Origin of the sequence: Micromonospora halophytica, from assembly GCF_900090245.1 — a bacterium.
Taxonomy (GTDB): Bacteria; Actinomycetota; Actinomycetes; order Mycobacteriales; family Micromonosporaceae; genus Micromonospora; species Micromonospora halophytica.
The window spans coordinates 1-53,192 of the sequence record NZ_FMDN01000027.1; the positions used below are offsets into that span (position 1 = coordinate 1).

Sequence of the window (53,192 nt, forward strand, 5' to 3'; positions counted from 1 at the left end):
ACCAGGCGAAGGTCCGCTCGATGACCCACCGGTGCCGGCCGAGGCGGCTCGCCGACTCGATGCCCCGGCGGGCGATGCGGGGTCGGATGCCACGCTGGCGCAGCATCCGCCGCAGGTGCGGGTAGTCGTATCCCTTGTCGGCGTGCAGCTTGTCCGGCCGTCGTCGGCGGGGGCCGCGCCGGGACTTGACGGCGGGGATGGCCTGGACGAGAGATTCCAGGCAGCGGCTGTCGTGGGTGTTCGCCGCGGACACGCCCACGGACAGCGGGAGCCCGCTGCGTTCCGACAGGGCGTGGATCTTGCTGCCGGGTTTCCCTCGGTCGACCGGGCTCGGGCCGGTCAGACGGCCCCCCTTTTCGCCCGCACGTAGGCGGCGTCGGCGGTGGCACGGGACCAGTCGATCAGTCCATGCGCGCCGAGCTGGTCCAACGCAGCGATGTGAAGTCGCCGCCACAGTCCAGCGGCCGTCCACGCCGTGAAGCGGCGATGCGCGGTGGCTCTGGACACGCCGAACCCGGGCGGTAGGTGCCGCCACGCGCAACCGGTGGTCAGCACGTACACGATCGCGGCGAACACCGCCCGCGCGTCGATTGGCGGTGTACCTCCGCCCTGCGGACGTCGAGGCGGTGGCGGGATCAACGGACCGGCCAGGTTCCACAAATCGTCAGGCACCCACTGCTGGATCAACCGCTCGTCCACAGTAGAAGTGATCTACCATCCCAGGCCACCCGACCGCCACCCGAGACACGCTCTAAACCTCGAATGCCGTTCGAAGCCGCGTGTTGCGGTGGATGAGGAATGCCCCATAACTGGGCAAGGCGTTGCCGAGGCCCGGGTTGGTGGTCGGCTAGGGGGGTGTCCCTATGGGCTCCGTCAAGTGGCGATTGAGGCGGCTGGGCGGGGTTGGTAGGGGATCTTGTCGCGGAGCATGGCGAACAGGACATCGCAGCGGCGGCGGGCGAGGCAGATGAGGGCGGCGTTGTGGCGTTTGCCTTCGGCGCGTTTGCGGTCGTAGTAGGCCTTGCTCACGGGGTCGGCTAGGGCGGCGAACGCGGTGAGGAAGAACGCGCGTTTGAGGTTCTTGTTGCCGCCGCGGGGTGGGTGTTCGCCGCGGATGCTGCTGCCGGAGCGTCGGGTCACCGGTGCGAGGCCCGCGTAGGCAGCGAGGTGGCCGGGGGTGGCGAAGGCGGTGCCGTCACCGACTTCGAGCAGGATCCGGGCTGCGGTCCTGACGCCGATGCCGGGCATCGAGGTCAGGACCGGGGCAAGAGGGTGAGCATCAAGCATCCCCTCGACCTCTTTGGCGACCTGGTCACGCTGGCGCAGGACGTCGCGGAGGCTGTCGGCGAGGCGAGGCAGGATCGTCTCCGCAGCCTGAGTGCCGGGGACGGTGACGGTCTGCTCGTCGAGGGCGGTCATGATCTGCTCGACCAGCCGCTTACCCATGCGTGGTGCGTGGACGGCGGCGATGGACAGCAGTTTGCGGCGGCCGGCCTTGCGCAGACCAGCCGGCCCACCGCAGCGCGACAGCAGCTCCAACACGGCCTTGTGGTGCACTTTCGGGCCGAGGACCCGTTCCAGCGCGGGATGGATCTGCGTCAGCAGACCCCGGATGCGGTTGGACACCCGGGTGGCTTCGCCGGCGAGGTCGTCGTCGAAGCCGACCAGGATCTCCAGCTCAGCCAGGGCCTCGTCACCGACGTCGACCCGCCGCAACGTGTGCGGCAGGGTCCGGGCGGCGTCAGCGATGACATAGGCGTCACGGGCGTCGGTCTTCGCCGCACCCGGGTGCAGGTCAGCGATCCGGCGCATGGCCAGGCCGGGCAGGTAGGCCACCTGATGCCCACATGCCCGAGCCACCGCGACCGGCAGGGCGCGCCCTCCGGGTCGCGCCAGCGCCACGGCGATCGGCGCTCGCCTGGTTAATAGTGTCGACAGGCTGAAACAGCACCCCGGAGAAGGTGGGGTTGACCCGCCGCTAGGTATCCGAGCCGAAGCAGGCATGCTTGGGTGGTGGAGTGTTGGTTTGTCGCCTGGCGTCCGGCGGCATCGAGTCGTATCGTCCCGTCGTGTCCTCTCCGCACATTAAGTCCGCCGCGGTCGCGGCGGCGTTGACGGCGCTCGACGAGGGGCGTGCCCCCGAACGGCCGGTGTACCGGGAGGCGGTCCGTGCCTTGTTGACTGCCCTGGCGGATCGTGCTCCCGGCCGATCGGTGGAGGTGCGTGTCCCACCTTACGGTGCAGTTCAGTGTCTTCCGGGTCCTCGACACACCCGTGGCACCCCGCCGAACGTGGTGGAGATGGATCCACCAACCTGGTTGGCGCTGGCCACCGGACGGCTCTCCTGGGCCGACGCGGTCACCGACGGTCGCGTACAGGTGAGTGGAAACCGGGCGGATCTCTCCGCCCATCTACCCCTCTAGCTGCGACGACCGACCCGGCCCTGTGACGCGCTGGAGGCAAATCGTGACTATCTGTATCGACTCCGATTCGCGTACACTGTCAGGCGACGACAGTGGTCCCGGCCGGTGGCGTGGTCGACACACCCCAGGCCAGTCCAGACCAGCATGAGGGAGCGGCAGGTGCCCCGAGGCGACGGCCGGCTGAGCCACGACCTTGATCCTCAACGACCAGGCCCCCAGGACGCGTGTGGTGTCTTCGGCGTCTGGGCGCCCGGTGAAGAGGTCGCCAACCTGACCTATTTCGGTCTCTACGCGCTCCAGCACCGGGGCCAGGAGGCCGCCGGCATCGCGGTGAGCGACGGCTCCGGGGTGGTGGTCTACAAGGATCTGGGCCTGGTGGCCCAGGTGTTCGACGAGCCCACGCTGGCGAGCCTGCGCGGGCACCTCGCGATCGGCCACGCGCGCTACTCGACCACCGGCGCGTCGAACTGGGAGAACGCCCAGCCGACCATCCGGTCCACCAGCTCCGGCACGACCATCGCGCTGGCGCACAACGGCAACCTGGTCAACACCGCCGAGCTGCAGAAGGAGGTCGCCGAGCGGGGGCTGATCGCCGACGGCGCCACCAACGACACCTCGCTGGTGACCATGCTGCTGGCCAGCCGCCCCGACCTGTCGGTCGAAGGCGCTGCCCTTGAGGTGCTGCCACAGCTCAAGGGGGCGTTCAGTTTCGTCTTCATGGACGAGTCGACGCTCTACGCGGCCCGCGACCCGCACGGGGTGCGGCCGTTGGTGCTCGGCCGGCTGGAACGCGGCTGGGTGGTCGCCAGCGAGACCGCCGCGCTGGACATCGTCGGCGCGAGCGTGGTCCGCGAGGTCGAGCCGGGCGAGCTGATCGCGATCGACGAGGACGGCCTGCGGTCCACCCGGTTCGCCGTGCCGGAGCCGAAGGGCTGCCTCTTCGAGTACGTGTACATCGCCCGCCCGGACGCCACCATCGCCGGGCGCAACGTGCACGCCGCCCGGGTGCAGATCGGCCGGCAGTTGGCCAAGGAGCACCCGGTCGAGGCCGACCTGGTGATCCCGGTACCGGAGTCGGGCACCCCGGCCGCGATCGGTTACGCCGAGGCGTCCGGCATCACCTACGGCGCGGGCCTGATGAAGAACCCGTACGTCGGGCGTACCTTCATCCAGCCCTCGCAGACGCTGCGTCAGCTCGGCATCCGGCTCAAGCTCAATCCGCTGCGGCAGAACGTCCGGGGCAAGCGGCTGGTCGTGGTCGACGACTCGATCGTGCGCGGCAACACCCAGCGGGCCATCGTGCGGATGCTGCGGGAGGCGGGCGCGCTGGAGGTGCACGTCCGGATCTCCTCCCCGCCGGTCACCTGGCCGTGTTTCTACGGCATCGATTTCGCCACCCGGGCCGAGTTGTTGGCCAACGGGCTGGACAACGACGGCATCCGGCGTTCGATCGGCGCGGACACCCTCGGCTACGTATCGCTCCCCGGTCTCATCGCCGCGACCGAGCAGCCCAAGACCCGGCTCTGCCGCGCCTGCTTCGACGGGGAGTATCCGATCGAGCTGCCGGCGGGGAACCTGATCGGCAAGCACGTGCTCGAAGCAGTGGGACGTCGGGTCGCCCAGGAGGCGCCGGACACCCCGGAGCACACCGCCACACCGCTCGTCGCCACTCCGGGCGGCGCGACCGTCCACCGCCTGTAGCACCACCCGGCGTCCTCGGGGCACCCCCGGTACGACGCCGAGAACCACAAAGGGGAGAACCGTGACGCACGTGTCCGAGCGCAGCGGCGCAGGAAGCAGCCCGACCGGCGCCGGCGACGACCGCCAGCCCTGGACGGCCGGCACCGGCCGCACGACGCGCAAACGCTCGGTCTCGTACGCGGACGCCGGGGTGTCGATCGAGGCGGGCGACCGCGCCGTCGAGCTGCTGAAGTCCAAGGTCAAGCAGACCCGGCGCCCGGAGGTCATGGGCGACCTGGGCGGCTTCGCCGGCCTGTTCCGGCTGGACACCAAGAAGTACAAGAACCCGATCCTGGCCTCCTCCACCGACGGCGTCGGCACCAAGCTGGTGATCGCGCAGCAGATGGACATCCACGACACGGTCGGCATCGACCTCGTCGCGATGGTCGTCGACGATCTGGTGGCATGCGGCGCCGAGCCGCTGTTCCTGCTGGACTACATCGCCACCGGCGAGGTCGTGCCGGACCGGGTCGCCGAGATCGGCGCGGGCATCGCCGACGGCTGCCGGTACGCCGGCTGCGCCCTGCTCGGTGGCGAGACCGCCGAGCACCCGGGTGTGCTGCGCCCCGACGAGTACGACATCTCCGCCACCGGCGTCGGTGTGGTGGAGGAGAGCGAGATCCTCAGCCCGGAGCGGGTCGAGGTCGGTGACGTGGTGATCGCCATGCGCTCCTCCGGCCTGCACTCCAACGGCTACTCGCTGGTCCGGCACGTGCTGCTGGGCGCCGGCCGGATGCGGCTGGACGTGGTGATCGAGGACTTCGGCCGGCAGCGCACCCTCGGCGAGGAGCTGCTCACCCCGACCAAGATCTACGCCCAGGACTGCCTCAAGCTGATCGCCGAGGCCGAGGTGCGGTCGATCGCCCACGTCACGGGTGGCGGCATCCCGGGCAACCTGGTGCGGATCCTGCCGGAGCACGTCGACGCGGTGGTCAACCGGTCGACCTGGAAGCCGCAGCCGATCTTCGACCTGATCCAGTCCAAGGGGCGGATCGAGGACCCGGAGATGGAGGCGACCTTCAACATGGGCGTCGGCATGTTCGCGATCGTCTCGGCCGAGGACGCCGACCGCGCGCTGGCCACCCTGGCCGGCCGCGGCGTGGACGCCTGGCCGGCCGGCGAGATCATCGAGGGCACCGGCAACGTGCAGATGATCGGTCAGCACACCCGGGGGTGATCACGCTCCGCTGATCATCCGAGCACCTGATCAGGGCTTCACCCGAGTGGCCATCGCCGCCTAGCCTGAAGGGCACTTCAGGCACCGGGGAGGAGGGCCGATGGCTGCTCGGGCACAGCCGGTGACGGGGATGCGCGGCCTCGCGGTCGTCCCCTCGTACGTGGTGATGCAGCCGACGACGCTCTGCAACCTGGACTGCGCCTACTGCTACCTGCCGTTCCGGGCGGCGGATCGGCGGATGCCGGTGGCGGTGGCCGAGGCGGTCGCCGCCTCGGTCAACCCGTGGGCGGGGTCGGAACGGTTCTCGGTGGTGTGGCACGGCGGGGAGCCCCTCGCCGCCGGGCGGGAGCACCTGGCCGCGCTGATGGCCCCGTTCGGGCCGGAGGTGGAGCACCATGTCCAGACCAACGCCACGCTGATCGACGACGCCTGGTGCGCGTTCTTCGTCGAGCACGGGGTGCGGGTCAGCGTGAGCGTGGACGGTCCCCGGGAGCGCAACGGCGACCGGGTGACCCGGGGCGGGCTGCCGGCGTACGACCGGATCGTGCGCGGCGTCGAGGCGCTGCGCCGGCACGGCCTGCCCTTCTCGGCGCTGGCGGTGGTCGGCCGGCCCGGTCCGGGGCTCGCCACCGAGCTGTACGACTACTTCCTCGACCTCGGGTGCGACGTGCTCGGCGTCAACATCGAGGAGACCGAGGGGGTCAACACCCGGGGCAACGCGCACGACGTGGCGGCGGTGACCGCCTTCTGGGCCGAGCTGGTGGCGGCCTGGCGTCGGGCGCCGAGGATCCACCTGCGCGAGGTGGAGTGGTCGCTGCGGTATGCCGCGGCGGTGCTGGACGGCAGCGCCGACGACCTGCTGCCCCGGCAGCTGGACCCGATCCCGACGGTCGGCCACGACGGCTCGGTGGTGGTGCTCTCCCCGGAGCTGGCCGGCTTCACCGACCATCGGTACGGCGACTTCAGCAGCGGCAACGTCCTGGTCACCCCGCTGGCCGAGATCCTGGCCGGCGCGGCGGGCACGCCGTGGGTCGGCGAGTTCCTGACCGGGGTCGAGGCGTGCCGGTCGTCGTGTGCGTACTTCGGCTTCTGCGGCGGCGGCCATGCGGCCAACCGCTACTTCGAACAGGGCCGGTTCGACGGTACGGAGACCGAGCACTGCCGCAACAGCAAGATCCGCCTACTGGAGGGAGTGTTGGAGCATGCCCGAGACCACGAGTCACCGGCGGCCTGAGCGCGTCGGGGGTGGTGTCCCGGATCCGGTCGTCGACCGGGTACGTCAGGCTGCCACCGGGTTGACCGCCCTGCTCCAGGAGGCCGAGGCCGCGCGGCGGTCACGGGCGGAGGTGTCGGGCTCGGACGGTGCCGGCGCGGTCTGCGCCTGGAACCACTTCGAGAACATCCCGACCTTCTACAACTGGAACAACCGGCCGCGCTGAGCGCCGGACACGCCGAGATCAGGGACCCTGCCGGTCAGCCGGATCATCCGGCACACGGCGGGGTCCCCGATCGTCGGTCGTGTCACCGCTGGGGATGGCACATGCGTGAGCACGCGGGAGGCGCCGCGTGCTCAGATGTGACCGGAGGTCAGCGGGTCGGAGGAACCCAGGTGTCCGGGTCGTCGTCCGCGTGATCCTCATCATCGTCGTCGACATACTCTTTGTAGTCGTCGTCGAAGTTGTGCTCAGACTTACCAGCACCCGCCAGTTCGCGCTGCAAGGCGGTGAGGTCGGTGTTCGGGGAGTGGTACTTCAACTCCCGGGCCACCTTCGTCTGCTTGGCCTTAGCACGGCCGCGCCCCATGGCTCGACCCCCTCGCACAGAATGCGGGGCAGCCCGAAGGCGGGCCCCGATGACGTCAGGCATCTCTCGTGGCTCTTACGGTACATGGGGATGCCACCGTTCGGCACCTCGGGTTACCGTCTGCCGGCCCTGCGCGTCGCAGTCGTCCGGACGTCACCGAGTGTACCCGGTAAGGAGCGGCGACGGTAACCGGTCGTGACACCGGCCAGAAGGTCACGAACCGGCCGAATTCATCCTACCTGCGGGGCGTCCCGGGATGCGGACCGCTCCGCACCCCGGGACGGTCTCCTCAGCGCAGGTGGATCGTGCGCAGACGGCCGATCTCGGCCATCCGGCGCTCGGCGAGCCGGTCGGCCGCCACCGCCGGCGGCACACCCTCGTCGTCGGCGAGGCGGAGGATCTCCCGGGTGGTGTCGTAGATCTTCGTGGCGCGCAGCTTGGCCCGCTCGAAGTTAAAGCCCTCGATCTCGTCCGCCACCTGGATCACGCCGCCCGCGTTCACCACGTAGTCGGGGGCGTAGAGGATGCCCCGGTCGGCCAGCAGCTTCTCGATGCCCGGGTGGGCGAGCTGGTTGTTCGCCGCCCCGGCGACCACCCGGGCCCGCAGCGCCGGCACGGTGTCGTCGTTCAGGGCGCCGCCCAGCGCGCACGGGGCGTACACGTCGATGTCGGCGGCGACCAGCGCGGAGGCGTCGTCGACCAGCTCGACCTGCGGGTGGGTGGCGCGCGCCCACTCCAGGGCGCGGGGGTTGACGTCGGTCGCCACCACCTCGGCGCCGTCGTCGACCAGGTGGCCGACCAGGTACTTCCCGACCTTGCCCAGGCCGGCCACGCCGACCCGCCGGCCGGAGAGCGTCGGGGTGCCCCAGACGTGCTCGGCGGCGGCCCGCATGCCCTGGAAGACGCCCCAGGCGGTGAGGATCGAGGAGTCGCCGGCACCGCCGTGCTCCACGCTGCGGCCGGTGACGTAGCGCGTCTCCCGGGCGATCACGTCCATGTCGGCGACGTAGGTGCCGACGTCGCAGGCGGTGTAGTAGCGACCGGCCAGCGACTGGACGAAGCGGCCGTACGCGCGCAGCAGCGCCTCGCTCTTGATCTGCTCCGGGTCACCCCAGATGACCGCCTTGCCGCCGCCCAGGTCCAGGCCGGCCAGGGCGTTCTTGTACGCCATGCCGCGGGACAGGTCGAGCACGTCGGCCAGCGCGGCGTCCTCGCTGGCGTACGGGTAGAACCGGGTGCCGCCGAGCGCCGGGCCCAGCGCGGTCGAGTAGATGCCGATGATGGCCTTGAGGCCGGTCTGCTTGTCCTGGCAGAAGACGACCTGTTCGTGGCCGGTCGATCCCGGGTCGTCGGTGCTGGCGAATACGCCCATGGCTGACTCCTGTGTCGGTGTGCGTCCTTGTGGGGCGCGGACCTGGTGGCGCACCGGCGGGATGCTGCCGGTGCTGCTGAGCCTAATATCGGTCGTCGCCGGACTGTTGTCCACGTCACGCCCGGGCCCGGGCGGCGACGGCGGTCGGGCCCGGATTCGTGGGAGGATCGCGCCGTGCCGTCGCTCTTCGCTTCTTACCTGCGCGTGTACGAGCCGCTGACCGCCTTCGACCGGGACCGCCAGGCGTACTGGCGGCGCTACGTCCGGGAGGGGCGTGCGGTGGCGCCGCTGGAGGGTCCCGGGAGGCAGCGCACCTCGGTGATCGAGGCGCTGGGCGCGGGCTGGACCCGGCTGCCCGACCTGCCGGACGAGGCGTACGTGCTGGAGGCCGACGACACCCTGCTGGTCTGCCCGTGGAACCTGCGGATCCGGGTGGCCGAGGCGGCGCTGAGCGCCCGGGACGGCGTCCCGTCGGTGATCGCCGACGCATTCGTGCCGCCGGTGCTGGCCGGTCAGGCCAAGGCGGTGGTGGACGACTGGCGCAGTGGTGCCCGGGTGCTGGAGCACGGCGTGCCCCGGCTGCACGAGCAGACGGCGACCTGGGGGGTGCCGCTGCGCTGGTTCGTGCTCTTCGAGTCGGCGGAGCGGGAACTGGTCACCCACCCGGCGCGGCGGGCTTTGCGCTACCGCACCGAGATCTCGAAGGCCCGCCGCCGGTCGTCGCGGGCGCTGTCGGTGCTGCGCAAGTCGGTAGGGGAGGCCCCGATCACCGAGGCGGTCGAGGAGGCCGCCCGCTGGCTGGAGGAGTTCCACCCCCGTTCGGTGGTGGAACTCGACTACGGCGGGCTGGTGCGACTGCTCTCAGACGAGACTCTCACCGCGGACGATTCGACCGAGCTGGTCGCCACCGGCCTGACCGGGCTCTCCCGGGGCGAGGCGGAGGAGGCCTCGACGGCGTACGACCGGCTGGTGGCCCGCTGGCGCGCGGTGCAGCTGCTGGAGCGGTGCAACTGAGCACGAATCGCCCGGAGAGTTGAGCCAGCGTCGTATTTGACGCATCACGAACCGTGATCATGAGTCCGAATAAGGTACTTTCTGGTGTGTAAAAGTCAGATAAATCGGGCATGGTTCATCCGTCCGTCTAGGGACCTTCGGCCGTTCGGCCCATGTCGGACATCGGGGACTAGCCGGACCATGGGAGACGCGTCGGCCGGCGGGACCCCGGCCGATGTCTATACATGTGGAGGAGTGACCGATGGCATCGCGAACGCACGAACCAGAGCCGCTACTCACACCGGCCGAGGTGGCGTCGATGTTCCGTGTCGACCCGAAGACGGTGACCCGGTGGGCCAAGGCGGGGAAGCTCAGCGCGATCCGGACTCTGGGCGGCCACCGTCGGTACCGCGAGTCGGAGGTTCGGGCCCTGCTACAGGGGCAGATCCCGCAGCAGCGCCAGGGAGACTGACCGGCCGGCATTGTAAGGCAGCTTTCCGGTCTCAGGGGCGGGCGGACGTCGCGACAGCGACGATCCACCGCCCCTGAACCGTTTCCGAGGCCGGCGCCCCCTCACTCCTGGACGGTGATCCGGATTCCGATCGTGCCCGCCTCGCCCCGGCGCAGCCGACTGCCGAGCAGGCTCAGCCGGCCGATGAGCCGGTACTTCCGCTTGATCAGGCCACGGATCCGGTGGCTCTCCTGCGGGCCGCAGAGCACGGCGTGCCCGGGCACCGCCGCCCCGTGCGGCCGGCCGCGCACGTCGCACGGAGCCACCGTCACCGCGCCGTCGCGCCGGATCCGCTTCACCTTGCCGGTGTCGGCCGCCGTCCACACCGCGAGCGTGTCGCCGTCGCGGACCGCCCAGACCGGGGTCGACACGGCCCGACCGTCCTTGCGGAACGTCGTCAGCAGGACGTACTTCTCCGCCGCCAGGCGGTCCAGCTCGGTCACGAGGCCCAGGATACGGCCGCGACAGGCCCCGCCCCGGCGGTTAGCGTGGGCGGCGTGACCGCAGAACCCAGGATCGGCGACGTGTTCGGCGAGATGCTGCGCGACGCGTACGCGGTGCACACCGGAATCGGCCCCCGGCCACTGGCGGGCGGACGGCTGCCCCGCCCGGTCATCGAGATCATCGAGCGGGACGACGGACTGGTCAACGGCGCCCCCGCCGCGCACTACCTGGACGGCCCCGAGCACTGGCAGCCGTACGACCACCGGGCCGTCGACCGGGCCCGGGGCGAGACGCTGGACATCGGGACCGGGGGCGGCCGGATCGCGCTGGCGCTCCAGGAACGGGACGTACCGGTGACCGGGCTGGACACCTCCCTCGGCGCGCTGCGGGTCTGCCGGCACCGGGGCGTACGCGACCTCGTCCCCGGCACCGTCGACGCGCACGTCGCCGACGGCCGCCGGTACGACACGTTCCTGCTGCTCGGCAACAACCTCGGCCTGATCGAAGGGCGCGAGCGGGCCCCCGCCTTCCTCGCCGCGTTGGCCGCCATGGCCCGGCCCGGCGCGCAGGTCATCGCGCACGGCACCGACCCGTACGGCACCACCGACCCGCTGCACACCGGCTACCACGAGCGCAACCGGCGGCGTGGCCGGCTCGGCGGCCAGCTCCGGCTGCGGCTGCGCTACCGGGAGCTGGGCACCGGTTGGTTCGACTATCTGGTCTGCTCCGCCGGGGAACTGGCGGAGCTGATCCACGGCTCACCGTGGGAACTGGTCGACGTGGACGACCGGGACGCCCCGTACTACCTGGCCACCCTGCGGCTCGCGGGCTGACCGGACGGCCGGGGCTCCCGGCCGGGATCACACCTGGACGGTCGGGGCGTGCTGCTCGGGCGGCAGCCCGCCGTCACCGTCGACCACCTCGTCCGGGGTGCCGTCCTCATCGATGTCGACCATGGTGATGTCCACCTTGCCGTCACCGTCGGTGTCGAACTGGAACAGGTCGGCCTTGCCGTCACCGTCGGTGTCGACCACCCACACGTCGGTCCTTCCGTCGTTGTTGGTGTCGGCGCGGAGCAGGTCCACGCGGTCGTCGCCGCGTGTCTCCACGGTCTCCGTGCCCTCGGTGCCGTCCACGGGTGCCTGGCTCATGTCGACTCGTCCTTCCCTTGACGTTGCGGGCCGTCTGTACCCGGTCCGGCGATCCCCCACGCATGCCAGCGTCACCGGTGCTGCATAGGGTCGCACGCAGGAGCGCGTGGCACGGCGCGACGGAGACCCCGTGCGTCGCCGCGCGCAGCGAGGGAGCGTCATGAGTGGTCGTTTTGTCGTCGTCGGGGCCGGCACGATGGGCCTCGGGATCGCGTACGTCGCCGCCGGTGCCGGCTACGCCGTCGAACTCGTCGAGGTCGACAGGAGCCGGGCGGAGGCCGCCGCCGCGCGTCTCGGCGAGCTGTGGGACCGGGCCGTGGCACGCGGGAAGCTCGACGCCGGGCAGGCCGCCGCGAACCGGGAACGGCTGACCCTGCGGGCGGCGCTGGCGCAGGTCGCGCCGGAGCCCGACGTGGTCGTCGAGGCGGTGCCGGAGCGGGCCGACCTCAAGCGGACCGTGCTGGGCGAGGCCGAGGCCCTACGTCCGGCGCTGCTCGGCAGCAACACCTCCAGCATCCCGATCGCCGAGCTGGCCGAGGGACTGGCCCGGCCGGAACGCTTCCTCGGGCTGCACTTCTTCAACCCGGTCTGGGCGATGGCCCTGCTGGAGGTCGTGGTGGGCCCGGCCACCGCCCCGGCGACCACGGACGCGGCCGTCGCGCTCGCCGGCCGGCTGGGCAAGGACCCCGTCGTCGTACGCGACATGCCCGGCTTCGCCACCTCCCGGCTCGGGGTCACCCTCGGCCTGGAGGCGATCCGGATGGTCGCCGACGGGGTGGCCGCCCCCGCCGACATCGACAAGGCGATGGTGCTCGGCTACCGGCACCCGGTCGGCCCGCTGGAACTCACCGACCTGGTCGGGCTCGACGTCCGGCTCGACATCGCCCGCACCCTGCAGGCCGCGTACGGGGACCGCTTCGCGCCGCCGCCGCTGCTGGTCGAGATGGTGGCCGCCGGAAAACTGGGCAGGAAGTCCGGCCAGGGCTTCTACACCTGGACGGACGGCCGCAAGGCCGACGGGCCGGCCACCGGGGAAGGGGCGTCGGCATGAGCGGGCTGCGGATCGAGGAACTGCCCGACCGGCTGGTGGTGACGCTGGACCGGCCGGAGAAGCGCAACGCCATCGACGCCGACCTGATCGCCGAGCTGCACCAGGTCTGCGCCGAACTGGAGGCCCGCCCACGGCTGCTGCTGCTCACCGGCGGGGCGGAGGGCATCTTCGCCGGTGGCGCGGACATCGGCCAGCTCCGCGAGCGGGGCCGGCTGGACGCCCTCGCCGCGATCAACCAGGCCGCCTTCGCCCGCGTCCGGGCCCTGCCCATGCCGAGCGTCGCCGCCGTGGACGGGCCGGCGCTGGGCGGCGGTGCCGAGCTGGCGTACGCGTGCGACCTGCGGGTCTGCACGGCGCGGGCGGTCTTCGGCCAGCCGGAGGTGCGGTTGGGCATCCTGGCCGGCGCGGGCGCGACCCACCGGCTGCCGGCCCTGGTCGGCGAGGCCCGGGCCAAGGAACTGCTCTTCACCGGCCGCCGGGTGGACGCCGAGGAGGCGCTGCGCATCGGCCTGGTGAACCGGGTGGTGGCCGAGCCGGCGGAACTGCTGGCCGCCGCGCACGAGCTGATCGACGAGATGGCGAAGGGGTCGGCGCTGGCGCTGCGGCTGACCAAGTTGGCCGTGGACGCGCCGCCGGCCGCGCATCCGCACCTCGACCTGGTGAGCCAGGCGGTGCTCTTCGAGGACGAGGAGAAGCGGCGGCGGATGACCGAGTTCCTCGAGCGGCGGCGCTCCCGCTGACCTGCTTACACAGCGACGGCCGCACCGGACGTCCGGTGCGGCCGTCGTCGTCGGCGGTGCTCAGTGCCGGATCGGCACGCCCGCCTCGTCCAGCGCCGTGATCAGCCCGGCGGACTCGGCGAAGCCGATGACCAGCACCGCCTCCGGGCCGTACGCCTTGATCTCCCTGGCCAGGCCGGTGAAGTCCACCGGGGCGGCCTGGGCGTCCTCCGGCGGCTCGTAGGTCAGCAGCTTCACCCGGTCGGCGCCGATGCCGGCCCGCTCCAGCTCGGCCCGGACGGTCTCCTGCAGGCCCTCGCCGTAGGAGTCCTTGCGGGCCACCACGACGATCCGGTCCGGGCCGTCCCGCAGCATCACGTCCGCCAGGGCGCGGCCCTGGAGGCTGTCCGGCGGGGCGGTACGGAAGTACAGGCCCTTGTCGTCGGCCCTGGTCAGCCCCGAGTCGGTGTTGGAGGGCGAGAAGAGGATCCGCCCGGCCGCCACCACGTCCGGCAGCACGGCGGCGGAGATGCCCGAAGCGCCGGCGCCGATGATGACGTGCACCTTCTCGCGGATGTGCGAGGCCACGGTCGCCTTGGCGACCGCCACGCTGGTGCCGTCGTCGCCGTCGATCCAGACCATCGGCTCCCCGAGCACGCCACCCGCGGCGTTGACCTCCCGGACCGCCAGGGCGGCGCCGGCCGCCAGCGGCGGGTTGGCCAGGGCCAGGTCACCGGTCTTCGGCAGCAGCCCGCCGAGGATCAGCGGGGAACCGTCACCGCGGTCGGTACGCCCACCCTGCTGCTTCTTCGGCTTCGGCGGGAGCTTGGTGCTCGCCCCGGACTCGTCACCGGCGCCGACGAACTCGGTCTTCGCGTCGTTGATCTTCTGGTTGTCGAAGTGCATCGTCGCGTAGCTCGCGGTGGCCGGCTCGCCGACGTCGGTGAAGCCGGCCCGGGACAGCGAGGGGCCGCGGTACTCGACGTCCTGCCCGGCGCGGGCCAGCGCCAGGCAGGCCTTCGGCTCCGTGCAGCGCTGGCCGTTGGTGGTGACCCCGACGATCTGCCGGGCGATGGCCGCCGGGTCGGTGCTGCCGGCGAGCTGCGCCGCCAGCGCGCTGATCACCACCGCGTCGTACGCCTCGGCCGCGTAGAGGAAGTCCTTCAGGTCGGGGTCGACCGCGCGCAGCCGCTCCTTGAAGTCCTCGGTCAGCGGCGTCAGCGGGGTGGTGCCCTTCATGCCGTCGACCAGGTTGCCGCGGTCCTTCAACTCCCCTGGGAAGGAGTTCAGCATGTTGCCGTCGGTGCCGTAGAGGCGCACCTGCGGGGCGGCCGTGTCCTCGGGCTTGTCGGTGGTCCCGCATGCGCTGGTGGCGAGCAGGAACGCCGCACCCGCCGCCAGGATGGCAGCGCGCGGGCCGCGTGTTGCGAGCATCGTCGTCCTTCCTCCAGGGAGGTCCGCTGCGCACCATAGCGCGCCGACGGCCCTGGTGGGAGCGTGGAGTCCCCCCGGTCGGCGGCCCGACAGCCGTCCGCACGCAGCGTCACCGCCATGGAGATGCCGGGTCACCGCTTGACCCCCGGTCCTACCGTTGCGCAGGTGACCGACCTGCCGGAACAGACGTTCGACGACGCGACCGCCGTGCTCCGTTCGGCCCTGGCCGGCGACGGTGACGCGGTGGTGGGGACCTTCGACGCGGTGGTCGACCGGTCGGGGCTCGAAGGGGCGTACGGGGTGGCCTGGTGCCTCGCCGCCACCATGGTCGGCGACCCGCCGCCGGGCACCGCCGCGCTGGACTTCCCCGGCCTCGACGAGGCCCGGTACGACGCCCGCTGGGTGGCCCGCTTCGTCAGCGCGTACGCCAACCATGACGAGGACACCGGCGAGGCCCTCTTCGGGGCGGCGGCCGCCGACGGCCTGCTGCCGGAGTGCCTGCTCACGCTCGCCGGCTCGACCGTGGCCACCCTGCGCAGCCGGGCCGACTGACGGCGGTGGGGCGCCCGTGGGAAGCCGGGCGCCCCACCCGCTCAGTACGCGTGGTACGCGACCAGCGGCTCGTACTCGTAGCGCAGGGTCTCGAAGCGGACCTGGAACCGGACACCGTCGCGGACGTTGGTCGCCACGGTGATGAAGGCGGACTTCGACGGCAGGTACGTCCGATAGTTGCACCTGTCCGTCTTGTCCACGAAGATCACGCACGCCTCGACGCCGAACTCGCTGGCGTTGCGCACGTTGATGTCCCGGCACCGGGTGCTGGTGCGGTACGGCCCGGCGTCACCGCCCCAACCGGCGGTCTGGAAGTACGAGCGGACCGCCCCGCCGTAGCAGGTGGCGTACGACCCGGACAGGTTCGTCTCGGGGGCGGCGTGGGCGGGGGAGCCGAGGACGAGCAGGGACAGCGCCGCCGTGAGTGCCGTCAGGCGGGCGACCGGGGATGCCATGCGGATGCCTCCAGGGGGTGAAGGTGGACCCTGTGTTGCGGACAGGGTGCTGAGCGTGGTGATCGTACCGGTCGATCCGTCCGAGGTGGACCGTCCCGTCCGATGTGATAGCTCTGGTGGCATGTCCGAGGCGATGCTCAGCAAGGTACGCAAGCTGCTGGCCAAGGCCGAGGACCCGGCCTGCACGCCCGCCGAGTCCGCCGCCTTCACCGCCAAGGCCACCGAACTGATCGCGCGGTACGGCGTCGACCGGGCGCTGCTGGCGGCCCGGGACCCGGCCACCGACCCGGTCGGCGACCGGGTGGTCGACGTCGTCGCCCCGTACGCCCGGGACAAGGCGGCACTGCTCGCCGCCGTGGCCGACCCGTTGCGCTGCCGCTGCGTGCGCCGACGGCAGGGCGACGGCTTCGCCATGCACCTGTTCGGCTTCGCCAGCGATCTGGAACGGGTCGACCTGCTGTTCACCTCGCTGCTGGTGCAGGCCGCGCACGGACTGGCCGGCACCCCCGTACCGGCCGGTGAACACCCGGCCGCCTTCCGCCGCTCCTGGCTGGCCGGCTTCGCCCGGGTGGTCTCCGAGCGGCTGCGTTCGGCCGAGGCGGGCGCGGCGGCCGAGCAGGGCGGCCCGTCGGTCGCGCTGGTCCTCGTGGACCGCTCCGACCGGGTGGCGCGTCGGGTCACCGAGGTCTACCCCCGGCTGAGGACGGCCGCCCCGCGCCGCCTCGCCGGTGGCGGCTTCGGCTCCGGTGCCGAGGCGGGCCGCCGCGCCGACCTGGGTGGGCGCGACGTCGTCGACGGTACGCCCGCGAGCCGCGGCCTCACCCGCTGACGCTCCGGCCCGCGTCCCGCCGTCCCGTCCCCATGATCGGGTCGCAGAAAGGAACACGACGCGCCGGAAGACTTGTCGGAAAACGCGACTGGATCATGCTCAGCTGCGGGCTGCGGGCTGCGGGTTGTGGCCGGCTCAGTTGCCGGTGGGGTGCCGGGTGACCGTGGCCAGGAAGCGGCTGAGCAGCTCGTGCCAGCCGGCGGTGAGTGCCTGCCGGTAGCCTTCGGCGGCCTCGCCGTGCCGGTCGAAGTGCCGGTGCTCCACCTCGACCCGGGTCCCGCCGGAGTCGTCGGGCAGGAAGAGCACCTCGACCTCGCTGGCCCGCGCCGGGTCCGGCACCGGCACCCGGTCCGGGCCGATCTGCCAGGTGAAGACCAGCCGCTTCGGTGGGTCCCAGGTGAGCACCCGGCCCCAGTCGCTGCGGAAGCCGTACGGGCCGATCTCGTAGAGCATCCCGCCCGCCCGTGGCTCCATGCCCAGTTCGGCCAGCGCCGCCGGACCGGACCAGGTGTATTCGCGTACCCACCAGTCGGTCAGCGCCCCGGTGAACACCGCGAACGCCAGCTCGGCGTTGACTGGGGCGAGGAGGGTGCTGCGGAGCGCGTACCGCTCGACGTCCTGATGGACCTCCGCCATCTCCTGTCCCATAGGCCCGGACCATACCGGCTCATGCCTCCGTGTGCAGCTTCGCTTTGCTGCCCGCTTCCGGACAGTGGAACGCACCGGCTGGCGCCTTCGTCGGCTTGGCCCAGCCCGGCCCGGGCGATCGACTCCGTTTCGCCGACATGGCGGTGTTTCTCAGCGTCGGACACCGCGATGTCGGTGCCATGGCGTGCGCCTCACCAAGCTCGGCCGGCAGTCTCACGGATGGTGGTCGGCTATCGGGGTAAGCGCGGCTGACGTGGCCCACGGCCGGGCCGCGGGTGGGGAGCGGACGATGAGCGAGGCGCGGGAGCCGGAGCGGACCGGAGGCGGCCACGAGGTCGAGCCGGACGTGCTGCTCGACATCCCGGAGGTGTCGGTCGACTCGCTGCGGCTGGCGGTCGACGGACTCGACGCGGACCTGTCGCTGCGCGCCCGGCTGGCCAACCTGCTCCAGATCGACGCCGGCGTGCGGGTGCACCTGGCGGGGGCGGAACTGGATCTCCAGGGGGTCAGCGCCGAGGCGCTGCTGAAGGTCCGGCTGGAGAAGCTGGTGGAGATCCTCGACCGCGCGCTCACCACGCTCGACCGGAACCCGGAGATCGTCCAGGCGCTGGCCCGTACCGCCGACGTCTCCCTGAACGACGTCAACCGGGTGGCCGACCGGCCGGCGACCGCTGCCGCGCCCGTCGTCGACGAGGCCGGCCAGCAGGTCGGCTCGATCGGCGCGGTGGCCGACCGGTCCCTGCGCGAGGCCGCCCGCGCCGCCGGTCCTGCCGGGCCCGCTGAGCCCGTCGCGGCCACGTCGGCGCAGCGACCCACCGGCCCACGCCCGGAGTCTCCGGCCGGGCCGTCGCCGGTGGGCTCCCCACCGGAACCCCCGTTGGAGCCGCCGCCGACCAGCCGCCCGCCCCGTCCGGGCGCCGAGGTCCCGGCGGGCGGGCCGCCACCCGCGCCCACCGGCCCCCGACCCGCCGACCGGGGTACGACCGCAGGCGACCGTGAGCGCCGTGGCACTTCGCCGGCGTCCCAGTTCGCCGGACAGGCGGGCGAGACGCTGCGCCAGGCCGGCCGTAGCGTGTGGGAGGCGGTCCAGGGCGGCATGGCCCAGCGGCGTCAGGGCCAGCAGCGGCCCGACCGCTGACCGGTCCTGCCCCGGCCCGCCGGCGCAGCCGGAGTCCGGGCGGTGGGTACGAGAGCGTTCAGTGCGGCCGACGCCACCAGGCCGTACGGGCCAGCAGGGGCAGCGCCGCCAGCGGTGCGAGGGTGACCGCCAGGGCCGCCCCGCTGGTGAGGTCCTGAGGCGTCCACACCAGGTTGTCGCCGATCCCGGCCGTGTGCGCGGTGAGGGACAGGCCCACGAAGAGCGCGACCGCCCCGAGCACGGTGACGAGCCGGTGCCACCCCGTCCCCACCGCCGTGACGGGGGTGCGTCGTGCCACCGTCGGCACCTCGGCATCGGCCTGGTGAGGTCGCGTCACCCCGGCATCCACCGGGCGCGCTGGCGCCGCCTCGGCCTCCGCCCGGTGCCACCGCGCATCGGTGAGCCGCCGCTGCACGGCGGTCAGCCCTCGGACGGCCCACGCGATGACCGGGACGACCAGCGTGAGGAGCAGCACGGCGTGGGTGGCCCAGGCCCCGGCGAGGGTGGGGCCGCCCCACGAGTCGGCGTACCCGCCGTCGGCCTGGCCGGAGCGCACGAGCAGTTCCCGCCACGGGTACGCCAGCACGTTGATCAGCACCAGGAAGGCCAGGACGGCGGTCAACGCCGACGAGGCGAGCGCGACCGGCAGCGCGACCAGCGCGCCGAGCAGGTTGCCGGGCCGTCCCCCGCGGACGGCCCGGACCGTCGCCCCGAGAGCCCGTGGCACGGCGAGGACGGAGAACCGGAAGGCGCGGCGGGACTCCGGGCCGTACGCCCACCGCCAGGGAGTGCCGAGTCGACTGAGGAACCTTCTGCCAGGTGTCATGTGCCCAGTCTCGGCTCCGGGTGGACTCACTCACCATCGGGAGGCTCCCGGCCCGTACCCCTAGGGGCGTGGACGCCGCCGGTGTCCTTGACACCCGCATCGACGATGGCCGGATGAGCCTGGGTGAGCGCGGCGTCCTCGTTGCTGTCCCGGACGGCTCCGGCCACACAGTGACGCTGCTGCTCGCTCCCCGCCTGGCGGTCGCCATCGTGAGTGCGGTCCTGGTCGTGGCCGGTGTCCGTATCGCGGTGACCCGACGGCTCCCGCGATTTCGGCTCCGTCCCGGCCGACCGGAGGTGGGCCAGCGACCCCAACCCGTCCGGGTCGGCGGCGGTGTCGCGCTGGCCGCCACGAGCCTGCTGCTCCAGCAGGTGGTGTCCCTCGTGCCCATGCCGTTCCTGGCCGAACTCGCCCTGATGGCGACGTCGCTGCTGGTGGCCGCAGGCGCGCTCGGCTGGTTCGTCCTGCGGCAGGACCAGCTGTCCGGATCCACCGCGCGACTACAGGCGGGTGTCAGGCTCGACCGGACGGATCCAGCCAGGGCACCACGCAGAAACGCCGACCTGCGTTACCGCTGGTCGGCGTTTCAGTAGCCCGGCGAAAGGCTATGTGGCCAGGGGCGGGGTCGAACCGCCGACCTTCCGATTTTCAGTCGGACGCTCGTACCAACTGAGCTACCTGGCCGTGGTGCTCGGCTCATGGTACCCGGAAGGCGGGGTCTCCGCCGAACAGGTAACACGCTCCGATACGCAGAACGCCGCGCAATGGTGCACGCGGCGTCGGCGCTGGCGGTCCTGACGGGACTTGAACCCGCGACCTCCGCCTTGACAGGGCGGCGAGCACTCCAACTGCTCCACAGGACCTAGCTTTTGTTGCCTCCGGCCGAAGCCGGACCGTGCCCCCAACGGGATTCGAACCCGTGCTACCGCCTTGAAAGGGCGGCGTCCTGGGCCGCTAGACGATGAGGGCGGCCCCGCCATCATTGCACACTCGCAACTTCAAGCGGACTTGCTCCCATCCGGCCCCGCCGGAGGCATGAGAAGCATATGCCATGCCTGGGCGGACGACCAAACCGGTATGGCCAGGGGCACAGTGCCCCGAAAAACCGCAGGTCAGGGCGGTTATCACCGGGGTGGAGCGATGCCGAAGCGCCGTTTCAGGTCGGCGATCAGGTGTGGGCAGGCGGCCAGGGTTCGGCTCCGGTCGCCTCCACCGTCGTGCATCAGGACGATCGCGCCGGGGCGTACGCCGGCCTGGACCCGCTTCGTCAGCACGGGGGCGGTGGGCTTCGCCCAGTCCTGCGGGTCGACGCTCCAGTGCAGCGATCGCATGCCGAGCTGACGGGCCACCGCCACCACCTCCGGCGTCCACCGACCGCCGGGCTGGCGGAAGAACGGCACCTCGGCGCCCGGGACGGCCGCCCGGACGGCCTGGTTGGTGCGGGTCAGGTCGGCCCGGATCTCGGCCACCGGGCGGCGGCCGAGATCGAAGTCGTGCCGCCAGCTGTGGTTGCAGAGCTGGTGGCCCTCCCGGACGATCCGCGCCACCAGCTCCGGGTGCTTGCGGACCTGGGTGCCGACCACGCAGAACGTCGCCTTCACCTTGGCCGACCGCAGCTGGTCGAGGACCTTCGGCGTCCAGGTCGGGTCCGGGCCGTCGTCGAACGTCAGCGCCACCGCGCGTACGCCGGTGGCGCGCCGAAGGCCGGCGGGGAGCGTCTTCGGTGTCGGCCGCAACCGGGGTTTCGGCCTGGCGGTGGTGGGCCGTGGCCTGGGGGGTGGTGTGGGGGTGGCGGACGGGTCCGTCGGGTCCGTCGAGGCCGTCGGGGCGGGTGCCGCCACCTGCCGGCTGTTCCGCTGTTCCTCGCCGCATCCGACGAGGAGCAGGACCAGGGCCAGGGCGACCGCCAGGACGGGGCGTGGACGCATCGTCACTCCGAGGGGGATCGGGTACGCGGACGGCCCCGACGGTAGTGGACGAAATGTGAATCCGGCAGGGCCGGTCAGTCCCCCGTCGCCTGGTCCAGCGAGTCCCGGACGGCCAACGCCAGCGAGACCGCCTCGGTGAGGTCGACCGGGCGTACCACCCCGGCGGGCAGGGTGTCGGCCCGCCAGCCCGGCCCGGCGGCCAGCACCAGCAGCGGCCGGCGGGGCACCCCGAGCAGGGCGCTGAGCTGCCCCGGTTCGGCGGTCGCCCGGGTGTGTGACCAGATCACCACCGCCGCCGGGCCGGTCCGGTTCACCGCCTCGATCAGGGCCGCCACCGGCACCCGCGCCCCGAGCATCCGGTACGTGACCCCGGCCTCGGCGAGCGCGGCGGCGAGCGCCTCCAGCGGGAGGGTGTGCTGTTCCTCGTCCGCGCAGGAGAGCAGGATCCGGGGTGGGCCGGTCGCCGTGCCGGCGCGGGTGACCGTGGCGAACGCCTCCGAGACGCAGCGGGAGACCAGGTGCTCCACCTCGATCAGCCCGGCGGTGGCGGCGTGCCGTTCGCCGATGCCGACCAGCACCGGGCGGAGCAGCCCGTCCCAGGTGGCGATCACGCCGTCGCGGGCCAGTGAGTGCGCGATCGTCTCGTTGATCGCCACCGAGTCCAGTCGCATGGCGGCCCGGGCCATGCCCCGGGCGACCGGTCCGGCCCGGCCGACCGGGATGGTCTGCCCGCCGCCGTCCCGGACGCCCCGCATCCGCAGCTCGGCACCGGGGCTGATCGCCGGGCCCTGCTTCGCCCAGCGGGCCGCCTCGGCCGGGGCGATCCCCTCGGTGGTGAGTTTGCGCATGATCTCCAGGCGTGCCAGGTCGGCCGGCGTGTAGCGCCGGTGGTGACCCGGGACGTGGTGACTGGGACCGAGGCCGTAGCGCTGGTGCCAGGTACGCAGCGTGGTGACCGCCACGCCCAGTCGGCGTGCGACGGCCCCCGCGCTCAGCGCCTCATCGGCCACCCGGCCGCTCCGGAGCGTCGTCCGCCGGTACGCCGGACGGGATCGTGGTGCCGGCCGGGCCGCCGGAGCGCAGCAGCCGGCTCACCACCCCGCCCAGCCAGGGCGCGTACGCGCGGGGGTCGGCCTCGATCTCGGTCATCAGCCGGACCGGATCGACCCAGCGCAGCTCGGAGACCTCGTCCGGGTCCGGCAGCAGGGTGACGTCGGCGGGCACGTCGGCGCGCAGTACGTGGTCGTACTCGAACTCGACCCGGCCGGTGACCGGGTCCTCGGCGTAGTAGAGGTAGATCCCCACCTCGGTGAGCGACACCGGCTCGGCGCCCAACTCCTCGCGCAGCCGCCGGTTGGCGGCCTCGGCCGGCGACTGGCGTGGGCCGGGGTGGCCGCAGCACGAGTTGGCCCAGCGCTGCGGGAACCGGGTCTTCACCGCGGCCCGCCGCTGGAGCAGCACCCGCCCCTCCGGGTCGACCAGCAGCACCGAGAAGGCGCGGTGCAGCCGCCCCGGCGCCTGGTGCGCGGCGGCGACCGTGGCCTCGCCGAGGACGCGGCCGGTGTCGTCGACCAGTTCGACCAGGTGCCCTTCCCGGGACTTCACCGCCGTGACCCCCCACTTCTCGTGTGCACCGCGCTCCGCGTGCTCACCGGCCGTCGCCCGTGATGCGGTTCGCGGCGAGCTTGCCGGAGATGAGCACCATCGGCACGCCGACCCCGGGCTGGGTGCCGGAGCCGGTGAAGACCACGTTGGACAGGCTCCGGTGCAGGTTCGACGGGCGGAACGGGCCGGTCTGGAAGAGGCTGTGCGCGGCGGCGAACGGCGTACCGGCGGCCATGCCCTGCTCCTCCCATTCGGCGGGGGTGATCGTACGCAGCACCTCGATGCCGTCGCCGAACCCCACGTACCCGCGCTCCTCCAACGTCCCGACGAGCTGGTCGGCGTAGCGGCGGCTGAGGTCGCCGCGCCAGTCGAACGGCGCCCGCTCCAGGTTGGGCACCGGGGCGAGCACGTAGTAGGTGTGCCGCCCGGCCGGGGCGACCGAGGGGTCGGTCCGGCTCGGGTTGGTGACCAGCAGCGACGGGTCGCTCATCAGTTCGCCGCGCCGGATCACCTCGTCGAAGGTGCCCTTCCACGACCGTCCGAAGTGGATGTTGTGGTGGGCGATCCTGCCATACCCCTGTGTCGACCCGACGTGCAGGACCACGCAGGACGGCGAGTAGGTGAGCTTGCGCTGCCGACCCTCGGGCAGCAGGTCGCGGTAGGCGACGGGCAGGTCCGGGTTGAGCACGACCACGTCGGCCGGGATCAGCTCGCCGTCGGCGGTCACCACGCCGGTGGCCCGGCCGTGGGCGGTCTCCACCCGGGTCACCGTGGTGCCGTACCGGAACTGCACGCCGTGTTTCTCGGCGGCGCCGGCCATCCCCCGGGACACGGCGTGGATGCCGCCGCGCGGGAAGTACACCCCGGCCACCGAGTCGAGGTACGCGATGACGCTGTAGATGGCCAGCGCGTCGTGCGGCGCGAGGCCGGCGTACATCGCCTGGAAGGAGAAGATGCGCTGGGTGCGGGGGTCGGAGAAGAACTGGTTGATCTTCGTCTGGAGCCGCCGGAACGCGCCGTGGGTCAGCAGCTTCACCAGGTTGGCGGTGAGCAGGTCGGTCGGCGCGTCCAGGTTGCGGTCGATGAAGTCGGCCCGCTCCCAGTGCCAGAGGTTGCGCGCGTAGTCGACGAAGCGCAGGTAGCCGTCGGCCTCACGGGGGCCGCAGACCTTGGCGATCTCGGCGGCCATCCGGGTGGTGTCGGTGATGACGTCCAGCGTCGAGCCGTCCGGGTAGTAGGCCCGGTACGCCGGGTCGAGCGGGGTCAGGTCGAGCCAGTCGTCCAGCTCCTCGCCGACCGCGTCCAGCGCCTCGGCGATCAGGTCCGGCATGGTGAGCACGGTGGGGCCGGTGTCGAACTCGTACCCGTCGACGCTCAGCCGCCCGGCCCGGCCGCCCGGCACCGGCTCGCGCTCGACCACGGTCACCTGCCGGCCGCTGCCGGCCAGGTGCAGCGCGCACGCCAGCCCGCCGAGGCCCGCGCCGACGACCACCACCCGGTCCGTACGTCCGTTCACGGTCCGCACGTGACCACCTCCCTCACGAAGTTGCCCATCATGCCCGCCGCTTGGTGGCGGCGGTGGCGAGACCGGTCAGCGCGTTGCGCGCGGTCTCGTCGATCGACGCGGTGTCGAGCGCGGTCAGCGCCTCGGCGACCCGGTCGGAGATCATCCGTTCGACCCGGGTGACGGCCCCGGTGTCGGCGACCACCTCGGCCAGCCGGGCCACCTCGCGGGCTCCGGTCGCCTTGCCGGCCCGGTCCAACGCCCGCCGCTGGCCCGGGTCGGCGAGCTGCCGGGCCACCATCAGCAGCGCGGTCGGCTTGCCGGTGCGCAGGTCGTCGCCGGCCGGCTTGCCGGTGGTCGCCGGGTCGCCGTAGACGCCGAGCAGGTCGTCGCAGAGCTGGAACGCCTCGCCCACCGCCAGGCCGTACCGGGTGTAGGCGGCGATCAGCGGCGCGTCGGCCTCGACCCCGGCCAGGCATGCGCCGAAGAGCAGCGGCCGTTGGACGGTGTAGCTGGCGGTCTTGTAACGGGCCACCCGCAGCGCCCGGTCCACCGACCAGTTCGCCGCGTCGTTCTCGCCGAGCACGTCGAGGTACTGCCCGGCGACCGTCTCGATCCGCATCCGGTCGTAGCAGCGGCGCACCTCGAACAGCCGGGCCGGCGGCAGGGGGGCGTGGCTGAGCAGCCGGTCCGCCCAGACCATGCAGAGGTCGCCGATGAGCACGGCCACCGCCTCGCCGAACCGGTCCGGGTCGCCGGAGTGCCCGGCGGCGCGGTGCCGGGCGGCGGCGGCCCGGTGCGCGGTGGGCAGGCCGCGCCGGGTGTCGGAGGCGTCCATCACGTCGTCGTGCACCAGGGCGAAGGTGTGCAGCAGCTCCAGCGCGGCGAACGCCGGCAGTACCGAGGGCAGCGGACCGCCACCGCCCACCACCCCGCGCCAGCCCCAGTACGCGAACGTCGGGCGGACCCGCTTGCCGCCGGCCAGCACGCAGTCGCGAGCCGTGGCGGCGAAACCACCCATCGCCGCGTCGATCTCGGTGAGCGAGTCGACCTCGGTGGCGAGGAACGCCGCCAGTGTCTCGTCGACCCCCTTGATCAGGTCCTTGGTGAACGCGGCCAGTACGCCGCGGACCGGATCGTCCGTCGCCTCCGGCTGTGCCGGCGCGACGCGGAGCGTGTTACCCGCAACTGCGTCGTTGGCCATGTGGGGGAGCGTACCCTAGGGTTACGAGTTGCGTCGATTGCTGCGTCGAATGTCGAGGAGGGCCGGTGGACACCGATCTCAGCGCGGCCTACGCCCGCTGCCAGGAGCTGCACAAATGCCACGGGCGCACCTACTATCTCGCCACCCGCCTGCTCCCCGCATGGAAACGGCGGCATGTGCACGCTTTGTACGGTTTCACACGCTATGCCGATGAGATCGTCGACCGCACCGAGGACCTCCCGCCGGCCGAGCGCGCGGCCCGGCTCGAGCAGTGGTCGTCCCGCTTCGTCGCCGGCCTGCACGGCGAGCCGGTCGACGACCCGCTGCTCCCCGCCGTGCTGCACACCATCGCCGTGTTCGACCTGGACCGGGCCGACTTCGCGTCGTTCCTGCGCAGCATGGCGATGGACCTGACGGTCATGTCGTACCCGACCTACGACGACCTGCTCGACTACATGGAGGGCTCGGCGGCGGTCATCGGCACGATGATGCTCCCGATCCTCGGCAGCTCGGACCCGGCCGCCGCCCGCGAGCCGGCCCGCCAGCTCGGCTTCGCCTTCCAGCTCACCAACTTCATCCGGGACGTCTCCGAGGACCTCGACCGGGGCCGCACCTACCTGCCCGACGAGGACCTGGCGAAGTTCGACGTCACCCGCGAGGACCTGCTCGCGGCGAAGGCGCAGGGCCGCACCACCGGCAAGATCCGCGAGTTGATCGAGTACGAGGTGAGCCGTGCCCAGGCCCACTACGAGGCCGCCGCGCCCGGGATCGGTCTGCTCAGCCCCGCCTCGCAGGCCTGCATGCGCACCGCGTACGCGCTCTACGGCGGCATCCTCGACGCGGTCGCCGCGCAGGACCACGACGTCTTCGTCCGCCGGGCGGTGGTGCCGCAGCGCCGCCGGATGGCGGTGGCCGCCCGTGCCCTGCTCACCCCGCCCGGCAGCCCGGTCGCCGTCCCCGGACCGACGCCGGTACGCCGGTGAGCGGACGTACGGCGACCCGGTCGCCGAGGCGCTCCGGCTGGCCTACGACCCCGACGGCGGGTACGTGCGCAGGTGGGTGCCCGAGTTGGCGTCGGTGGTCGGCAAAGGCGGTGCGCCAGCCGTGGCGGCTGCCGGACGAGTTGCGGCGGACGCTGGACTACCCGCCGCCGCTGGAGGTGCCCGGAGCCGACCCGGTCCGGCTGCGCTGACCTTCTGCGGATTGGCGTAGCGGCGGGACCCAGCTCCCCGTGGAGTCGCTTTCCGTGACGGTGCTGCCGCGCCCGGGGTAGGTCCTTCCTTTGCACTGCTGCCACGGACGCGCCAGTCACCTTCCGTCACGGCAGGTGTGTCGGGGTCTCGCAGGGCGAATGGCGTTTCCGCTGCTAGCGGCATGTGGTGCGGTGGTGGCAGCAGAGCAAAGCGTCCGAGGTGAGGGAGTGGTCCATCCCGCCCTGGTCACCCAGCGTGAACTCGCGCATTGTTACCGAAAGTTACGTCGCCGGTATGTCGACGGCCGCGAGCCACCACCCGCCGGGTGGCACCGCCGCTCGGGAGTCAGAGGCAGGAGTGCAGAACCTCCACCAGATCCTCCACCCGGTCGTGGTCGGCGAGCCGGCTCGTCGCGTACGCGAAGACGTAGCCGCGCTCCGGGTCGGCCCAGGCGCTGCTGCCACCGACCCCGCCCATGCCCCAGCTCCCGTCCTCCTCCCGCTGCATGCCGAGCGTCCAACAGGTCCGTCGGTCCAGCAACAGGTCCGGGCCGTCGTACTGGGTCCGGGTCGCCTCGGCGACCAGATCGGCGCCGAACAGGCGGACCCCGTCCAGGGTGCCGCCGGCGAGCAGGCCCGCGTAGAGCCGGGCCAGCCCGGACGCGGTGGCGTGCAGGTTGACCGCGGGCACCTCCGCGCCCCGCCACAGCGGGCTGTTCACCACCGCGACGTCCAGGCCGCCGGCGGGGTTGCCCAGCGCCCGGGCGCGCAACGACCCCGGCTCGCCGAGCATCCGCACCGGCCATCGCGGATCGCCGTACGACAGGTCGGCGCAGCGCCGCTGGTCGGCCACGTCCAGCCCGAAGCCCAGGTCGAGCCGCCACGGGCCGGCGATCTCCTCAGCCAGGAAACGCCCCACCGTCCGTCCGTCCACCCGACGCACCAGTTCGCCCACCAGGTGCCCGTACGTCCAGGCGTGCTCGCCCGCGACGGAACCCGGCTCCCACTCCGGCTCGGCGGCGGCCAGGTCGGCGCAGAGCAGCGTCCAGTCGGCGACCGCCTCCGCCGGCCGGAGCACCGGGAAGGCCGGCAGCCCGGCGGTGTGGCTGAGCACCTGCCGGACCGTGGCCGGTGTGCGGAACTCCGGCCAGTACGCCGCGACCGGCGCGTCCAGTCGCACCCGTCCCCGGTCGACCAACGTGAGCAGGCAGAGCGCCGCCACCGGCTTGCCGACGGAGTAGACGTTCACCAGCGTGTCCGGCCGCCACGGATCGCCCGCCTCCGCCGAGGGCGCGACCGCGCCGGGCGCGACGGCCGTACGGGAGCCGCCGACCAGGTCGACCACCGGACGGCCGTCGTACCAGATGGTCAGGCTGGCACCGGCCTCCCGGCCGGCGGACAGCAGGTCGTGGAAGCAGTCCCGGACCGGGGCGAAGCGTGCGTGCACCGGGCCACCGTAAGCCGCGCAGAGGTTACCGGCGCGGGAATTCCGGCGCGGAACGGTGGCCGGCGTCCCCGGGGCTGGAGGATGCTGGCGGGATGGCGGAGCCGGAAATCGTGGACGTGGTGGTGGTCGGGCTCGGCGTCGGCGGCGAGGAGGTGGCCGGGCGGCTCGCCGAGGCCGGCCTGACCGTGGTCGGCGTCGAACGGAACCTGGTCGGAGGCGAGTGCCCCTACTGGGGGTGTATCCCCAGCAAGATGATGATCCGGGCGGCGAACGCGCTGGCCGAGGCGCGGCGCGTCGACCAGTTGGCCGGCACCGCACAGGTCCGGCCGGACTGGGCGCCGGTCGCGAAGCGCATCCGCGAGGAGGCCACCGACACCTGGAACGACCAGGTCGCGGTGGACCGGTTCACCGGCAAGGGCGGCCGGTTCCTGCGCGGCAGCGGCCGGCTCGACGGCCCCGGCCGGGTGGTCGTCGGCGACCAGGTCCTCCAGGCCCGGTACGGCATCGTCGTCGGCACCGGCACCAGCCCGTCGGTCCCGCCGATCGACGGGCTGGCCGACACTCCGTACTGGACGAACCACCAGGCGGTCGAGGTGGAGAACCTGCCCGGATCGCTGCTGGTGCTCGGTGGCGGCGCGATCGGGCTGGAGCTGGCGCAGGTCTTCGCCCGGTTCGGCGTCCGGGTGACCGTGGTCGAGGCCGCGGACCGGGTGCTCGCCATCGAGGAGCCAGAGGCGTCGGAGGTCGCGGCGGCCGCGCTGCGCGCCGACGGGGTCCGGCTCCACACCGGAGTGAAGACCGAGCGGATCAGCCACGACGGCACGGCGTTCACCGTGCACGCGGGCGAGGACTCGTACACCGCCGAGCGGCTGCTGGTGGTCACCGGCCGCAAGGCCCACCTGGCGGAGCTGGGCCTCGACACCGTCGGCGTCGACTGCGCACAGCGCTACCTGCCGGTCGACGACCGGATGCACGCCACCGACGGGGTGTGGGCGGTCGGCGACGTCACCGGCGAGGGGGCGTTCACCCACATCGCCATGTACCAGGCGTCGATCGTGGTCGCCGACCTGCTCGACCACGTCCGTCGGGCCCGGGGCGGCCCGGACGCCAGCGGCACCGCCAGCGTGGTCGGCGGCGCGATGGGTGCGTCCGGCCCGAGCGGCGTGGCCGGCACCGTCCCGCGCGCCGACTACCGGGCCCTGCCCCGGGTCACCTTCACCGACCCGGAGGTCGGCGCGGTCGGCCTCACCGAGCGGCAGGCCCGGGAACGCGGGATCAACGTGCAGGTCGGCATCGCCCAGCTCCCGTCGTCGGCCCGGGGCTGGATCCACAAGGCCGGCAACGAGGGCTTCGTCAAGCTGGTCGCCGACGCCGACGAGGGGGTCCTGGTCGGTGCCACATCCGTCGGCCCGGCCGGCGGCGAGGTGCTGTCAGGGCTGGTCGTGGCGGTGCACGCCGCCGTGCCGCTGCACCGGCTCCGCCACATGATCTACGCGTACCCGACGTTCCACCGGGCGATCGAGGACGCGCTGCGCGACCTGAGCTGAACGCGGCTCACGCGCCGTGCCGGCCGGCGCCGGCCGTGAAGCGGGCCGCGCCGGCCACGGCGTCCGTGGCGAGGGAGTCCAGACCGTAGGCCAGTTCGGTGGCCATCGCCTCCGGCTCGGGCAGACCCGCGCCGGCCAGCACCGAGGCGCGGTCGTTGCGCAGGCAGGCCTGTGGGTGCCGGGCGATGTCGGCCGCGAGCCGCTCGGCCGCCGTCCGCGCCCCACCCGGCGGGACCACCCGGTTCACCAGGCCCATCGCGTACGCCTCGTCGGCGCTGACGGGCCGGCCGGTGAGGATCAGGTCCATTGCCCGGCTCTGGCCGATCAGCCTCGGCAGCCGCACCGTTCCGCCGTCGACCAGCGGTACGCCCCACCGCCGGCAGAAGACCCCGAGCACCGCGTCCGACTCGGCGACCCGCAGGTCGCACCAGAGCGCCAGCTCCAGCCCGCCGGCCACGGCGTACCCGGAGATCGCGGCGACGACCGGCTTGGACAGCGACATCCGGGTGGGGCCCATCGGGCCGTCGCCGTCGGGCTCGACCCGGTTGCCGCGGGGCGTGCCGATCGCCTTGAGGTCGGCACCCGAGCAGAACGTGCCGCCCGCGCCCCAGAGCACCGCGACCCGGGCGTCCGGGTCGGCCTCGAAGGTGCGGAACGCGTCGGCGAGGGCCCGCGCGGTCGGCCCGTCGACGGCGTTGCGGGACGCCGCCCGGTCCAGGATCACCGTGGTCACCGGTCCGTCGTGCGCCACGTGTACGGCCATCGGCACAGCATGCCCTCCGGTGGCGCCGGCCCGCCAGGGGCCGGCACCCGGTGGGTCAGTTGCCGCGCCCGCGGCACGCCTGCCGGTTCCAACCGTCGGGCCGCTAGCATCGCCGACGGCACGATCATGCGAGGTGCCCCGCGGCCGCGGGGAGAATCTGGGAAGCCGGTGCGAATCCGGCACGGGCCCGCCGCGGTGACCGGGGAGCCACCGTCCACGCGCACGCAGCGCAGCCACTGGCCGTACGGCTGGGAAGGCGGACGGCCAGGCGTCGATCCGGGAGTCCGAAGACCGGCCTCGCGTCGACCGCCCACCTGCCGGTGGGCCGAGCGCAGCGGGAGCCTGCCCATGGACCTCTACACCGCCATCCACCGTCGCCGGGACGTCCGCGCCGAGTTCACCGGCGAGCCGGTGCCGGACGACACCCTGCACCGGGTCCTCGACGCGGCGCACGCCGCGCCCAGCGTCGGCTACTCGCAGCCGTGGGACTTCGTCCTGGTCCGGGATGCCGGGATCCGTCGCCGCTTCCACGAGCACGTACAGGTGGAGCGGGACACCTTCGCCGCCACCCTGGACGGCGAGGCGGCCGCCCGGTTCGCCCGTATCAAGATCGACGGGGTGTTGGAGTCGACGCTGTCGATCGTGGTCACCTACGACCCGTCCCGGGGCGGCCCGGCCGTGCTCGGCCGGCACGCCATCGCCGACGCCGGCCTCTACTCGGTCTGCCTGGCGATCCAGAACCTCTGGCTCGCCGCCACCGCCGAAGGGCTCGGCGTCGGCTGGGTGTCCTTCTACCGGGAGCCGTTCCTGGCCGACCTGCTGGGCGTCCCGGCGGGGATCCGCCCGGTCGCCTGGCTCTGCGTCGGGCCGGTGACCCACCTGGAGACCGTGCCCGACCTGGCCCGGCACGGCTGGCGGCAGAAGCGCCCGCTGGCCGAGGCGCTGCACACCGACCGCTGGACCGCCTCCCGCTGACGCCCGCGCGCGGTCACCTCGGTCGGCCCGTCGGCGGTCGGCTTGTCGGCGGTCGGCCCGTCGGCGGTCGGCTTGTCGGCCGGTCGGCTTGACGGCGGTCGGCTTGACGGCGATACGGCGGTGTCCGGCTGGACCGGACACCGCCGTATCGCCGACACGAAGCCGGGCTGCGACGGAACGGGGTCAGTCTCCCGCGAAGCTGACGTCGGTCAGCTCGAGCCACGCCGCCAGCGCGGCCAGCTCGGCCCGGACCGCGGCTGCCGTCTCTCCGTCGAAGGGGACGTCCTGGTGGACGGTGTGCACCCGCAGCACGCCCGCCTTCCGGTCGGCCGTGGCGTCCACCTTGCCGACCAGCCGGTCGTGGTGCAGCACCGGCAGCGCGAAGTAGCCCCAGCGCCGCCTGGCCCTCGGCACGTACATCTCCAGGACGTACTCGAAGTCGAACAGCTCCCGCAGCCGTTTCCGGTCGTGGACCAGCCGGTCGAAGGGCGACAGCAGCGCGGTACGCCCGGCGAACGGCTGGTCCAGCGCCGCCGGATCGACCCGCCACCCGCCCGTGGTGCCCTCGACCTCCGCCGGCTCACCGGCCTCCCCGACGATCGACGCCCGGGCGACGCCCAGCGAGCGCAACCGCCGTTCGTCGCGGATCCGCCGGGCCTCCTCTTCCGGCACGACCCTGGTGCCCGCCGGGTAGACCCGCTCGGCCAGGTCCCAACGCCGCTGCCGCCCGATCCGGCCGGCGATGGCGACCTCACCCCGGGCGGCGAGGAACTCCAGCATCTGGGTGACGTTGCGGTTGTTCGTCCAGCCGGTCGACGGCCACGGCACCACGCTGCGGTCCGGCACCTCCCGGGACAGCAGCGGGCCGGAGTCGCGCAGCAGGTCGAGCACGTACCGGCGGAAGGAGTCGTTCGCCGTCAGCCAGGCGTGCGTGCGGGTGCCCTCCCCTGGCCAGGCGGCCATCTCGGCGAGGTGGAGTCCGAGGTCGGCCATCGGCCGGACGAACGCGTTGTGCTCGTACAGGGTGCGGTCCCGCTCCACCGCCTGCTGCAGGTGCGCCGGTCGGTACCCGGCCCCGAACCGGCACCACGCCACGAGGTCGGCGCTGGGCGCCACGGCCGCCGTGGGGTCGAGCTGGAGGAACGTCAGGTGCGTCACCGCCGCCAGCAGGTCCGCCGGCCGCCGCGCGTCGAGCAGTTGCGCGCGTACCGCGACGCGTCGCGCCTCGGCGCGGGAGATGCGGTGGGGACGCATCCCGAGAGGCTAGCCCAGACCGTCCCCCGTGCGGGGGATCGTGTCGCCCGCCCGGTTTGCGTCCGCTGCTGCCGGGAAGTTGGACAAGGTGCGAGCGCTGATGACGAAGATCGAGCAGAACGCGAAGCTGGACCGGATCGGTGACCGGCTGCAACGCGCGGTGCAGGGGACCCTGCGCCCGCAGCGGGTCCGCGACCTGCTGCACGGTGTCTGGCTGGGCCACCCGCTGCACCCGGCGATGGTGCAGGTGCCGGTGGGCGCCTGGCTCAGCGCCGCCGTGGTGGACCTGCTGCCCGGGCAGCGCCGGGCGGCGACCACGCTGGTCGCCCTCGGCACGGTGAGCGCCGTGCCCGCCGCCGTCACCGGGTTCAACGACTGGGCCGCCCTGGCCCGGGACCAGCGTCGGGTCGGCCTGGTGCACGCCGCCGCCAACTCGATCGGGCTGGCGCTCTACGCCGGCTCGCTCGCGGCCCGGCTCAGCGGCCGGCACGGGACGGGTCGGGCGTTGGCGTACCTGGGGTTGAGCGCGGCGAGCGCCGGGGCGTACATCGGCGGGCACCTGGCGTACAAGCAGGGTGCGCAGGTCAGCCAGAGCATCTCCGAGCTGCACCGGATGAGCGACGAGTGGAAGGCGGTCGCCGAGCTGGCCATGCTGCCGCAGCGCCAGCTCGTCACCCGTGAGGTGGACGACGTCTCGGTGATCCTCTACCGGCACGGCGACGAGGTCACCGTGATGCTGGAACGCTGCCCGCACCAGAGCGGTCCGCTCGGCGAGGGCGAGGTGCAGGAGATCGACGGGCATGCCTGCGTGGTCTGCCCCTGGCACGGCTCGGCGTTCCGCCTCAACGGTGGCGAGGTCGTGCACGGGCCGTCCCCCAACGACCAGCAGATCCTGCCCACCCGGGTCGTCGACGGCGTGCTGCAGACCAAGCTTCCCTGACCCTGGTCAGTCGTGGCGGTGCCGCCGGTGACCCACGCGCCTGGTCAGTCCCGGCGGTGCCGCCCGGTGACCAGCGCGCGGGCCGCGGCGGCGGTGGCCCGGGCCGGGCGGCGGCGCAGCCCCAGCACCGCGCCGATCTGCGCGCCGACGATGCTCGCCACGGCGAGCACGGCCGAGACGGCCAGCGGCCGGTTGATGCCGTCGTCGCCGGTGGCCCGGGCCGCCCCGGCAGCCAGCGCCGGTGGCACCCCCACCGGGCCCTCCCGCTGCGGCTGCGTCTGCTGCGGCACCGGCTGCTCCGGCGACCGCGGGTCGACCCGCTCGTCCGGGGTCGCCCGGGTGTCGGGCCCCGGCGCGCCGGGTGCGGCCGTCTCGGGTGACCCCTGCGGGGTGGCTGCGGGCGGGCGCGGCGACGGCTTGCGGGGCGGGTTCACCACCAGGCGACCGGTCGCGTGCTGCCGGGTGCCGCCGTCGGTGGCCTGCGCCGGCAGCTTGATCAACTGGCCGGGTCGGATCCGGTCCGGGTCGGGCAGCCGGTTGAGCCGGGCCACCTCCCGGTAGCGGTCGAAGTCGTCCAGGTAGCGCTCGGCCACCTCACCCAGGTAGTCGCCCCGGGCGACCCGGTAGACGGGCGGGGCCGCCGACGTGCGGGTGGCCTCGGAACCGCCGCCCTCCGGCACCGCGCCCGCCGTCGTGGTGGGTGGCGCGGCCAGCGGCACCGTCACCGCGCCGGCCGGCAGCGCCGCTGTGGCCGTGGCCGGGTACGCCACGGTCGTCGCCGGGTACGCCACAGCCGTGGCCGCGCTGGCCGCCGGGGCCGCCGCGACGATCAGCGCGACCGACCCGACCAGGGCCGCCGCCGCCCGCTGCTGCCGGCTCATCCCGGGCAGCCGGGGCGCCGGCCGCCGCGCCGCCTGCGCCCCCAGCTCCACCAGGACGGAGAAGGCGAACGTCGCCCAACCGAACCAGCCGAGGACCGCCAACGCCCGCAGGAAGAGCCGCCCGTCGTCCCGGCTGGTCAGCGCGGTGCCCACTTCGCCGAGGGTGGGCAGGTGGTCGGGGAGCGGGTTGCCGGCGAAGGCGAGCAGCGCCACCGGGGCGCCCGCCAGCAGCGCGATCAGCACGACCAGCGAGCCGAGGCCGGTGAGCAGCTGGCCGGTCCGCCGGACGGCGGAACCACGGGGTGCGGTCATGGCGGCCTTCCCTTCCTACGGTGCCTCGGTGAGGGCGCGCGCGGTGGCCTCGCCCGAGACGGTGACGGTGCTGTCCATGCCGAACAGGCCGAGCAGGTGCCGGCGGTAGGTGACGGTGACCCGGACCTGGATCTGCTTCTCGCCGCCGACCACCGGGAAGGTGACCCGGTACCGGGTCACGCCCGCCGCCGCGAGGTAGTCGCGGACGGCGGCCCGGGCATCGGCCTCGTCGATCTCCTTCGGGCCGCCCTCGATCGCCCGGGCCCGGTCGACGGCCTGGCCGCCGCTGCGGGCCGCCTCGGCGGCGAGGTTGTCGGCGCGTTGCAGCGACCGGAGTTGGCCGGCACCGTCGTACGCGACCCCGATGATCGCCAGCACGCCGGTCATGGTGACGGCCAGGAACAGGCTGACCCGTCCCTCGTCCCGCCATAGTCCGCGCGCCCTCATCCCCGGCTCCGGTACCGGTCCAGCGGCGAGGTGAAGGTCGCCGAGGCGGTGGTGCGCAGCGGCACGCCGGGCAGGCCGGGGGCCCGCAGGTCGGCGTGGGAGACCACGCAGGTGATCGTGACCGTCACGCTCGCCGGCTGCCCGACCGGGCTGCGGTACGCCGCGTCGAAGCCGGCCGGCCGGCCGCGTACCGAGCCGCTGAAGGTGATCTTCGGGGTGCCCTCGCAGTTCAGGCGTCGCCAGTCGAGCTGGCGGCGGGCGGCGTCCCGGGCGGCGGTGCGGGCGGTGGCGGCGTCCCGGGAGATCGAGGCGGCCCGGGCGGCGTCGTGCGCGGCCGACTCGACCGCCTCGTCGGCCACCGCCGTCCGCCCGGTCACCCCGGCCAGCACGATCAGCGCGATGAACGCCGGGGCCAGCACGGCCACCTCCACCGAGACCGAGCCCCGGGCGCGGCGGTCCACCGGGGCGCTCACGGGGTGGTCCAGCGTTCGACGGTGCCGTGCGCGGTCTGCCGTACCTCGAAGCTGACGCCCGGTACGACCGACAGGGACCGGCCGGTGACCGTGCAGGTGACCTCGGTGGCGCTGGTGACGCAGGTCGGCTCCGCGCCGACCAGCCAGTCGCCGGCGGCGCCGAGGAACCGGGCGGCGCGGGCCTCACCCGCGCCCGCCGGGGCGTGCAGCGTCCGCTGCGCGTTGACCCCGCTCTGCGCCGCGTGCAGCGCGGTGGAGCGGGCCACGAACCAGACCGCCACCTGGACGGAGGCGAAGAGCAGCAACAGCACCGTGGGCATCACGACGGCCAGCTCGACGGGGTTCGCACCCCGGTCCGTACCCCCGGCGGTGAGGCGTCGCCGGACGGCCCGGACGGCGACGCGCGGACCGTGCCGGCCCGGGACGCGGGACGGCGTGCTGTGGGGCCGGACGGCGACGGCCGTCCGGCCCGGGGGCGCGACGACGGGACGGGTCCGGATCACTTGGTCGGGATGCCGTCCATCCACGCCTCGGCCTTGGTCATGACCAGGGCGGTGACGGTGATGCCCGCCGCGACCAGCCCGGCGATGATCACCGCGGTCGGCACCGGGCTGTCGCCCCGGTCGGCCTCGCGGCGCAGTTCGGACAGGCGGGCCACCGTGGCGACGTAGAAAAAGGTGAGCAGCTGCATGGGGTGCTCCTTGTCGGGGGAGGGGACTACAGGCGGGCGACGAAGGGGTAGAGGATGAAACCGAGCAGGACGAAGACCAGCAGCGAGCCGGGGATGTCGAGCCGGCTGGTGACCCCCTCGGCCCGGGCCAGGTTGTCGGTGCGGATCTGGTCCCGCAGCGAGTCGGCGCGGCTGCGCAGGGTCTCGTGCACCTGCGCGCCCTCGCTGCCCGAGTTACGCATGATCGCCCCCACGTCGCCGAGTTCCGGGATGCCGATCCGCTCGGCCAGCTCCTGGAGTTCGTCCCACGGGGAGTGCATCTGCATCTGCGCGATCCGCAGCGACTCCTGGATCCGGTCGAAGACCCAGCCGTCGCAGACCGCCGCCGCGCGCTCCAGCGACTGCACCGGGCCGTGCGCCGCCGAGAGCTGCAACGCCACCAGGTCCAGGTAGGTGCAGACCGCCTGGCGGAACTCGTCGCGGGCGGCGTCCGCCTTCGCCAGCACCGCCCGGTGGGCGAGCAGCGCGCAGACCATCGCCATCCCGATGCTGCCCAGCACCGGTACGGCCACCGGCAGCCGTACCCCGCCGAGGAAGAGCACCGCGCCGAGCACGGTCGGCGTGGCCAGCCCGACCAGTCCGGAGAGGAGCACGGAGAGGGCGTACTGCTCGGGGGTCTGGTCGATCAGGGCGAGCTGCCGGTGCGGCGGGCTCAGCCAGCGGGAGAAGCCGCCCAGCCAGTCCGGCCCGCGTGCCGGGGCGACCGTGCCCGGGGGCTGGTGCAACCGGCGCAGCGCGGGACCGAGCGCCGGGGACGCCGGCAGCGCCTCGCGAACCAGCAGGAACAGGCCCAGCCCCACACCCGCGCCACTGAGCACGGCGACCGCGAGCTGCCAGTTGAGCATCATGCGACCGCCTCCTGAAGGTCGGGGGCGGGCAGGAACCGGGCCGGCGGCGGGGGCTGGCTCATCGACCGCACCCAGACCAGCAGCCCGATGAAGGCCGCGCTGAGCACCGCCATCACGAGCTGCCCGAGGACGCTGCCGTACGGGCGGACGTAGTCGGTGTTCAGCAGCCCGTACGCCAGCACGACCAGGGTCATCCCGGTGAGGAAGCGGACCGCGAACCGGGGCTGGGTGCGCTTGGCCTCCACCTCCCGCCGGGTGGCCACCTCGGCGGCGGCGGCCGAGGCGATCGAGCCGAGCACGTCGCCGAGGCGTTCACCCCGGTCGGTGAGGTGCAGGATCAGTGCGGCCACCACCTGGTCGCAGACGGGGTCGCCGATCTCGTCGGCGAAGGCGAGCAGGGCGGCGCGGGCCGTCCAGCCGGCCTGGAGTCGGGCGGCGAGCAGCCGTACCTCCTCCTGGATCTCCTCCGGGACGGTGGCGATGGTGCCGATGATGGCCTGCTGCAGGCCCTGCCCGGTGGCGGAGACGTCCTTGAGCCGGCGGGTCCACTCACCGACCGCCTCGATCCGGGCGATGGTCCGCTGCTCGGCCTTGCCGACGGCGAAGAGCCACGGCACACCGGGCACTGCCACGGCCACGATCAGCCCCACCACCGGCAGCCCGCTGAGCAGGAACGCCACCGCCCCGGCGGCCAGCGCCACGGCGAGTCGCGCCTGGTGGATCCGGCGTTCCCGCCGGCCGGCGCCGGCGCCGACCCAGAGCCGGCGCAGGCCCCGCCCGGCGGCCGGGCGCGGCCGGACGGGCGTGCGGGTGCCGACCACCGCGACCACGGCCAGGACCAGCCCGGCCACGCAGGTCGCCCCGGAGACGACGGCGATCAGCTCGATGTCGCTCACCGCCGCACCGCCGGGCCGAGGCGGCTGTGCCGGGGGCGACGCCAGGCACCGGCTCCGGCCTCGATGAACCTGGTCAGCAGCCGGGCGTCGTAGCCGACCCGCAGCAGTTGGTCGCGGATGCGTTCGGGCAGGTGGCGGGGGACCGCCCGACCGTCCGCCCCAGGGCCGAAGACGGACGTGGTGATGATCCGGTTGCCCTCGCCGACCCCGATCACCTCCTCGACGTGGGAGACGAAGCGGTGCTTGCGTCCGCCGATCGCGGTCTCGTCCTCGACGGTCACGTAGACGATCAGGTCGAGGGCGTTGCCGGCCATCCGGCGGGCCTGGTCGACCGTCATCTCCCGGCCGTGGGCCAGCGCCAGTTCGATGATCCGCTCGCTCACCCCGGCCGGGGTACGGGCGTGGATGGTGCACATCGACCCGCGGCTGGTGGTCATCGCCTGGAGCATCGGCACGATCTCCCGGGACCGCACCTCGCCAACGATGATCCGCAGCACGCCCATCCGCAGCGACACCGGGATCAGGTCGGCGATGCTCACCTCGCCGGCGGGCCGGCCGTCCAGGCCACGCTCGCCGTGGCCCTCCCGGGACTCGAAGCTCATCACCGCCCGGTGCTTGTGCCCGCGCCGGGCGGGCAGCAGTTCGCGGCTCTCCTCCAGCAGCACGTACGGCTCGTCCGGCGGGATCTCGTCCATCAACGCCCGGATGACGGTGGTCTTGCCCGCCCCGGCCAGCCCGGCGACCATGATGTTCAGCCCGGCCCGCATGGACGCGCGGAGGAAGTCGCGCAGCAGCGGGTCGATCATCTCGTCCAGGTCGGGGCGGGTGCCGCAGATGTCCTCCAGGCTGACGTCCAGCGTGTTGTGCTTGCGGATCACCGCGTACGGGCGGTGGCTGACCAGGAAGACCGCCGCGAGTCGGCTGCCGTCGGGCAGTTGCAGGTCCAGCGTCGGCTTCGAGGTGGACAGCGAGCGTTCGGTGGCCCCGGCCCGGCGGGCCGCCGCCTGGAGGATCTCCACCAGCTCCTCGTCGCTGTCGGCGATCGGTTCGGCCCAGTCGACCCCACCGCCGTGCCGGGTGATCCGCACCTGGTCGCAGCCGAGGATGTGCACCTCCTCGATGGAGTCGTCGACCAGCAGTGTCTGGAGCCGTCCCAGCCCGACCAGTTCGGCGGTCACCTGGTCCAGCAGGATCCGCTCCTCGTCGGCGGTGAGCGGGGTGCCGGCCCGGCGTACCGAGTCGGCGTAGCCGGAGACGACGGCGACCGCGAGCCGGGCCCGTTCGACCTCTTCCTCGTTCGCGTCGAAGTCACGGCCGCGCTGCCACTGGGTGAGCCGTTCGCTCAGTTCCCGCCGCAGTTCGCGGACCACGGCGAAGTCCACTCTCGGCCGGGGCGGCGGCGTCGGGGCGGGCGGGACGACCGGCGGCGCGTGGTGGTGGCGTCCGTTGGCCGGGGGCAGCGGCGGCATCGTCGAGGTCGCGCCCGGCTGCTGGTGGCGCGGGTCGTGGTGGACCGGCTCAAACCGCATCGGGGACCTCCTGCGTCGCCGGCCAGGCCAGCCGGGCCCGGCGGCGGTCCAGCAGCGCCCGGACCGGCGCCTCCAGCCCGCCGGCCGCGCGCATCAGCGGCCGTCCGGCGCGCACGGTGCCGCCGAGGCTGAGCACCTGCGCGGTACGCCGGTCCTCCGGCATCCGGCCGATAACCGGCACCCGCAGTGCCTTGCCGATCTCGCCCTTGCCGTGGCCGTCGCCGACCACGAGAAGCCGCAGCGTGCCCGGCGGCACCCGGTGCTCGGTGAAGTCCCGCTCGATCGCCCGGATCATCGACCGGGTCGCCGACAGGTCCGGCAGGTGCGCCCGGGTGACCAGCAGCACCACCGCGGCGGCGCGCAGGATCGGCCACGGTGGACCGGTCACCTGGAGCCGGCCGCAGTCGGCGATCACGTCGTACGCGGGTTGGCCCTTCTCCAGGTCGCCGAAGAAGTCCGCGAAGCGCTGCCAGAGCGGGGTGACGCTGCCGGCCTGGGCCGGGTCGACGACGCCGGGCAGCAGCAGCCGTTCCCGCTTCGGGGCGTCCAGGTCGACCAGTTGGGACCAGAACGCCGACTCCAGGTTGCCGTCGCGGAGTTCGCCGACGGCCAGTTCGCCGATGCCCCGGGGCCCGTCCAGCGCGCCACCGAGGTAGCCGGCGAGGACCGTGCCGCCGGCCGGGTCGCACTCGGCGAGCACCAGCCGCCGGTGCCAGCTCAGCGTGCAGGCCAGCGCGGACGTGGTGACCCCGGGCGAGCCCTTCGCCGAGACCAGCGCGATGATCGCCATGCTCAGGCCGCCTCGACCAGGACCAGGGCGATCCGCTCCTGCGCGGCCAGCACCACCACCGCCGGCACGTCCCGGGTCGGCAGCGCCACGTAGACCACCACGTCCTCGTTCTCCGGGGTGGCCGTGTCGATCACCGTGCCGGTGAACCGGGTGCCCGGTGCCTGGCTGTCGTCGTCGGCGGGGGTGCTGACCAGCAGCACCTTGTCGCCGGGGTGGAGCTTGCGGGCCGGCACCTGGCTGGGCTTCAGCCCGAGCGCGATCTGCTGTTGCCCCGGGCCGAGCAGCGGGGCGTCGGTGAGCTGCTCCAGGGTCAGCAGGGTGCCGGGGGTCAGCCCCACCGCGGCCCGCTTGCCGACCACCTCGTCGAGCTTCTTCGCCGGCACCGGGGACAGCCCGGCGCCGCCGGAGACCTGCACGCTGACCAGGTCGTCGGCGCTGAGCGTCCGGCCGACCTCGACCGGGCGGGCGACGGCCAGGTAGCTGCCGGTGGCGCGTACCGAGGTGACCGCGAAGGCCGCGCCGAGGCCGCCGAGCGCGATCAGCAGCACCGCCAGCCCGAGCAGGCCGGGGCGGGTACGGCGCTGCCGGACCACCTTGGGCGGGGCGACCGGGGCGTCGACCGGGGTGCCGTTGCGGGTGACCAGGCTCATCGGGTAACCACCTGAAGCTCGTCGATCTCGATCGGAATCGTGCCGCTGGTCCGGGTCTGCGGGATGACGCCGCTCTCGCCGCCGCCGCGCCAGGTCACCGTCCAGTACGTGGTGGCGCTGACCCGGTAGGTGCCGGCCTTCGGATAGCCGGAGTCGTAGCCGCAGTCGGGTGACGTCTTGCCGGCGCGGGGCCCCTTCGCGTCGTACGCGGTGCCTTCGTCGGAGCAGGTGACCTTGACGCCGTTGCCCATGTTCCAGACGATCCGGTCGAACCGGGCGGTGAGCTCCACCCGCAGGCCGCGGTCCTCCTCGGCTGCGGTGATCGTCGGTCCGAAGTAGTTCCGGCCGCCGCTGGCCCACATCCAGACCGGCAGGCCGACCAGGCCGGGGCCGGTGCTGCGGCGGGGCGCCATCGCGATCCGGGGCGGCAGCAGGGAGATCCGGGCCAGTGCCCGGCGGGCCAGTTCCTCCGGGTCGGGCGGGCTGCCGAAGCCGGGCGGCGGGCCGTCGCGCAGCACCACGGTCTGGGTGCCCAGGTCGCCGCCGTTGCAGGTCTGCACGTACCACTGCTGGCCCGCGGGGGCCGCGGGCTGCGGTTCGGCCAGCTTGTAGTAGCAGCCGTCACCGTTGTTGAACCAGCCGAGGAACTCGTTGTAGCAGGGCAGCGGCTTGCCGTTCCACTGGCACTTCGGGGCGGTGCCGCCCCCGCCGCTGCTGCCGCCGTCGTTCCCGCCGCCGCCCGGATCGCCCGGGGTGCCCGGGTCGTCGTCCCAGATGGTGCAGTCGTTCTGGCCGGGCGGGCACTCCGGCCCCGGCCCCTCGGCGGCGGCCGGCAGCGGCGCGAGGACGGCCACCAGCAGCGCCAGCAGCGTGCCGGCGAGCAGCCTGCGGGGCGTCCCGGCCCCGGTTCCGGGGACCGGGACGCGCCCTCCTCCCCAGGTCAGCACGGCTGGTCCTCGTGTGCGGCGCCGGTGCTGATCAGCCACCGGCCGTCCGGGTAGCGGGTCGCGGTCGCGGTGGCCAGGTGCCGTCCGCCGCCGGAGCCGGGCACCACCCGCTTGTCCTTGGCGTAGACCAGGCGGTACGCGGTGGCGTCGAGGCAGTCCTGGATGTCCACGGTCGGTGGGGCGGTGTCCAGGCTGACCGAGGTCACCGTGGGGTCCGAGCGGAGCGTCCCGGTGCGTACCGCGCCGTGCCTGCGGGCCTGGTCGAGGGTCACCCGGACCCGGGTGAGCAGCGGGTCGGCCAGGAACCGGGCGAGCGCGGGATGGCGCGGGTCGCTGGCCCGGCTCGCCTCCCGGGAGGCGTCCAGGTAGCCGGCGTACGCCCGCAGTGCCGCCTGTTCGGCGGCCCGTTCGTCCGCGCTCGGCTGCCGTGGGTCGGTGGCCTTGCGGGCGGGTGGCCCGGCGGCCGGTCCCGACCCGTCGCCGCAGCCGGCGGCCGCTCCGGCCACCGCGGCGATGACCAGGCAGGTTGTCCAGCGGCGGGGATGCCGTGTACGCATCGCCGTGCCCTCCTCGGTGCCGCCCGACGGCCGGATCCCGGCAGCGTCCGGGCATGCGGCAGCGCGCCCGGAGGTTGCCGCCCGGACCTGGGATCAGTGCTGCCGCATTTACCTGTGTGGATCTGTGGTGAGACGTGTGGCCGGTTTCCCGGCACCTGTCGGCGGGGGTTGCCTCCTACCCAAGGGGCGAGCATAGGCTGACGTCCGCCGATGCAACAGAGGCAATTCAATCGAACACGTTGAGTGATGATCGGAGGTGGCCGGGGGTGGGCGACGACGAGAGCGGCACGCCCGGACGGCTGGCACTCCCCGATCGTGGGTCGGCAGTCGACGGACGGGCGGCTGGCGGCATCGATCGTGTCGTACCGCCCGGTGATATGGCACCTGTCGATGCGTATGGTCCGATCCGTCCCGGGCCCGCCGTTCCCACAATCGGCAGTTCCCCACCGCTCGACGCGTCGGCCGCCGGGCGCCTGCCGCACATCCCGTCGACACCGGATCGTCACCCGGGACCGACTGCGAAATCACTCTCCGTGCGCGCCCTCGCCGCCCTGGCGCTGGCCCCGCCGCTCCGGCTCGCCGTCGCCCGACACGCCGTACCCCCGGGGTCGCCGGCCCGGACCGGGTGCGACGGCTGCGGCGCGCCCCTGGGCCCGGGTGGGCCGGGGTCCGGCCCGGCGGCCCGCTGCCCGCGCTGCCGGACGCGGATCGGGGCGCCGCCCGGCAGCGTGGAGTTCGGCCTGGTCGCCGCCCTGGCGGTGCTGGTGCTGGTCGACGCGACGTTCGCCGAGCGCGCCGCCGTCGCGTGGTGGCTCGGCTGGGCGCTCCCGCTGGTCCTGATCGACCTGGCCGTACGCCGGCTGCCCGACCGGTTCACCGGGCCGGCCGCGGCGGGAGTCGTCGCGCTGCTCGCGGTGGCCGCGCTGACCGGGCCGGGCATCGGTCCGTGGCTGCGCGCGATGGCTGCCGGCATCGGACTCGGGCTCGCCTTCGCCGCCACCACGCTGCTGCTCGGCCGGCGCGGCTTCGGCCTCGGCGACGCCAAGCTGGCGGTGAGCGTGGGCGCGTTGCTCGGCTGGTCCGGCTGGCCGGTGCTGCTGGCCGGTCTGGCGCTGACGTTCGCGTTCTCGGCGGTGACCAGCCTCGGGCTGCTGCTGGCCAGGAAGGTGACCTGGTCGACCCACCTGCCCTTCGGCCCGTTCCTGGTCCTGGGCACCTGCGCCGCCCTGCTCCTCACCCCCTGATCACCCCGTCGCCCGCGCGTCCCGCCCGTCGCCCGGGCCCGGGGCCCGCTGGGCGCATGATCGACACCGTGGCGCCGGGACGGTGGTGTCGTGGTGCACGGGACACCGCCGTTCCGGCGGAACGGCGTCGATCATGGGTCCGTTCCGGCTCGCGGCGCGGGTGGGTAGGGTGGCGCGGTGCCTGACCTGGAACGGCTCGCCGACCATCACGCCGCCGCGCTGCTGCGCTTCGAGCGGGACAATCGGGCGTGGTTCGCGCGGACCGTGCCGGACCGGGGCGACGACTACTTCGCCGGGTTCGACGCCCGGCACGCGGCGCTGCTGGCCGAGCAGGCCACCGGCCGGTGCCACTTCCACGTCCTGGTCGACGACGACGGCGAGGTGCTCGGCCGGTTCAATTTGGTCGACGTCGCCGACGGAAGCGCCGAGCTGGGCTACCGGGTCGCCGAGCGGGCCGCCGGGCGTGGCCTCGCCACCGCCGGCGTACGGCAGGTGTGCGACCTCGCCCGCGACGAGTACGGCCTGACCCGGCTGACCGCCGACACCACGCCGGACAACCTCGGCTCACTGGCCGTGCTGCGCCGCACCGGCTTCACACCGGTCGGCGAGGTGCTGCTCGACGGCCGGCCGGTGCTGCGCCACGTCAGGGAGCTGGCCGGCTGACCCCGCCGTCCATCCGCTCCAGGACGGCCTCCAGCGCCTCGAAGGCGTACGCCCAGTTGTGGCACTTGAAGCTGCGCAGCCCTTCGATCGGGGTGTGGCAGTCCACGCAGTGCACCCCGGCGATGGAGTCCGGCACCTCGGTGTTGACGTACTTGCGCTCGCCGAGGATGACCGTGGCGACCATCGCCCGGTCGTGGACGCCCTTCAACGCCGAGGAGACGATGTCCAGCCAGGTCTGTCGCCGGCCGCACTTCGGGCAGTCCGGCTCGTCGCCGCTGACCCACAGCGGGGCGCCGATGCTGCGCGCCGGCATGCCGAGCAGCTTCTCGATCCGGCGTACGTCGTGCTCCGGGGTGACCCAGCGGTGCCGGCCGGGCAGCGAGGCGGGCGAGTCGTACACGGCGCGGAACAGCACCGGGTCGACCTCGACGGTCTCCCGTGGACGGGTCATCGCGTACCTCCTCGGCGGTCGGTGCCCTGGTCGTACCGGGAAACACCCCGGCGGGCAGCCGGATCACCGACACGACGGGTCAGCGTAACGTCGCTGCGGGTGCTAGACATGCAGGCGCGACCGACGTCCGTAGGGAGGGGAGTGCCGGTGACCGCGCCGACCGATGCGGAGCACGCGCCGAACGTGGCCCGGATGTACGACTACTTCCTGGGCGGCTGCCACAACTTCGCGGCCGACCGGGCCGCCGCCGAGAAGATCCTGGAGATCTTCCCCGACACCGGCATCGCCGCCCAGGCCAACCGTCACTTCCTGCGCCGGGCCGTGCGCCACGCCGCCGAGCAGGGGATACGTCAGTTCCTCGACATCGGCGCCGGGCTGCCCACCCAGGGCAACGTGCACGAGATCGTCCGCCAGGTCGCTCCCGACTCGCGGGTGGTCTACGTCGACCACGACCCGATCGCCGTCGCGTACGCCAGGCGGCTGCTGCCGACCGACGACCGGACCGTCGTCGTCCACGCCGACCTGCGCCGCCCCGACGAACTGCTCGCCCACCCCGAGGTACGGGCCGCCATCGACCTCGACCGGCCGGTGGCCGTGCTGCTGGTCGCGGTGCTGCACTTCGTCACCGACGCCGAGGACCCGTACGCCGCGGTGGCCCGGCTCCGCGACGCCACCGCCCCCGGCAGCCACCTGGTGGTCTCCCATCTCACGATGGACGGCGCACCGCCGCTGCCGGCGCAGCAGGGGCAGGCGGTGTACCGGCGCAGCAGCGCCCCGCTGGTGCCCCGCGCCCACGCCGACGTGCTGCGCTTCCTCGACGGGTACGACCTGGTCGAGCCGGGCCTGGTCCCGGTGGCGGAGTGGCGGCCGGACGGCGAGCCGCAGGAGCGGGTCTCCCACGGCTACGGCGGGGTCGGCGTCCGCCGCTGACCGGCAGGGGAGGAAGAACCTCCCCTTTTCGACACCTGCCCGGACGCGAGGCGAGCTGGTGTGATTCGTGGTGGGCGCCGTCGGCCTCGTCCTCCGGCCTCGGCCGCCCGGGCGCGTCCGCAAGGTCCGCGCCGTCACCGTCGTCGGGCTCCGATCGACCAGGGGCGTGACGCGCAGGAGGAAACAGGGGGGTGTGCCCTCCGGGGCCGCGTGGAGCGCGACCCCGGAGGGCACGCGTACGTCAGGCCCCGGTCGCGCCCCGGCGGACCGCCTCGCCGGCCAGCCGGGACCGCCGCCGCTCGTCGTTGCTGACCAGCCCGAACTTGTCGTACAGGTTGGTCAGGTGCTTCTTCACCGCGCTCTCGCTGACCCCGAGCGCGGTGGCCAGCGCCCGGACCGTGGGCGGCTCGGGGAAGGCGGTGCCACCGGAGACGTACGGGCGGCAGAGCACCTCGATCAGCTCCTGCTCGCGCCGGGTCAGCGCCGGGGGCGGCGGCGGTGGCTCCACCCCGACCGTGCGGGTGCCGGTGAGCCGGGGTGCGTGGAACACCAGCCGGGCCGGGCCGATCTCCACCCGGTCGCCGTGTCGCAGCAGCCGCGCCTCGCGTACCGGCAGGCCGTTGACGGTGGTGCCGTTGGTGCTGCCCAGGTCGCGGATGGTCCAGCCGGACGGGAAGCGCTCCACCAGTGCGTGCAGCCGGGAGACCAGCTTGCTGTCCACGGTCAGCTCGTTGCCCGGGGCCCGGCCGATGGTCAGCGCGTCGGCGGCCAGCGGCACCAGCCGGACGCCGCCGACCCCGTGGACCTCGAAGTAGCCCTCCATCACCGGTCGCAGTACGGCTCGGTGGTGGCCGACGTCGCCGCCTTCGTCCGGTCGGCGGTCACGGTCGCCGACGCGGTGGTGCAGGTGCCCGCCGACCGGTGCGGCTCGGTCCACAGCTCGTACGGCTGCCCGACCGCGCGCTGCCGGGACACCGGCCGCTCGGTACGGATCGCCAGGCCGACCGTCCAGGTGCCGCCGTCGGTGGCGACGTTGTCCCGGTACTGCTTCCACACCCAGACGTACGCCATGGTCGCCCGGCAGCTCGGCGACCAGTACTGCTTGACCGAGATCGCCTTCAGGCCGCCCGCGTACCCGTAGGCGGACGCGCCGACCTGGTAGGCGTCGGCGTAGCAGGGGCCGGGCGGGGCGTCGTCCCGGCTGGCCCGGCGCGGCTGGGCGGCGCCGGTGAGGGTGGTGGACGCCGACCGGCCGGCGGCGGTCAGCTCCAGCGACGCCCGGATCGGGCCGGCAGTGCGGGGGACGGCGACCACCCGCACCTCGCAGCGGTCGCCCGGCCCCACCGGTCCGGGACTGCACCCGTCGCCGACGATCTCCAGGTCGGCCCGGGACGGCCCGGTCAGCGTCACCCCGGTCACCCGGACCGGCCGGTCGTCGCGGTTGCGCACCGACACCACCTGCTCGTCGGACTCCGCGTAGAGCTCCAACTCGCCGAGGGCCACGGTGATCGGCAGCTCCACCGGGGCGGGCGTCGGCACGGCCTGGGAGTAGCCGGTGGCGAGCACCGCCGCCAGCGCGGTGAGCAGCCCGAACGAGCGCAGCAGCGTGCGCGGGCGTACCCCGGACGGCTGGTGCGCGGCGGTGGCGGACAGTGCCAGGGCGGCGCGGCGGCGGTCGGTCAGCGACAGCGACGCGGCGCCGCCACCCGGCTCGCCCGCCGCCGGCCCGGCGGTGTCGCTCCCGCCGAGGACGAACGGGGTGACCGGCACCCCGGCCGCCGACTGCGCGGCGCGCAGCTCGTCGGCGAACTCCGCCGCCGTCGCGGGCCGCAGCGCGGGGTCCTTCGCCATCGCCCGCTCCAGCGCCGCGCACACCCCGTCGGGTACGCCCTGCGCGCGCAGGTCCGGCACCGGGTCGACGGCGATGCGGCGCAGCAGCGAATCCAGCGACTCGCCGGTGGCGGGGGTGAAGGCGGGCGCGCCGTGGATCCAGTGCAGCACCGTCGAGGCGAGCGCGTAGACGTCGGCGGCGACCGAGGCCGGCGCGCCGCGCAGCACCTCGGGCGCGGCGTGCAGCACGCTGGCGGTGATCCTGCCCCGGGGGTCGGTGCGGTCCGCCGAACGGGGGCGGGCCTGCCCGAAGTCGGCCAGCTTCGGCTCGCCGTACCCGGAGATCAGAATGTTCTCGGGTTTCACGTCGCGGTGCAGCACGCCGGACCGGTGCGCGGTCTCCAGCGCGCCTGCCACGGTGATCCCGCCGGCGACGGCCTCCCGCCAGTCGCCGGCCGTCCCGCCGCGCAGCCGGTGGCTGAGCGAGCCGCCCTCCTCGTACGCCATGAGCAGGTACGGGTTGCCGGCGGCGGTTCGGCCGGCCTGGTGCAGGGTGACGATGTGCGGGTGGTCGGAGAGCCGACCCAGCATCCGCAGTTCCCGTTCGAAGCGGGTGCGGGACGGGCCGTGCCAGTCGGCGGCGAGCACCTTGACCGCCACCCAGCGGGAGAAGGCGGGCTGCCAGGCCCGGTAGACCACGCCGAAGCCGCCCCGCCCGACCTCGACGGCGTCGGTGCAGCCGTCGACCCCGAGGACGGGGTGTGGGCTCTGCTCGACCGACTGCTCGCTGTGCACCATCGCCGCTGAATGCTACCGATCGCCCGAGACAGGGCTGTCAGCCGTTCGCACGCCACGCTCCGGGGCGCTCCTGTCCCGTCCGCCTCGGCCTACCGCTGTCGTGCAACGGCCCGCACCTCTGGGTCGACCGCTGTCAGCGCTGCGGTCGCCTGCCTGGCCGGCGCAGCGGGCTCACCGCGTCCCGCCGCACATCATGGGGAGCGCCGAGATCGACCGGGCAGCCGCGTCGACGCGCGAGGACGCCCGCACCGCGTGCGCGATGCGGGCGTCCCGTCGATCCGGTCAGGGGTTGCTGTAGCCGAGGGCGTAGCTGCCGGAACCGCTGTAGGCGTGCACCCGCCAGCGGTAGTAGCCGGCCGTGCCGGAGTAGGAGACGGTCTCGTCCGCGGCAGACGTGATGCCCTGCGCCACCACGCTCCAACCGCTGCCGTTCCACTTCTGCAGGTACAGGTCGAAGTCGGTGCCGGTCGGGCCGTCGAGGCAGCCACGGTGGGTGCCGGAGGTCGACGAGTAGTAGTAGCTGCCGTTGGGCTGGTAGGCGCTGCCACCGCTGGACAGCGACCCGGTCACGGAGAACTCGTAGCCACTGCAGCCGGTCGGGGGCGGGGTGCCGCCGCCGCTGGTCACCAGCGTCCGGCCGTACGCGGAGAGGATCTCGTTGACCGGCTGGAAGTAGGTGGTGCCGCCGGAGGTGCAGTTACCGGAACCGCCGGAGGTCACGCCCTGCGCCTGCTGACCGCTGAGCCAGGACCCGCCGGAGTCGCCCGGTTCGGCGCAGGCGTTGGTGCGGGTCAGGCCGGAGACGGAGCCCTCCGCGTAGTTGACCGTCTGGTTGTAGGCCTGCACGGTGCCGCAGCGCCAGCCGGTGGTCGAGCCGGAGCGGCAGATGGCCGCGCCGATCGCGGCCACGGTGGAGCCGGCCACGGTCACGTTGCCGCCGGCGTAGTTGTTGACCCACGGCTGCGGGGTCCAGTTGGAGTTGACCGCCACCCAGGCGTAGTCGTTGCCGGGGAACGAGGAGCCCTGGAAGCTGCCCTGGGAGACCTGGTTGTAGCCGGTCGTGGAGTTGCCGGTGTTGCCGCAGTGCCCGGCGGTGACGAAGCCGCCGTTGACGGAGAAGCCGACCGAGCAGCGACCGCCGCCGATGTAGTAGGCGTCGCCGCCGCGTACGTCGTAGAGCAGCCGGGGCTGCTCGGTGGTGCTGACCACCCGTACCGCGGAGGCGTCGACGCCGCTGGCCTTGATGAAGGCGCGGGCAGCGGCGGTGCCGCCGCGTGCCTGCACCACGACGGTGTTGGACTTGGCGTCGACGTACCAGCCGGGCACCGAGGCCGGGGGCGCCTTGGCGGCTGCGGCGTCCAGGCCGTCCTTGACCGCGTCGAGCTTGGCACCGCTGCGGTCCACCAGCTTGGGCGTGGCACCGGCAGCGGTCACCTCGGCGGCTCGGGCGCTGTCGGTGACAGCCACGACCAGCGACTTCGCGTCCGGCGTCAGCCAGGCGCCGGCGAAAGTGGAGCCGAGCCGCTTACGCAACGCCAGTTCGGTACGGCTGGCGGCGTCGTCGGAGGCGATCCGGGCGCGCGCCGCGGCGGCGGTCAGGCCCAGGTCGCGTTGCATGGCGGCGAGCATCTCGGGCGACGCGGCCTCGGCGGCCGGTGCGGCCGGTGTCGCACCGGTGGGCGTCGCGCCGGCGGGCCCGGCGATGACGATGGCAGCCAGCCCGGCTGGCACCAGGATCGCTGTTGCCGCGCCGGCAAGGACTCGTTTCATTCGATGACTCCTTCAGGATGGCGGAGCTGCGCGTGCGGCCGGATCGATCCGGCACCGACAGGTGGCCGTAACGTAGAACACATCTGATCGACATGGGTAGATAGCCTTTGGCTCATACCGCAGCGAGTCGGATCCGCATCGGGGCGGCTGTCGGCCTGGAACAGGGCTGTGTCAGCCGGATCGGCGCGATCCGGATTCAGCCGGGAGGTCGGCTGGCTGTGACCGGCCGGGGCGAGGCCCGGCGAGACCTCAACCGGTGATCTTCGCCAGTGCGCGCAGCCCGGCGACCACGTCGGCCCCGGTGACGGGGTTGTCGGGGTCGGAGAGCGCCTGCATGATCACGCCGGACATCAGCGCCAGCTGCACCATGCCGAGGGTGCGGACGGAGCGTTCCGGCACCTCGGCCTCGGGGACGCTCTCCAGCGTCGCGGCCATGCCGCTGCGCCCCTGGCGCATGCCCTCGGTGAGCTGGGGCAGCAGGTCGGGTTGCCGCTGCGCCCGCAGGAACAGGTCGATGGAGACGAGCCACATCTTCGGGTGGGCGCGGGCCTGCGCGAGGAGTCCGTCCCACATCCGCTCGTACGCCTCGGCGGGGTCGAGGTCGGGCGCGTCGGCCGGCACGAGCGCGCGCCCCGCCACGTCGCCCCACTCGTCGAGGATCGAGAAGAGGGCCTGGAACAGCAGGTTCTCCCGTGAGCCGAAGTGGTAGCCGATCGCGGCCATGCTCACGCCGGCGGTGGAGGCGATGTCCCGCACGGTGGTGCGGTCGAAGCCCTTCTCCAGCAGGAAGCGCGCCCTCGCGGGCCTGGCCGCTGTCGCGCTGGCCGCCGGCGCGATCGGTGTCGCCCCACCGGCGACCGCCGTGTCCGGCGACCCCGCCGTCGTCACCACCGACAAGGGCGCCGTCCGCGGCACCATCCAGGAGGGACTGCGGTCCTTCCAGGGCATCCCGTACGCCGCGCCGCCCGGCCGCTGGACTTCACCAGAGCCCGCGACGCCCTGGCAGGGCGTACGCGACGCCACCCGGCCCGGCCCCGGCTGCGCCCAGCCCGTCGGCCTGCCCGTCGGCGTGCCCGGCGAGGCGGAGGACTGCCTGTACCTGAACGTCACCACGCCCGGCCACAAGGGCGACGACCTGCCGGTGATCGTGTGGATCCACGGCGGCAGCATGGTGTACGGCACCGGTGACATGTACGGGCCGAACCGCCTGGCCGCCGGCGCCGTCGTGGTGTCGATGAACTACCGCCTCGGCGTCATGTCGTTCCTGACCCACCCCGCCCTCGAAGCCGGCTCGACGTACGGCTCGGGCAGCTTCGCGATCGAGGACCAGCAGGCCGCGCTGCGCTGGGTGCGGTCCAACATCGACCGGTTCGGCGGCGACGCCGGCAACGTCACGATCATGGGCCAGTCCGGCGGCGGGTACGCGGTCTGCGACCACCTCGCCTCACCGGCATCGGCGGGCCGGCGATCATCCAGAGCGCGCCCTGCGCCACCGGCGGCTCCCGCACCCGCGCCGAGGCGGAGGCCGACAGCGCCGCCGTGATCAGCGCAGTCGGCTGCGACGTCGCCGCCGACGTGGCCGCGTGCCTGCGGTCGTCCGACACCACGGTGGCGGAGCTGCTGGCGGCGTACGGGCCGTGGGGCGAGCCGCGCCCGGTCTCCGGCACGCCGCTGCTGCCGCTGAGCCCGGCGGAGGCGTTCCGCACCGGCCGGTTCCACCGCGTCCCCGTCCTCGTCGGCGTCAACCACGACGAGGAGAACGGCATGTACGCCGGCATGGAGATCAACGCGGGCGGGAAGCCCGTTCCCGCCGAGGCGTACGAGCCGACGGTCCGCGAGCAGTACGGCGTCCACGCCGACGCGATCCTGGCCCGCTACCCCCTGTCGGCGTACGGCGACTCCGCCGGACTGGCGCTGTCGGCCATCGGCACCGACCGGAACTGGGCGAATCCCACCTACGACACCGCGAAGCTGCTGTCGAAGTGGACGAAGACGTACATGTTCGAGTTCGCCGAGGAGGACACGCCGTGGTTCGTGGGCTACGACGAGCCGAGCTTCCCGTGGCGGGCCCAGCACATGGCCGAGCTGGCGTACCAGTTCGACCTGGCGATCTTCCCCGCGCTCACCGAGGCACAGGACCGGCTCGCCGACCGGCTGATCGGCGCCTGGACCCGGTTCGCCGCGGACGGCGACCCCAACGGTGGGCGTGACCGTGGCTGGCGGCGGTTCACCGAGCGCCACCCACACGTCCACTCGCTGACCTCGGGCCCCTGGAAGCCGAGCGGGTTCACCCGCGACCACCGGTACGCGTTCTGGTCCGGGCTGAGCTGACCCCGTACGTCGCCGTGAGCGGCCCCGGCACGCACCACGCGTCGGGGCCGCCGCGCGTCTCCCGTCGGCCAGCCGCCAGCGGTCGCTCAGGATGAGCAGCACCGTCCGTTCCACTCCACCCCGCGCGGCGAGCCTGCGCCGGTCTGTACACCACAACCGTCACTGTCGCCGCGATCCGCTACGGCATTGCACGGCTGCCGGAGGGCCACCGCCGGGAATCGCTGCACCAGGCCGCCAACGAAGTCTTTGCCGCTTTCCCCCGCCAGGTGCTGTCCTTCGACCTCGCGGCAGCCGGTGCCTTTGCCGACGTGGTCGCCGGCCGGGAAAGGCTCGGCCACCCGATCGACGGGTTCGACGCCCAGATCGCCGCCATCTGCCGCACCCAAGTTGCCACTCTCGCCACCCGAAACACCAAGGACTTCACCGATACGGGCATCGAGGTCATCGATCCCTGGCAGGAGACGATTTCCTGAAGCGCTCAGCGCTCAGC

The 53,192-nt window shown here is 73.5% G+C and carries 60 protein-coding genes, 3 tRNA genes and 1 riboswitch; of the genes, 24 read left to right on the top strand and 39 right to left on the bottom strand.

Going from position 1 to position 53,192, the window contains the following annotated elements:
• From GA0070560_RS28410 to GA0070560_RS24900, 3 genes are all read right to left on the bottom strand, one after another.
• Positions 1–454: transposase (locus GA0070560_RS28410; RefSeq protein WP_211565982.1), on the bottom strand; the 454-nt coding region annotated here is incomplete at its 3' end.
• Complete coding sequence (locus tag GA0070560_RS29185) at positions 340–699, bottom strand: transposase (RefSeq protein WP_211565984.1); 360 nt, start codon at positions 697–699, stop codon at positions 340–342. The genes GA0070560_RS28410 and GA0070560_RS29185, both read right to left, overlap by 115 nt.
• A gap of 174 nt (positions 700–873) precedes the next feature.
• Positions 874–2,004 carry an IS110 family RNA-guided transposase gene (locus tag GA0070560_RS24900; protein ID WP_281185140.1) on the bottom strand — a complete coding sequence of 377 codons (1,131 nt, stop codon included), beginning with the start codon at positions 2,002–2,004 and terminating at the stop codon, positions 874–876.
• Between the two features lie 65 nt (positions 2,005–2,069).
• Here GA0070560_RS24900 and GA0070560_RS24905 point away from each other — a divergent pair, with 65 nt between their 5' ends.
• From GA0070560_RS24905 to amcA, 5 genes are all read left to right on the top strand, one after another.
• The gene (locus GA0070560_RS24905; RefSeq protein WP_091302171.1) at positions 2,070–2,423 is read left to right on the top strand and encodes a sterol carrier family protein; all 354 of its coding nucleotides are present in this window, start codon (positions 2,070–2,072) and stop codon (positions 2,421–2,423) included.
• 159 nt (positions 2,424–2,582) lie between these two features.
• Entirely contained in the window at positions 2,583–4,124 is a 1,542-nt protein-coding gene (purF, locus tag GA0070560_RS24910; RefSeq protein ID WP_091302067.1) for an amidophosphoribosyltransferase, read from the top strand.
• 61 nt (positions 4,125–4,185) lie between these two features.
• Positions 4,186–5,340: a phosphoribosylformylglycinamidine cyclo-ligase gene (gene purM, locus GA0070560_RS24915; RefSeq protein WP_091302068.1), complete on the top strand. Its 1,155-nt coding sequence runs from the start codon at positions 4,186–4,188 to the stop codon at positions 5,338–5,340.
• Positions 5,341–5,470: 130 nt separating this feature from the next.
• Entirely contained in the window at positions 5,471–6,574 is a 1,104-nt protein-coding gene (amcB, locus tag GA0070560_RS24920) for a cyclophane-forming radical SAM peptide maturase AmcB (protein ID WP_342670439.1), read from the top strand.
• The gene (gene amcA / locus GA0070560_RS24925; protein ID WP_091302071.1) at positions 6,543–6,779 is read left to right on the top strand and encodes a multiple cyclophane-containing RiPP AmcA; all 237 of its coding nucleotides are present in this window, start codon (positions 6,543–6,545) and stop codon (positions 6,777–6,779) included. Before amcB ends, amcA begins: the two co-directional genes overlap by 32 nt.
• A 148-nt stretch (positions 6,780–6,927) precedes the next feature.
• Here the strand turns inward: amcA and GA0070560_RS24930 are convergent, their stop codons facing one another.
• Both GA0070560_RS24930 and GA0070560_RS24935 read right to left on the bottom strand, forming a co-directional pair.
• Positions 6,928–7,143, bottom strand: a complete 216-nt coding sequence (locus tag GA0070560_RS24930; protein WP_088976875.1) for a DUF3073 domain-containing protein — start codon at positions 7,141–7,143, stop codon at positions 6,928–6,930.
• A 289-nt stretch (positions 7,144–7,432) separates the two neighbouring features.
• Positions 7,433–8,515, bottom strand: a complete 1,083-nt coding sequence (locus GA0070560_RS24935; RefSeq protein WP_091302074.1) for a Glu/Leu/Phe/Val family dehydrogenase — start codon at positions 8,513–8,515, stop codon at positions 7,433–7,435.
• 174 nt (positions 8,516–8,689) lie between these two features.
• Between GA0070560_RS24935 and GA0070560_RS24940 the strand changes: the two genes are divergently transcribed.
• Both GA0070560_RS24940 and GA0070560_RS24945 read left to right on the top strand, forming a co-directional pair.
• Positions 8,690–9,529, top strand: coding sequence for a DUF8083 family protein (locus tag GA0070560_RS24940; protein ID WP_091302076.1), 840 nt, complete (start codon positions 8,690–8,692; stop codon positions 9,527–9,529).
• Positions 9,530–9,770: 241 nt separating this feature from the next.
• Positions 9,771–9,980, top strand: coding sequence for a BldC family transcriptional regulator (locus GA0070560_RS24945; protein WP_007073996.1), 210 nt, complete (start codon positions 9,771–9,773; stop codon positions 9,978–9,980).
• Positions 9,981–10,081: 101 nt separating this feature from the next.
• Here the strand turns inward: GA0070560_RS24945 and GA0070560_RS24950 are convergent, their stop codons facing one another.
• The gene (locus GA0070560_RS24950) at positions 10,082–10,462 is read right to left on the bottom strand and encodes a PPOX class F420-dependent oxidoreductase (protein ID WP_091302078.1); all 381 of its coding nucleotides are present in this window, start codon (positions 10,460–10,462) and stop codon (positions 10,082–10,084) included.
• Positions 10,463–10,516: 54 nt separating this feature from the next.
• On the opposite strand from GA0070560_RS24950, the gene GA0070560_RS24955 reads away from it, so the two are divergent.
• Entirely contained in the window at positions 10,517–11,296 is a 780-nt protein-coding gene (locus tag GA0070560_RS24955) for a class I SAM-dependent methyltransferase (RefSeq protein ID WP_091302173.1), read from the top strand.
• A gap of 27 nt (positions 11,297–11,323) precedes the next feature.
• Here GA0070560_RS24955 and GA0070560_RS24960 read toward each other — a convergent pair whose 3' ends face one another.
• Positions 11,324–11,614, bottom strand: coding sequence for a hypothetical protein (locus tag GA0070560_RS24960; protein WP_091302080.1), 291 nt, complete (start codon positions 11,612–11,614; stop codon positions 11,324–11,326).
• Between the two features lie 160 nt (positions 11,615–11,774).
• Between GA0070560_RS24960 and GA0070560_RS24965 the strand changes: the two genes are divergently transcribed.
• Together GA0070560_RS24965 and GA0070560_RS24970 are read left to right on the top strand one after the other, a co-directional pair.
• Positions 11,775–12,665 (top strand): 3-hydroxyacyl-CoA dehydrogenase family protein, encoded by an 891-nt coding sequence (locus GA0070560_RS24965; RefSeq protein ID WP_091302082.1) that lies wholly within the window; start codon positions 11,775–11,777, stop codon positions 12,663–12,665.
• Positions 12,662–13,405, top strand: coding sequence for an enoyl-CoA hydratase/isomerase family protein (locus tag GA0070560_RS24970; protein WP_091302084.1), 744 nt, complete (start codon positions 12,662–12,664; stop codon positions 13,403–13,405). The genes GA0070560_RS24965 and GA0070560_RS24970 overlap by 4 nt, the downstream gene beginning before the upstream one ends.
• A 60-nt stretch (positions 13,406–13,465) precedes the next feature.
• Here the strand turns inward: GA0070560_RS24970 and GA0070560_RS24975 are convergent, their stop codons facing one another.
• Positions 13,466–14,818: an ABC transporter substrate-binding protein gene (locus GA0070560_RS24975; RefSeq protein ID WP_091302087.1), complete on the bottom strand. Its 1,353-nt coding sequence runs from the start codon at positions 14,816–14,818 to the stop codon at positions 13,466–13,468.
• Between the two features lie 123 nt (positions 14,819–14,941).
• On the opposite strand from GA0070560_RS24975, the gene GA0070560_RS24980 reads away from it, so the two are divergent.
• Positions 14,942–15,370 (top strand): hypothetical protein, encoded by a 429-nt coding sequence (locus tag GA0070560_RS24980; RefSeq protein ID WP_425412711.1) that lies wholly within the window; start codon positions 14,942–14,944, stop codon positions 15,368–15,370.
• Positions 15,371–15,411: 41 nt separating this feature from the next.
• Here GA0070560_RS24980 and GA0070560_RS24985 read toward each other — a convergent pair whose 3' ends face one another.
• On the bottom strand, positions 15,412–15,825 hold the full coding sequence (locus GA0070560_RS24985; protein ID WP_091302091.1) for a hypothetical protein: 414 nt from the start codon (positions 15,823–15,825) through the stop codon (positions 15,412–15,414).
• A gap of 121 nt (positions 15,826–15,946) precedes the next feature.
• Between GA0070560_RS24985 and GA0070560_RS24990 the strand changes: the two genes are divergently transcribed.
• Entirely contained in the window at positions 15,947–16,654 is a 708-nt protein-coding gene (locus tag GA0070560_RS24990; protein WP_091302093.1) for a DUF2786 domain-containing protein, read from the top strand.
• A 135-nt stretch (positions 16,655–16,789) separates the two neighbouring features.
• On the opposite strand, the gene GA0070560_RS24995 is transcribed toward GA0070560_RS24990, so the two are convergent.
• Positions 16,790–17,302 (bottom strand): SRPBCC family protein, encoded by a 513-nt coding sequence (locus GA0070560_RS24995; RefSeq protein WP_091302095.1) that lies wholly within the window; start codon positions 17,300–17,302, stop codon positions 16,790–16,792.
• 289 nt (positions 17,303–17,591) lie between these two features.
• Here GA0070560_RS24995 and GA0070560_RS25000 point away from each other — a divergent pair, with 289 nt between their 5' ends.
• Complete coding sequence (locus GA0070560_RS25000; protein ID WP_139131591.1) at positions 17,592–18,440, top strand: hypothetical protein; 849 nt, start codon at positions 17,592–17,594, stop codon at positions 18,438–18,440.
• A 58-nt stretch (positions 18,441–18,498) separates the two neighbouring features.
• On the opposite strand, the gene GA0070560_RS25005 is transcribed toward GA0070560_RS25000, so the two are convergent.
• Positions 18,499–19,266 (bottom strand): hypothetical protein, encoded by a 768-nt coding sequence (locus tag GA0070560_RS25005; RefSeq protein ID WP_139131592.1) that lies wholly within the window; start codon positions 19,264–19,266, stop codon positions 18,499–18,501.
• 113 nt (positions 19,267–19,379) lie between these two features.
• Here GA0070560_RS25005 and GA0070560_RS25010 point away from each other — a divergent pair, with 113 nt between their 5' ends.
• Entirely contained in the window at positions 19,380–19,859 is a 480-nt protein-coding gene (locus GA0070560_RS25010) for a hypothetical protein (protein ID WP_170839576.1), read from the top strand.
• Positions 19,860–19,876: 17 nt separating this feature from the next.
• Here the strand turns inward: GA0070560_RS25010 and GA0070560_RS25015 are convergent.
• From GA0070560_RS25015 to GA0070560_RS25050, 8 genes are all read right to left on the bottom strand, one after another.
• Positions 19,877–19,950 (bottom strand) — tRNA-Phe (locus GA0070560_RS25015).
• 102 nt (positions 19,951–20,052) lie between these two features.
• Positions 20,053–20,129 (bottom strand) — tRNA-Asp (locus tag GA0070560_RS25020).
• Positions 20,130–20,162: 33 nt separating this feature from the next.
• Positions 20,163–20,235: transfer RNA gene (locus GA0070560_RS25025), tRNA-Glu, on the bottom strand.
• A gap of 155 nt (positions 20,236–20,390) precedes the next feature.
• The gene (locus GA0070560_RS25030; protein WP_091302103.1) at positions 20,391–21,194 is read right to left on the bottom strand and encodes a polysaccharide deacetylase family protein; all 804 of its coding nucleotides are present in this window, start codon (positions 21,192–21,194) and stop codon (positions 20,391–20,393) included.
• A gap of 74 nt (positions 21,195–21,268) precedes the next feature.
• The gene (locus GA0070560_RS25035) at positions 21,269–22,204 is read right to left on the bottom strand and encodes a MerR family transcriptional regulator (RefSeq protein ID WP_091302105.1); all 936 of its coding nucleotides are present in this window, start codon (positions 22,202–22,204) and stop codon (positions 21,269–21,271) included.
• Positions 22,194–22,799 carry an isopentenyl-diphosphate Delta-isomerase gene (gene idi, locus GA0070560_RS25040; protein ID WP_091302107.1) on the bottom strand — a complete coding sequence of 202 codons (606 nt, stop codon included), beginning with the start codon at positions 22,797–22,799 and terminating at the stop codon, positions 22,194–22,196. Before idi ends, GA0070560_RS25035 begins: the two co-directional genes overlap by 11 nt.
• A 43-nt stretch (positions 22,800–22,842) precedes the next feature.
• Positions 22,843–24,324 carry a phytoene desaturase family protein gene (gene crtI / locus GA0070560_RS25045; protein ID WP_091302109.1) on the bottom strand — a complete coding sequence of 494 codons (1,482 nt, stop codon included), beginning with the start codon at positions 24,322–24,324 and terminating at the stop codon, positions 22,843–22,845.
• Between the two features lie 28 nt (positions 24,325–24,352).
• Positions 24,353–25,507, bottom strand: coding sequence for a polyprenyl synthetase family protein (locus GA0070560_RS25050; RefSeq protein WP_091302111.1), 1,155 nt, complete (start codon positions 25,505–25,507; stop codon positions 24,353–24,355).
• A 65-nt stretch (positions 25,508–25,572) separates the two neighbouring features.
• Between GA0070560_RS25050 and GA0070560_RS25055 the strand changes: the two genes are divergently transcribed.
• Complete coding sequence (locus GA0070560_RS25055) at positions 25,573–26,490, top strand: phytoene/squalene synthase family protein (protein ID WP_091302113.1); 918 nt, start codon at positions 25,573–25,575, stop codon at positions 26,488–26,490.
• A gap of 555 nt (positions 26,491–27,045) precedes the next feature.
• On the opposite strand, the gene GA0070560_RS25065 is transcribed toward GA0070560_RS25055, so the two are convergent.
• Positions 27,046–28,146 (bottom strand): serine hydrolase domain-containing protein, encoded by a 1,101-nt coding sequence (locus tag GA0070560_RS25065; RefSeq protein ID WP_091302116.1) that lies wholly within the window; start codon positions 28,144–28,146, stop codon positions 27,046–27,048.
• Positions 28,147–28,238: 92 nt separating this feature from the next.
• Between GA0070560_RS25065 and GA0070560_RS25070 the strand changes: the two genes are divergently transcribed.
• Positions 28,239–29,693: a dihydrolipoyl dehydrogenase family protein gene (locus GA0070560_RS25070; RefSeq protein ID WP_091302118.1), complete on the top strand. Its 1,455-nt coding sequence runs from the start codon at positions 28,239–28,241 to the stop codon at positions 29,691–29,693.
• A 7-nt stretch (positions 29,694–29,700) separates the two neighbouring features.
• On the opposite strand, the gene GA0070560_RS25075 is transcribed toward GA0070560_RS25070, so the two are convergent.
• Entirely contained in the window at positions 29,701–30,456 is a 756-nt protein-coding gene (locus tag GA0070560_RS25075; protein ID WP_091302175.1) for a crotonase/enoyl-CoA hydratase family protein, read from the bottom strand.
• Between the two features lie 114 nt (positions 30,457–30,570).
• Positions 30,571–30,770, top strand: a riboswitch (cobalamin riboswitch).
• A gap of 34 nt (positions 30,771–30,804) precedes the next feature.
• Here GA0070560_RS25075 and bluB point away from each other — a divergent pair.
• Positions 30,805–31,431 carry a 5,6-dimethylbenzimidazole synthase gene (bluB, locus tag GA0070560_RS25080; protein WP_091302120.1) on the top strand — a complete coding sequence of 209 codons (627 nt, stop codon included), beginning with the start codon at positions 30,805–30,807 and terminating at the stop codon, positions 31,429–31,431.
• A 183-nt stretch (positions 31,432–31,614) separates the two neighbouring features.
• Here bluB and GA0070560_RS25085 read toward each other — a convergent pair whose 3' ends face one another.
• Entirely contained in the window at positions 31,615–32,685 is a 1,071-nt protein-coding gene (locus GA0070560_RS25085) for a DNA glycosylase AlkZ-like family protein (RefSeq protein ID WP_091302122.1), read from the bottom strand.
• Positions 32,686–32,785: 100 nt separating this feature from the next.
• On the opposite strand from GA0070560_RS25085, the gene GA0070560_RS25090 reads away from it, so the two are divergent.
• Positions 32,786–33,625, top strand: coding sequence for a Rieske (2Fe-2S) protein (locus tag GA0070560_RS25090; protein ID WP_245675695.1), 840 nt, complete (start codon positions 32,786–32,788; stop codon positions 33,623–33,625).
• 44 nt (positions 33,626–33,669) lie between these two features.
• Here GA0070560_RS25090 and GA0070560_RS25095 read toward each other — a convergent pair whose 3' ends face one another.
• From GA0070560_RS25095 to GA0070560_RS25150, 12 genes are read right to left on the bottom strand one after another with little or no spacing between them, the layout of a single operon-like run.
• Positions 33,670–34,818, bottom strand: a complete 1,149-nt coding sequence (locus GA0070560_RS25095; protein ID WP_091302124.1) for a LysM peptidoglycan-binding domain-containing protein — start codon at positions 34,816–34,818, stop codon at positions 33,670–33,672.
• Between the two features lie 15 nt (positions 34,819–34,833).
• Positions 34,834–35,265, bottom strand: a complete 432-nt coding sequence (locus GA0070560_RS25100; protein ID WP_091302126.1) for a hypothetical protein — start codon at positions 35,263–35,265, stop codon at positions 34,834–34,836.
• Positions 35,262–35,738, bottom strand: coding sequence for a TadE/TadG family type IV pilus assembly protein (locus GA0070560_RS25105; protein WP_245675696.1), 477 nt, complete (start codon positions 35,736–35,738; stop codon positions 35,262–35,264). The genes GA0070560_RS25100 and GA0070560_RS25105 overlap by 4 nt, the downstream gene beginning before the upstream one ends.
• Positions 35,735–36,238, bottom strand: coding sequence for a TadE/TadG family type IV pilus assembly protein (locus GA0070560_RS25110; protein WP_091302181.1), 504 nt, complete (start codon positions 36,236–36,238; stop codon positions 35,735–35,737). Before GA0070560_RS25110 ends, GA0070560_RS25105 begins: the two co-directional genes overlap by 4 nt.
• Positions 36,238–36,429, bottom strand: coding sequence for a hypothetical protein (locus GA0070560_RS25115; protein WP_091302129.1), 192 nt, complete (start codon positions 36,427–36,429; stop codon positions 36,238–36,240). Before GA0070560_RS25115 ends, GA0070560_RS25110 begins: the two co-directional genes overlap by 1 nt.
• Before the next feature lie 26 nt (positions 36,430–36,455).
• The gene (locus GA0070560_RS25120; RefSeq protein ID WP_091302182.1) at positions 36,456–37,313 is read right to left on the bottom strand and encodes a type II secretion system F family protein; all 858 of its coding nucleotides are present in this window, start codon (positions 37,311–37,313) and stop codon (positions 36,456–36,458) included.
• The gene (locus GA0070560_RS25125) at positions 37,313–38,257 is read right to left on the bottom strand and encodes a type II secretion system F family protein (protein WP_170839579.1); all 945 of its coding nucleotides are present in this window, start codon (positions 38,255–38,257) and stop codon (positions 37,313–37,315) included. Before GA0070560_RS25125 ends, GA0070560_RS25120 begins: the two co-directional genes overlap by 1 nt.
• Positions 38,209–39,741, bottom strand: coding sequence for a TadA family conjugal transfer-associated ATPase (locus tag GA0070560_RS25130; RefSeq protein WP_091302133.1), 1,533 nt, complete (start codon positions 39,739–39,741; stop codon positions 38,209–38,211). Before GA0070560_RS25130 ends, GA0070560_RS25125 begins: the two co-directional genes overlap by 49 nt.
• Positions 39,731–40,531 carry a CpaE/TadZ family protein gene (locus tag GA0070560_RS25135; RefSeq protein WP_091302135.1) on the bottom strand — a complete coding sequence of 267 codons (801 nt, stop codon included), beginning with the start codon at positions 40,529–40,531 and terminating at the stop codon, positions 39,731–39,733. Before GA0070560_RS25135 ends, GA0070560_RS25130 begins: the two co-directional genes overlap by 11 nt.
• Positions 40,532–40,533: 2 nt before the next feature.
• Entirely contained in the window at positions 40,534–41,181 is a 648-nt protein-coding gene (locus GA0070560_RS25140; protein ID WP_091302137.1) for an SAF domain-containing protein, read from the bottom strand.
• On the bottom strand, positions 41,178–42,128 hold the full coding sequence (locus tag GA0070560_RS25145) for a hypothetical protein (protein ID WP_091302138.1): 951 nt from the start codon (positions 42,126–42,128) through the stop codon (positions 41,178–41,180). The genes GA0070560_RS25140 and GA0070560_RS25145 overlap by 4 nt, the downstream gene beginning before the upstream one ends.
• Complete coding sequence (locus GA0070560_RS25150) at positions 42,122–42,685, bottom strand: hypothetical protein (protein ID WP_091302140.1); 564 nt, start codon at positions 42,683–42,685, stop codon at positions 42,122–42,124. Before GA0070560_RS25150 ends, GA0070560_RS25145 begins: the two co-directional genes overlap by 7 nt.
• A gap of 533 nt (positions 42,686–43,218) precedes the next feature.
• Between GA0070560_RS25150 and GA0070560_RS25155 the strand changes: the two genes are divergently transcribed.
• Both GA0070560_RS25155 and GA0070560_RS25160 read left to right on the top strand, forming a co-directional pair.
• A complete protein-coding gene (locus tag GA0070560_RS25155) occupies positions 43,219–43,929 on the top strand; it encodes a prepilin peptidase (protein ID WP_245675698.1) in 711 nt (236 codons plus the stop codon).
• Positions 43,930–44,106: 177 nt separating this feature from the next.
• On the top strand, positions 44,107–44,592 hold the full coding sequence (locus GA0070560_RS25160; protein ID WP_091302145.1) for a GNAT family N-acetyltransferase: 486 nt from the start codon (positions 44,107–44,109) through the stop codon (positions 44,590–44,592).
• Here GA0070560_RS25160 and GA0070560_RS25165 read toward each other — a convergent pair.
• On the bottom strand, positions 44,573–45,043 hold the full coding sequence (locus tag GA0070560_RS25165) for a hypothetical protein (protein WP_091302147.1): 471 nt from the start codon (positions 45,041–45,043) through the stop codon (positions 44,573–44,575). The two genes, GA0070560_RS25160 and GA0070560_RS25165, sit on opposite strands and share 20 nt — an antisense overlap.
• A gap of 108 nt (positions 45,044–45,151) precedes the next feature.
• Between GA0070560_RS25165 and GA0070560_RS25170 the strand changes: the two genes are divergently transcribed.
• Positions 45,152–45,973, top strand: coding sequence for an SAM-dependent methyltransferase (locus tag GA0070560_RS25170; RefSeq protein ID WP_091302149.1), 822 nt, complete (start codon positions 45,152–45,154; stop codon positions 45,971–45,973).
• 241 nt (positions 45,974–46,214) lie between these two features.
• On the opposite strand, the gene GA0070560_RS25175 is transcribed toward GA0070560_RS25170, so the two are convergent.
• The 4 genes from GA0070560_RS25175 to GA0070560_RS25190 all read right to left on the bottom strand — a co-directional run bounded on the left by GA0070560_RS25175 (position 46,215) and on the right by GA0070560_RS25190 (position 51,127).
• Positions 46,215–46,796, bottom strand: coding sequence for an FHA domain-containing protein (locus GA0070560_RS25175; protein ID WP_091302184.1), 582 nt, complete (start codon positions 46,794–46,796; stop codon positions 46,215–46,217).
• The gene (locus tag GA0070560_RS25180; protein ID WP_091302151.1) at positions 46,796–48,601 is read right to left on the bottom strand and encodes a serine/threonine-protein kinase; all 1,806 of its coding nucleotides are present in this window, start codon (positions 48,599–48,601) and stop codon (positions 46,796–46,798) included. Before GA0070560_RS25180 ends, GA0070560_RS25175 begins: the two co-directional genes overlap by 1 nt.
• Positions 48,602–48,883: 282 nt before the next feature.
• Positions 48,884–50,371, bottom strand: coding sequence for a S1 family peptidase (locus GA0070560_RS25185; RefSeq protein ID WP_245675700.1), 1,488 nt, complete (start codon positions 50,369–50,371; stop codon positions 48,884–48,886).
• A 249-nt stretch (positions 50,372–50,620) separates the two neighbouring features.
• Complete coding sequence (locus GA0070560_RS25190) at positions 50,621–51,127, bottom strand: TetR/AcrR family transcriptional regulator (RefSeq protein WP_211565986.1); 507 nt, start codon at positions 51,125–51,127, stop codon at positions 50,621–50,623.
• Between GA0070560_RS25190 and GA0070560_RS29850 the strand changes: the two genes are divergently transcribed.
• From GA0070560_RS29850 to GA0070560_RS29645, 3 genes are all read left to right on the top strand, one after another.
• On the top strand, positions 51,117–51,914 hold the full coding sequence (locus GA0070560_RS29850; protein ID WP_211565988.1) for a carboxylesterase family protein: 798 nt from the start codon (positions 51,117–51,119) through the stop codon (positions 51,912–51,914). The two genes, GA0070560_RS25190 and GA0070560_RS29850, sit on opposite strands and share 11 nt — an antisense overlap.
• A complete protein-coding gene (locus tag GA0070560_RS29855) occupies positions 51,842–52,702 on the top strand; it encodes a carboxylesterase family protein (protein ID WP_281185144.1) in 861 nt (286 codons plus the stop codon). The genes GA0070560_RS29850 and GA0070560_RS29855 overlap by 73 nt, the downstream gene beginning before the upstream one ends.
• A gap of 266 nt (positions 52,703–52,968) precedes the next feature.
• On the top strand, positions 52,969–53,175 hold the full coding sequence (locus GA0070560_RS29645) for a PIN domain-containing protein (RefSeq protein ID WP_245675701.1): 207 nt from the start codon (positions 52,969–52,971) through the stop codon (positions 53,173–53,175).
• Positions 53,176–53,192 lie beyond the last annotated feature (17 nt).

What these genes read in the sequence shown, in the direction of transcription:
- GA0070560_RS24900 (WP_281185140.1), bottom strand. Translation starts at nt 2,004, where the DNA reads ATGCCTGCTTCGGCTCGGATACCTAGCGGCGGGTCAACCCCACCTTCT.
- amcB (WP_342670439.1), top strand. Translation starts at nt 5,471, where the DNA reads ATGCGCGGCCTCGCGGTCGTCCCCTCGTACGTGGTGATGCAGCCGACG.
- amcA (WP_091302071.1), top strand. Translation starts at nt 6,543, where the DNA reads ATGCCCGAGACCACGAGTCACCGGCGGCCTGAGCGCGTCGGGGGTGGT.
- GA0070560_RS24930 (WP_088976875.1), bottom strand. Translation starts at nt 7,143, where the DNA reads ATGGGGCGCGGCCGTGCTAAGGCCAAGCAGACGAAGGTGGCCCGGGAG.
- GA0070560_RS24935 (WP_091302074.1), bottom strand. Translation starts at nt 8,515, where the DNA reads ATGGGCGTATTCGCCAGCACCGACGACCCGGGATCGACCGGCCACGAA.
- GA0070560_RS24945 (WP_007073996.1), top strand. Translation starts at nt 9,771, where the DNA reads ATGGCATCGCGAACGCACGAACCAGAGCCGCTACTCACACCGGCCGAG.
- GA0070560_RS24960 (WP_091302080.1), bottom strand. Translation starts at nt 11,614, where the DNA reads ATGAGCCAGGCACCCGTGGACGGCACCGAGGGCACGGAGACCGTGGAG.
- GA0070560_RS24965 (WP_091302082.1), top strand. Translation starts at nt 11,775, where the DNA reads ATGAGTGGTCGTTTTGTCGTCGTCGGGGCCGGCACGATGGGCCTCGGG.
- GA0070560_RS24970 (WP_091302084.1), top strand. Translation starts at nt 12,662, where the DNA reads ATGAGCGGGCTGCGGATCGAGGAACTGCCCGACCGGCTGGTGGTGACG.
- GA0070560_RS24975 (WP_091302087.1), bottom strand. Translation starts at nt 14,818, where the DNA reads ATGCTCGCAACACGCGGCCCGCGCGCTGCCATCCTGGCGGCGGGTGCG.
- GA0070560_RS24980 (WP_425412711.1), top strand. Translation starts at nt 14,942, where the DNA reads ATGCCGGGTCACCGCTTGACCCCCGGTCCTACCGTTGCGCAGGTGACC.
- GA0070560_RS24985 (WP_091302091.1), bottom strand. Translation starts at nt 15,825, where the DNA reads ATGGCATCCCCGGTCGCCCGCCTGACGGCACTCACGGCGGCGCTGTCC.
- GA0070560_RS24990 (WP_091302093.1), top strand. Translation starts at nt 15,947, where the DNA reads ATGTCCGAGGCGATGCTCAGCAAGGTACGCAAGCTGCTGGCCAAGGCC.
- GA0070560_RS24995 (WP_091302095.1), bottom strand. Translation starts at nt 17,302, where the DNA reads ATGGGACAGGAGATGGCGGAGGTCCATCAGGACGTCGAGCGGTACGCG.
- GA0070560_RS25000 (WP_139131591.1), top strand. Translation starts at nt 17,592, where the DNA reads ATGAGCGAGGCGCGGGAGCCGGAGCGGACCGGAGGCGGCCACGAGGTC.
- GA0070560_RS25005 (WP_139131592.1), bottom strand. Translation starts at nt 19,266, where the DNA reads ATGACACCTGGCAGAAGGTTCCTCAGTCGACTCGGCACTCCCTGGCGG.
- GA0070560_RS25010 (WP_170839576.1), top strand. Translation starts at nt 19,380, where the DNA reads ATGAGCCTGGGTGAGCGCGGCGTCCTCGTTGCTGTCCCGGACGGCTCC.
- GA0070560_RS25030 (WP_091302103.1), bottom strand. Translation starts at nt 21,194, where the DNA reads ATGCGTCCACGCCCCGTCCTGGCGGTCGCCCTGGCCCTGGTCCTGCTC.
- GA0070560_RS25050 (WP_091302111.1), bottom strand. Translation starts at nt 25,507, where the DNA reads ATGGCCAACGACGCAGTTGCGGGTAACACGCTCCGCGTCGCGCCGGCA.
- GA0070560_RS25070 (WP_091302118.1), top strand. Translation starts at nt 28,239, where the DNA reads ATGGCGGAGCCGGAAATCGTGGACGTGGTGGTGGTCGGGCTCGGCGTC.
- GA0070560_RS25075 (WP_091302175.1), bottom strand. Translation starts at nt 30,456, where the DNA reads ATGGCCGTACACGTGGCGCACGACGGACCGGTGACCACGGTGATCCTG.
- bluB (WP_091302120.1), top strand. Translation starts at nt 30,805, where the DNA reads ATGGACCTCTACACCGCCATCCACCGTCGCCGGGACGTCCGCGCCGAG.
- GA0070560_RS25085 (WP_091302122.1), bottom strand. Translation starts at nt 32,685, where the DNA reads ATGCGTCCCCACCGCATCTCCCGCGCCGAGGCGCGACGCGTCGCGGTA.
- GA0070560_RS25090 (WP_245675695.1), top strand. Translation starts at nt 32,786, where the DNA reads ATGACGAAGATCGAGCAGAACGCGAAGCTGGACCGGATCGGTGACCGG.
- GA0070560_RS25095 (WP_091302124.1), bottom strand. Translation starts at nt 34,818, where the DNA reads ATGACCGCACCCCGTGGTTCCGCCGTCCGGCGGACCGGCCAGCTGCTC.
- GA0070560_RS25100 (WP_091302126.1), bottom strand. Translation starts at nt 35,265, where the DNA reads ATGAGGGCGCGCGGACTATGGCGGGACGAGGGACGGGTCAGCCTGTTC.
- GA0070560_RS25115 (WP_091302129.1), bottom strand. Translation starts at nt 36,429, where the DNA reads ATGCAGCTGCTCACCTTTTTCTACGTCGCCACGGTGGCCCGCCTGTCC.
- GA0070560_RS25120 (WP_091302182.1), bottom strand. Translation starts at nt 37,313, where the DNA reads ATGCTCAACTGGCAGCTCGCGGTCGCCGTGCTCAGTGGCGCGGGTGTG.
- GA0070560_RS25130 (WP_091302133.1), bottom strand. Translation starts at nt 39,741, where the DNA reads ATGCGGTTTGAGCCGGTCCACCACGACCCGCGCCACCAGCAGCCGGGC.
- GA0070560_RS25135 (WP_091302135.1), bottom strand. Translation starts at nt 40,531, where the DNA reads ATGGCGATCATCGCGCTGGTCTCGGCGAAGGGCTCGCCCGGGGTCACC.
- GA0070560_RS25140 (WP_091302137.1), bottom strand. Translation starts at nt 41,181, where the DNA reads ATGAGCCTGGTCACCCGCAACGGCACCCCGGTCGACGCCCCGGTCGCC.
- GA0070560_RS25150 (WP_091302140.1), bottom strand. Translation starts at nt 42,685, where the DNA reads ATGCGTACACGGCATCCCCGCCGCTGGACAACCTGCCTGGTCATCGCC.
- GA0070560_RS25165 (WP_091302147.1), bottom strand. Translation starts at nt 45,043, where the DNA reads ATGACCCGTCCACGGGAGACCGTCGAGGTCGACCCGGTGCTGTTCCGC.
- GA0070560_RS25170 (WP_091302149.1), top strand. Translation starts at nt 45,152, where the DNA reads ATGCAGGCGCGACCGACGTCCGTAGGGAGGGGAGTGCCGGTGACCGCG.
- GA0070560_RS25175 (WP_091302184.1), bottom strand. Translation starts at nt 46,796, where the DNA reads ATGGAGGGCTACTTCGAGGTCCACGGGGTCGGCGGCGTCCGGCTGGTG.
- GA0070560_RS25180 (WP_091302151.1), bottom strand. Translation starts at nt 48,601, where the DNA reads ATGGTGCACAGCGAGCAGTCGGTCGAGCAGAGCCCACACCCCGTCCTC.
- GA0070560_RS25185 (WP_245675700.1), bottom strand. Translation starts at nt 50,371, where the DNA reads ATGAAACGAGTCCTTGCCGGCGCGGCAACAGCGATCCTGGTGCCAGCC.
- GA0070560_RS29850 (WP_211565988.1), top strand. Translation starts at nt 51,117, where the DNA reads ATGTCCCGCACGGTGGTGCGGTCGAAGCCCTTCTCCAGCAGGAAGCGC.